Below are 57,223 nucleotides of genomic sequence, written 5' to 3'. Positions count from 1 at the left end.
CTCCTGGTCGGTGAGGCTCCAGCCCAGCGGGGCCCGCTCGGCCCAGGCGTCCTCGAACTGCTCGAAGCCGGGGATCGACTTCGCCGCGATGGTGCGCAGCGGGCCGGCGGCGACCAGGTTGCTGCGGATGCCCTGCTTGCCCAGGTGCAGCGCGAGGTAGCGGGACGCGGACTCCAGCCCGGCCTTGGCCACGCCCATCCAGTCGTAGACCGGCCACGCCTTGGTGGCGTCGAACGTGAGACCCACCACCGCGCCGCCCGGCGACATCAGCGGCAGCGCCGCCATGGCGAGGGACTTGTAGGAGTACGTCGAGACGTGCAGCGCGGTCGCCACGTCCTCCCACGGCGCGTCGAGGAACCCGCCGCCGAGGCAGCTCTGCGGGGCGAAGCCGATCGAGTGCACCACCCCGTCCAGGCCGTCGGCGTGCTCGCGGACCTTGTCGGCCAGACCGGCGAGGTGCTCGGCGTCGGTCACGTCCAGCTCGATCACCGGGGCCGGCTCGGGCAGCCGCCGGGCGATCCGCTCGACCAGGGAGAGCCGGCCGTAGCCGGTGAGCACGACCTGCGCGCCGTTCTCCTGGGCGAGCTTCGCCACGGAGAAGGCGATCGAGGCGTCGGTGATGACGCCGGTGACCAGCAGCCGCTTACCGGCCAGCAGTCCGGACATGTCGGGGTTCCTCCGTTGAGTCGGTGCGATGAGCAGCGTCAGTGGCCCATGCCCAGGCCGCCGTCGACCGGGATCACGGCGCCGGAGATGTAGCCGGCGGCGTCCGAGGCCAGCCAGGCGACCACCCCGGCGACCTCGTCGGGGGTGGCGAACCGACCGGCGGGGATGGACTTCAGGTACTCGGCCCGGCGGTCCTCGGGCAGCGCGGCGGTCATGTCGGTGTCGATGAAGCCGGGCGCGACGACGTTGGCGGTGATGTTGCGTCCGCCCAGCTCCCGGGTGATCGAGCGGGCCACACCGACCATGCCGGCCTTGCTCGCCGCGTAGTTGACCTGGCCGGGGCCGCCGTACAGGCCGACGACCGAGGAGATGAAGATCATCCGCCCCCAGCGGGCCCGGAGCATCTTCGTCGAGGCACGCTTGGCGCAGCGGAACGCACCGGTGAGGTTGGTGTCCAGCACCCGGGTGAACTGCTCCTCCGACATCCGCATGATCAGGGTGTCGTCGGTGATGCCGGCGTTGGCCACCAGCACCTCGACCGGGCCCAGCTCCGCCTCGATGGTGCCGAAGGCCGCGTCGACGGAGGCGGAGTCGGTCACGTCACAGGTGACGCCGAACAACCCCTCGGGGGCGTTGCCGCTACGGTGCGTCACCGCCACCCGGTCGCCCTGCTTGGCGAACGCCTGGGCGATGGCCAGGCCGATCCCCCGGTTTCCGCCGGTCACCAGCACGGTTCGGGCCACGGGTCCCCCTCTGCTCCGCTGATCCACGTCGGTGGGGAGCCTAGGCGTTACCGGCAGGTAAGCGCTAACGCGGGCGCGTCGCCCGCCCGTGCCGCTTTGGGCGGGCCCGGGGCCGGCGGCCGAATTCGGGCGGGCGACCCCCGGGTGTACGATGATCCACGTTCCGGACCAGGCCGACCGCAGGAGGTGATCGCTGTGCGAGATAGCGATCCTCCCAGTCGTGGCCGGGCCGATCGTCAGCCCCGCTGAGCCACGACTCAGCAGGTGAGCTGACCCAGCTCCGCTCCCCCCGCCGTCCACCCTCGCCTCCCCGGCGGGGCGACCGCGCCGTGCCGTCCGATGAGGACGACGCGGGGAGCCTCCCGGTCACGACTTCGTGTGCGCGTCCTGCCTACCCCTGCGGTCCCGCGACACCGCGGACCGTCCAGCCGCCACCGGAGCCTTCCCATGAGCCGTTACGTCGCCCCGCTGGGCTTCACTCTCGCCGCCGTCTGGGTGGCCGTCGTCTTCGTCCTCACCTCCGCCGGGCACTGACCGCCCCGCCCACGCCGACCGTCCACGGTCGACGCGGACGCGGGACGGGACCCGGTCAGATCAGGCGGGCCGACCACAGGAGACTGCTGGCGCCCGCGCAGAGGGCCAGCAGCAGCGCGATCCCGGCGTACCACTGGGTGACCTCGCGGGGCTCGGTGCGGAACCCGATCGAGCTGCCCATGTCCTGGTAGACCTTCTTCAGCTCGCTGACCGAGGCGGCCTCGTAGAAGTACCCCTCGGTGGTCTCCGCCAACTCGGCCAGCGCCAGCCGGTCCACCGGCACCCGCTGGAGCTGCCCGCCGATGTCGACCTGGCCGGCGTCGGTGCCGAAGGCGATGGTGGAGACCGGCACATTGGCCGCCTGGGCGGCGGCGGCCGCCTCCTCCACCGACCGCCCGGAGGTGCGGAAGCCGTCGGAGAGCAGCACGATCCGGGCCGGCGGGATGCCCGCCGCACCGTCGGCCGGCACCGACCGGATCGCCTCCAGGCAGGTGAACACCGCCTCGCCGGTCGCCGTCGCCTCGGCCAGCACCAGCCCGTCGATCGCGCTGGTCACCGCGCCCCGGTCCTTGCCGGGCGGCACCAGCACGTTCGCCGACTTGGCGAACGAGACCAGGCCGAGGTTGTAGCTCTCCGGCAGCTCGCCGACGAACTGCTTGGCCGCCTCCTGGGCGGCCTCCAGCCGGTTCGGCGCCACGTCGTCGGCCTGCATGGACAGCGACACGTCGATGGCCAGCATGACGGTGGCCCGCTCCAGCGGCTCCTTGGTGTCCATCGCCGGCCGGGCCAGGGCGGTGGCCAGCACCAGCAGGCTGAGCAGGAACGCCACGGCCGGCACGTGCCGCCGCCAGCCCAGCCCCTTCGGCGCGAGCGTGCGCAGCAGGTCCACGTTGGTGAACCGCATCGCGTACGCCCGGCGGTGCAGTTGCCGCCACACGTACAGCGCGGCGAGGGCGAGCACCGGCAGCACGGCCAGCAGCCACCACGGTTGCAGAAAACGGATCATCGTGTCGTCCCCCGGGTGCGGGCGTGCCGCTGCGCGGCGACGAAGCGCACCATGTCGAGCAGCCAGTCGGTGTCGGTCCGCAGTCGCAGGTGGGCCGCGCCGGCGGCGCGGAGCTGGGCGGAGACCTCCGCCCGCTGGGCGGCGGCGGCCTCGGCGTAGCGGCGGCGCAGCCGCGGATCGGCGGTCTGCACCTCGTGCAGCTCCCCGGTCTCCGGGTCGACCACCGGCAGCACCCCCACGTCGGGCAGCTCCAGCTCGCGCGGGTCGACCACCTCGATCGCCAGCACGTCGTGCCGGACCCGCAGCTTACGCATCGGCCGCACCCACTGCTGCGGCGGCGCGAGGAAGTCGGAGATGACCACCGCGACCCCGCGCCGGCGGGGTGGCCGGTTCAGCATGTCGACCAGCGCGCCCAGGTCGCTGCGCCCGGGCCGGATCTCGGTGCCGGCGATCGCCCGCAGCAGCCCCTGCGCCTCCTTGCGCCCGGACCGGGCGGGCAGCCGGACGAGCCGCCCGGGGCCGGCCGGCGGCGGCGCGCCCCGCCGGCGTCCGGCCGGGGCGGCCGGCTCGGCGCCGCTGCCGACCACCGCCCCGATCCGGTTGCCGCCGCGTACGGTCAGGTGGGTCAGCGCGGCGGCGGCGGCCACCACCACGTCCCGCTTCAGCCACTGGCCGGTGCCGAAGTCCAGGCTCGCGGACAGGTCCACCGCGAGCCACGTCTCCAGCTCCCGGTCGGCGACGGTGCGCCGCACGTGCGGCGTCGTCGTGCGCGCGGTCACCGGCCAGTCCATCCGGCGTACGTCGTCGCCGGGGCGGTACTCGCGCGACTCCCCCGCCTCGCTGCCCGGGCCGGGCAGCAGCCCGGCGTAGTCGCCCTGGAGCAGGCCGTCGAGCTTGCGGGTGACCAGTAGCTGGAGCCGGGACAGCAGCGCCTCGCTGCGGGGGGCGGCGGCGGGTGACGGCGACCACCGCGTACCCCCCGAGGGGGTGGGTGAGGTCACGGCCGCTGCCCGGGCCACCCGGCGGCGGCCGGCGCCGGGCCGGCCGGGGTGGCCTGCTGGCGCGGGGTCACCGACGGCAGCGGGATGGTCGACATCACCCGGTGCACCACGTGGTCGGCCGGCACGTCGTCGGCGAGCGCGTCGTAGCTGAGCACCAGCCGGTGGCGCAGGATGTCCGGTGCGATGTCCTGCACGTCCTGTGGGAGGGCGTAGTCCCGGCCGCGCAGCAGCGCCAGCGCCCGGGTGGCCCGGACCAGGCCGAGCGAGGCGCGCGGGCTGGCGCCGTACTGGATCAGCTGCGCGACGTCGGGCATGCCGTGCTCGGCGGGGGTACGCGTGGCCAGCACCAGCCGCACCGCGTAGTCGACCAGCGCGTTGTGCACGAAGACCTGGTCGGCCTTGCGTTGCAGCGCGATCAGGTCCTCGGTGTCGAAGACCCGCGCCGGCTCCGGCGGGGCCACCCCCATCCGGTACACGATCTCCCGCTCCTCGGCGTCGGTCGGATATCCGACGACGATCTTCATCAGGAAGCGGTCCCGCTGCGCCTCCGGCAACGGGTAGACGCCCTCCTGCTCGATCGGGTTCTGGGTGGCCATCACGAGGAACGGGTCCGGCACCCGGTGGGTCTGGCCGCCGATGGACACCTGCCGCTCGCTCATCACCTCCAGCAGGGCCGACTGCACCTTGGCCGGGGCCCGGTTGATCTCGTCGGCGAGCAGGAAGTTGACGAAGACCGGGCCCAGCTCGACGTCGAACTTCTCGCTGGACTGCCGGTAGATCCGGGTGCCCATGATGTCGGCGGGGACCAGGTCCGGGGTGAACTGCACCCGGGCGAAGGATCCGCCGACCACCTTGGCGAGGGTCTCCACGGCGAGGGTCTTCGCCACCCCGGGCACCCCCTCCAGCAGGCAGTGCCCCCGGGCGAGCAGCGCCACGAACATCCGCTCGACCATCCGGTCCTGGCCGACGATCACCCGCTTGATCTCGAACAGCGCCCGCTCCAGCAGCGTCGCGTCCTGGGCCGGGGTGGTCGTCGGCGGCGCCGACGTCGGGAAAGTGTCCGGCGCGCTGCCGTTCGGCGTCGGGGTGTCGGGCGTGGTCGGCTGGGCCACCGGTCCTCCACAGCATGATCGGTTGTCGCGGCGTGGTGCGTATCAAGACTCGCATGCCCGGCTGAGTGCCGAGGCGGGGAGAAGCCGTTTTCCGCCACGCCGTCCCGCCGTCCCGAAACGCCGATCACGGGTTTACACCAGGGGGTCCGGCGTGTGTACCATTCACCCCGTCGCCGGGCGGCTCCCCCCGTGGCCGCCCGGCGCTCAGACTCCTCGCCGCGCGCCTAGACTGGCCCGGATGAGCGCCTCCCTTCCCGCCGACGCGGTGCCGATCTGCTCGGCCCGGGGCTGTCGCGCCCCAGCGGAGTGGGCGCTGCGCTGGAACAATCCCCGCCTGCACACCGCCGACCGGCGCAAGACCTGGCTCGCTTGCGCCGGGCACCGGTCCTCGCTCGGCGACTTCCTCGACGCACGCGGCTTCCTTCGGGAGGTCACGCAACTGGCCGGATCGCCTACGCTCGACTGGTGAGCGCGCAGAGCGGACCCTCCCGGTGACCGGCGACCCCGTCGGCGGCCCGCCCCCACCCGGCCAGTCGGCCGGCCTGCCCGGGTCGCACCCCGCGCCGCCACCCACTCCGCCCGGGTCGCACCCCGCGCCGCCCCCGGGGCCCTCCGGGCCGTACCCCTGTCCCGCCGGGCCGGAGTCGCCCGGCGCCGGTGCGGGATCGTTCGCGGCCGGACCGCCGCCGGCCCCGACCGGGGCGGCGCCGTTCCCGCCGGGCCCGCTGGAGCCGTGGCCGGACACCGTGCGGTGGCAGCCGGTGTCCCCCAACCTGATCTGGGTGGAGCTGCTGCGGCTGGCCGCGGTGCTCGGGGTGCTGCTGCTGGGTCTCGCCGTCGGCTGGGCGTTGAGCGGGCACTGGCTGTTCGGCGGTGCCCTCGGCGCGGTCGTGCTGGCCGGCGCGTGGCGGGTGGTCACCATCGTGCGCGCGGTGCACGCCTGGGGGTACGCCGAGCGTGAGAACGATCTGCTGGTGCGGCACGGGCTGCTGGTCCGCCGACTGTCCATCGTGCCGTACTCGCGGATGCAGTTCGTCGACGTCAGCGCCGGTCCGCTGGAACGGGCCTTCGACCTGGCCACGGTGCAGCTACACACCGCCGCCGCGGCCAGCGACGCCCGGGTGCCGGGGCTGCCCCCGGCGGAGGCGTCCCGGCTGCGCGACCGGCTCACCGCGCTCGGCGAGGACCGCGCGGAGGGCCTGTGAGCCAGGGCCAGCACAACACCGACCCCACCGGCGCCCCCCGCTCCCCGCAGTTCCCCGACCAGCAGGCCGGGGGCGGGGAGCCGCGGCAGCGGTTGCACCCGCTGAGTCCGGCGCTGCACGGGGCCAAGTCGCTGGTGGTGGTCATCGCCGGGCTGTCCTGGTCGACCCTGTCCCGGGTCGGCTTCGGCTGGTTCGCGGCGATGGTGACCGCGCTGGCCCTCGGCGCGACGGTGCTCGCGGTGGTCAGTTGGTACAACACCGGCTACCACGTGGTCGGCCGGGAACTGCGGGTGTACGAGGGCCTGCTCTGGCGGCGCACCAGGGCCATCCCGCTGGAGCGCCTCCAGGCCGTCGAGGTGGTCCGCCCGCTGCTCGCCCAGCTCACCGGGCTGGCCGAGCTGCGGCTGGAGGTGGTCGGCGGCGGGAAGACCGAGGCGCCGCTGGCGTACCTGGGGGTGGCCGAGGCCGCCGCCCTGCGGCAGCGGCTGCTCGCGCTCGCCGGTACCGGGGCCGCCCCCGGCCCCCGGGCGGCGACCCCGGCGGCGGCCGGGCCGGGGGTGGGACACGGGGCCTCGCCGGTCCCGCCGGGCCGGGCGCTGCACGACGTGGCCAACCGGGACCTGCTGGTCAGCCAACTGCTCACCCCGCAAGCGTTCCTGCTCCCCTTCGGCGTGGCCTTCGTCGCGGCCCAGTTCCTCTCCGAGGGCTCCTGGTCGTTCATCGCGGTGGCGAGCACGCTCACCGCGATGGCCGGCGTGCTGCTGCAACCGGTACGCCGCGTCCTCGACGACTGGAACTTCCGGCTGGCCCGGGACGAGGGCACCCTGCGGATCCGCAACGGCCTGCTGGAGACCCGGGCGCAGACCGTGCCGCTGAACCGGGTGCAGACGGTCGGGGTGACCTGGCCGCTGCTCTGGCGCGCCAAGGGCTGGCTGCGGCTGCGGCTTGAGGTGGCCGGCTACGCGGCCGGCGAGCCGGACGACCGGAACCGCCCCGACCGGCTGCTGCCGGTGGGTGACGCGGCCACCGGGGAACGGATCGTGGCGGAGGTGCTGCCGGGGGTCCGGCTGAGCGGGCTGGCGACGAGCCTCCCGCCGACCCGGGCCCGGTGGCTGCGCCCGCTGAGCCGCCGGGCCGTCGGCGCCGGGCTCGACGAACGGGTCTTCGCCGCCCGGTCCGGGCTGGTCGCCCGGCAGCTCACCGTCGTGCCGTACGCCCGGATCCAGAGCGTGCGGGTGACCCAGGGCCCCGCGCAGCGGCGGCTGCGGCTGGCGACCGTGCACGCGGACACCGCGGGCGGCGCGGGCGCCGCCGCGCACGACCGCGACCTCGCCGAGGCATGGTGGCTGGCGGCGGAGCTGACCGCGCGGGCACAGGCCGCCCGCCACCTGCACAGGTGAGCGGTGACTTCGCTGGCCGGATCGGCGGCCAGGTGCCTCCCTGGAAGGTGGGTGGTCGAGCGCAGGTTCTCCTGGATCAACCGATTTCTTCGCTGTCGCTCAGGTCGTCGACCCGAACCGGTGTCCTCCGGTGGAAAGTGACCGCGAGACCGTACGGGTGGCAGATGGGCAGCCGCCCGTCGGCAAAGCGAATGTGCCATTCGTCGAGGTAGAAGTTGAGCTCTGGGGAAGCCAGCGGGAATTCCTCGACGCGGAAGTTTCGGTAGGAGTCCAGCTCTGCCTCGGTAAGGCCGAACAGGGCCGGGTCGCTCAGGAGCACCCGGTGTACGAAACGAAGCCCGGCCTCCAGGTAGTGGTCGACCCTGCCGAGCACCTCGACGATCAGGGGCAGATCAGCGCGGTCAAGGTCGTCCGTGCCGTCGAGCAGGATGTTGACCTCGACCGGTTCGGAGTACAGCGAGCTGTGCGGGGGTCGCTGCGCAGCCCACCCGCGTAGGGCACCAGGTCCTCGGTCGAAGATCAGCGGCCCGATGCCAGGACGGGACACGGTCGAGGTCACGAGGGCCCCTTTCAGGCGAGCAGCACGACGTGCTGGGACAAGGCGCTCAGCGGGTGGCCTGGACCGCCGGCGGCCCGTCGGCGGTGGTGGTGGGACCGGCCGGTTCCGGCTCCGGCCCGCCCGTGGGGCCGTCGGCCGGCTCCGGCCCGACCGGCGTCCGGCGCGCCCGCCGGGCCGCCCACCAGCGCTCGGCCAGGCCGACCACGAGGAAGGTCATCCCCACGTACGCCCAGCCGACCAGCACGTCGATGACGTAGTGCTCACCGGAGTAGACCAGGGTGAAGGTCATCGCCAGCGGGTACGCCAGCAGCAGCGGCCACCACCGTCGGCGGGTCGCCCGCAGGAAGAACAGCACCACGAACAGCGCCCACGCGGTGTGCAGCGACGGCATCGCGGCCACCGGGTTGGAGGCGATCTGCCCGGCGTTGAGCAGGTTGCCCGCGCCGTGCATGCCGAACGCCTTCCAGCCCCGGGTGGAGATCCGGGCCACCTCGGTGAGCAGGCCGTTCTGCGCCGCCCACCAGGGCGGGGCGGCCGGGTAGAGGAAGTACGTGGCCAGCCCGGCCGCACAGAGGAACCCGAAGCGCCGCATGTACGCGGCCCACCGTTCCCGGTTCCGCATCCAGAGCACCCCGGCGGCGGCGAGGGTCACCACGAAGTGGGAGAAGTAGACCCAGCTCGCGAGCACGTCCCACCACTGCACCTCGGGCCGGTAGAGGTGCTCCTGCAACCAGACGGTCGGCACCTCGCCGCCGGTCGCCCAGCCGAACATGAACCGGTCGGCGACGATCAGCTCCATCGCGTGCGGGGTGGCCCCGTTGTCGGCGAACCCCCGGGACAGGTTGTAGGCCGCGAGGAGCAGCACCACCGGTACCCAGTCCCGGGCGAACAGCAGGTGGCTGCGCCACGGGCGGTGCGAGTTCCAGGCGACGGTGCCCGCCCAGATCCAGAGGAACGCGTACGCCGGGTCGGTGGGCAGGCCGATGCCGAGCCAGGCGGCCACGAAGGCCGCGGCCCAGACCGACATGGCGATCACCCGGCGGCGACCGCCGTCGGGTGGGGCGGGCGGTCCGGCGGGGGCGGGGGTCCGGGGGTCAGTCACGACGGCCATCGCCGTCCAGGTTAACGGCGGCACCGCGACCGGCCGACGCCGACCACCTAGGCTGGGCGCATGCAGGAGCAGTCGGAGCAACCCCTCGCGCCGGGCCTGTCGGCCCGGGTCGAGCTGACCGTGACCGACGCCGACACCGCGCGGGCCGTCGGCTCCGGCGACGTGCCGGTGCTGGGCACCCCCCGGGTGCTCGCCCTGGTCGAGGCGGCCACGGTCGCGGCCACCGCCGACGACATGCCGCCCGGCCGGACCACGGTCGGGCTCCGGGTCGAGCTGGACCACCTGGCCGCCACCCCGGTCGGCCGTACGGTGGCGGCGCACGCCCGGCTCGCCACGGTCGACGGGCGGCGGCTGCGGTTCGTGGTGAGCGTCACCGACGGCGCGGAGACGGTCGCCCGGGGGCTGGTGGACCGGGTGCTGGTCGACCGGCAGCGCTTCGTCGAGCGGGCCGGCGGGGCCCGGTCCGACGCCGCGGCCGGCGGTCGCCCGGCGGCGGCGTCATGACGCCGCGGTTCGTCGAGATCGCCGACCGGGTGCACGTGCTGCGGGAGCCGCTGCTCGACGTCAACGTCACGCTGGTCGTCGGCGACGGCGCGGCGCTGGTGGTGGACACCCTCTCCACCGCCGGGCAGGCCGCCGAGCTGGCCGCCGCGGCCCGGGCGGTGACCCCGCACCCGTGGACGGTGGTGAACACCCACCACCACTTCGACCACTGCTTCGGCAACGCCACCCTGGCCGCCGACCCGGCCCGACCGGTGTACGCGCACGAGGTCGCCGCCGCGGCGCTGCGCGAGCGCCCCGACGAGCTGCGCCGGGCGGCGTACGAGGAGGTGCGCGGCGAGCGGCCGGCGCTGGCCGCCGAGCTGGCCGGCACGGCGCTGCTGGCCCCCACGCACGTCGTACGCACGGAGACGGTGCTGGACGTCGGGGGCCGGCGGGTGCTGCTGCGCCACCCGGGGCACGGGCACACCGACGCCGACCTGGTGGTGCACGTGCCGGACGCGGACGTGCTGGTCGCCGGGGACCTGGTCGAGCAGGGCGGCCCACCGGCGTTCGAGGAGTCGTACCCGTTGCAGTGGCCGGACGCGGTGGCCGAGCTGCTGCGGCTGACCACCCCGGGCACGGTCGTCGTGCCCGGGCACGGCGAACTGGTCGACCCGGAGTTCGTCCGGGCCCAGCACGGCGAGCTGGTCGAGCTGGCCTGGCTGATCCGGGCCGGCCACACCGGCGGCGCCCCACCGGAGCGGGTGGCCGCCGACGCCCCCTTCGGGGCCCGCGCCGCCCTGCTCGCGGCCCGCCGCGGCTACGCCGAACTCGACGGCACCGCCTGACCGCTCCCCGCCCCGGCCGCCGGCCGGGCCGCCGGGTGTCGACGAACGTCGCGGCGGCCGTGGGGCGGCCGACGTCGGGGGCGGACCGGCGCCCCCCTCGGTCAGCAACCGGGAGCGCGGGGCCCACGCGGTGGGAGTGGGTCAGTCGGCGGCCGTGATGAGGGCGGCCAGGGTGTCCAGGTGCGGCAGGGCCTCCGCGAGGGCCCGGCGGGCGGCCGGATCCAGGGCGGCGAGGGCGTCGGCGAGCAGCTCGGCGCGGTGCCGCTCGTAGTCGGCCATCCGCTGCCGCGCGGCGTCGGTGAGGCGCAGCCGGACCAGCCGCCGGTCGCCCGGATCCCGCTCGCGGTGCAGCAGCCCGGCGTCGACCAGGTCACCGACCAGGGTGCTCACCGTGTTCGGCGCGGTGCGCAGCCGCCGGGCCGCCTCCTTGACGCTGACGTCGGGGTGGGCGCGGACCACCAGCAGCAGTTCCACCTGCGCCTCGGCCAGCGCCGGCCGGTTGGCCCGCCGGGTGGTGCGGCGGCGCAGCAGCCGGTGCAGCTCCGCCACGGCGGCGCCGAGCCGGGCAGCGGTCTCGTCGGTCGGCACCGGGTCACCTACTTCACAGCGAAACATGTCTGAGAACAGAGCTAAGGTTACCCGGTACCGATCTTCCCTGGGGGGCCTCGTGACGCGTGCGGTGCAGTCGACCGGCGGTTCGACGCCGGTTCCCGGTCCGCGCGGCGCCGGCCGGGCGGCCACGGCGGGCGGGCCGACCGATCGGGGCGGCGGTGTCGGGCTGCTGGTGCTGCTCGGGGCGCTCACCGCGGTCGGCCCCCTCTCGCTGGACATGTACCTGCCGGCGTTCCCGGCGATGACCGACGAGCTGGGGGCCAGCCAGGCCCAGATCCAGCTCTCGCTGACCACCTGCCTGATCGGCCTCGCCCTCGGCCAGCTCGTCACCGGCCCGCTGAGTGACCGGTGGGGCCGCCGCCGGCCGGTGCTCGTCGGGCTCGTCGGGTACGCGCTGCTGGCCCTGGTCTGCGCGGTCGCCCCGAACGCCGGCACGCTCGCCGCGGCCCGCTTCGTGCAGGGCTTCGCCGGCGGGACGGGCGTGGTGGTGGCCCGGGCAATCGTCCGCGACCTGTACGCCGGCCGGGCCGCCGCGAAGTACTTCTCCCGGCTCACCCTGGTCTTCGGGGTGGCCCCGGTGGCCGCGCCCGGCGTCGGCAGCCTGGTGCTGCGGTTCGGGTCCTGGCGGGCGGTCTTCGTCACCCTCGCGGTGATCGGCCTGCTGCTCGCCGCGGCGGCGGCCCGGTGGCTGCCCGAGACGCTTCCCGCCGGGCGGCGCAGCACCGGGGGCCTGGCCGGCACCGCCCGGACCATGGGGTCGCTGCTGTCCGACCGGGTCTACCTGGGATACGTGCTGACCCAGGGGCTGGCCTTCGCCGCCCTGTTCGCGTACATCTCCGGCTCGTCGTTCGTCTTCCAGGACGTGTTCGGCGTCTCCGGCGGCACGTTCAGCCTGATCTTCGGCCTCAACGCGCTCGCCCTGGTCGCCGCCGGGCAGGCCAACGCCCGACTGCTCGACCGGTTCGGCCCGGGCGTCCTGCTGGTCGCCACGCTGCTGGTCGGCACCGGGGCCGCCGTGGGCGTGCTGACCGGCGCGGTGGCCGGCAGCCTGTGGCCGCTCGCCGTCGCGTTGTTCGTCTTCGTCGGCACGATCGGCATGGTGATGCCCAACAGCACGGCGCTGGCGCTGGACCGGCACGCCAGCCACGCCGGCACGGCCGCCGCGCTGCTGGGGGCGCTCCAGTCGGTGATCGGCGCGCTGGCCGCGCCGCTGGTCGGGCTGGGCGGCGAGGGCAGCGCCGTGCCGATGGCGGCCGTGCTGGCCGGCGCCGCCGTGCTCTCCCTGGCCGCCGTGCTCACCCTGGCCCGGTCCACCGACCGCTGACCCCCGCGCCGACAGGTCCCCCGGCCGGACCGGGACCGGGCTGTACCGGCATCCGGCCCGGTCGGGGCCGGACGGGGCCGGACGGGGCCGGACGGGGCCGGACGGGGCCGGACGGGGCCGGACGGGCGGGCCGGGCGGACGGGGCCGGCGGGTCAGCCGGCGAAGCGGCGCAGCACCTCGGCGCGGGTGGGCATGGCCACCGCACCGCCCGGCGTCTCGCACACCAGGCCGGCGACCCGCAGCGCGAACGCGACCCGCCGGTGCCAGTCGGCCGGGTCGGTCGGCTCGCCGTCGACCAGCAGATCGGCGATGAGCGCGCCCATCACCGAGTCGCCGGCGCCGGTGGCGTCCACCGCGCGCACCTTCGGCGCGGGCACACGTACCGGATCGGCGCCGGCGGCGGCGACCACCGCGCCGGCCGGGCCGAGGGTGACCACCACGGTCGCCGCGCCCAGTTCGCGCAGGTACGTGGCGACCCCCTCGACCGGCTCACCGGGGTAGAGCAACTCGGCGTCGGCGGTGCTCAACCTGACCAGGTGGGCGGCGGCGGCGAACTCGGCCACCGTCGCGCGCAGCCCGGCCAGCGCGGCCGGCCCGTCGAGCAGCCGGGGCCGCACGTTCGGGTCGAAGACCCGCAGCCCGCCCGCGGCGGACCAGGCCCGGCGGGCGGCGGCCAGCACGGCCGGGCGCAGCAGCACGATCGACCCGCAGTAGAGCACCTCGGCGCCCGCGACCAGGCCGACGTCCAGGTCGCCGGCGGTGAGCAGCCCGTACGACGGTGGCTCGCCGTAGAAGCGGAAGTCCGGCTCGGCGCCGCAGTGGGTGGCCACCGCGAGCGCGGTCGCCACGGGCACGGTGACCGTCCCGTCGAGCCCGACCCCGGCGTCGGCCAGGAAGGCGCGGATCCGGTCGGCGAGCACGTCGTCGCCGAGCGAGCCGACGAACTGCACCCGCCCGCCGAGCCGGGCCACCCCGACGGCCACGTTGAGCGGCCCGCCGCCGATCTCCTGGCGGAACACGGGCCGGCCGGCGCACTCCGCGTCGAGCAGGTCGACCAGCGCCTCGCCGAGCACCACCGCGTATCCCATCGTGGGTCCCTCCGTCCGTCACCGCCGTACCCCGATCCTGTCGTACCGCCGGGCGGGGGCGCGGACGGACCCGGACTCCGCCGCGGACGACCCCGGAGCGCGGCGACACTCATCGACAGGCGGCTATTGCGTGGGGCTGCCCCGGCGTGGTGAGATGGCGCTGCCGGTCGGTGCGGGGGCTGCCGCCCGCCGGCGACGGGAGAGAGCCAGCGCGAGGGGCACGCCGGTCCGCCGAGGCGGACCGCCGGTGACCCGCGCTCCGTCCGCCCTGCGGGCCCTGGGCGCGGCGCCGCGATCGTCACATCCGCTCGTTCGCAGCGGGACGTCCGGTGCGGTCGTCCCGCGAGTCAGGAGAACCCCGTGACCCGTTCCCGTACGGCCGCGCTGCTCACCGCAGCCGCCACCCTCGCCGCGGGCGCCGTCGCCCTGACGGCCGGCCCCGACCCGGCCGCCGCCCACGGCGCCTCGATGACCCCCGGCGCCCGGACCTACCTCTGCTGGAAGGACGGCCTCACCAGCACCGGTGAGATCAAGCCGATCAACCCGGCCTGCACAGCGGCGGTCGCCGAGAGCGGGGCTAACTCGCTGTACAACTGGTTCAGCGTGCTGCGCTCCGACGCCGGCGGCCGGACCGTCGGTTTCATCCCCGACGGCAAGCTGTGCAGCGGCGGCAACCCCGGCTTCAGCGGGTACGACCAGGCCCGCACCGACTGGCCGCTGACCCACCTGACCGCCGGGGCCCGGCACGACTTCAAGTACAGCAACTGGGCGCACCACCCGGGCACCTTCTACTTCTACGTGACGAAGGACAGTTGGAGCCCGACCCGGCCGCTGGCCTGGAGCGACCTGGAGGAGCAGCCCTTCCTCACGGTGACCAACCCGCCGCAGAACGGCGGGGTGGGCACCAACGAGGGGCACTACTACTTCAGCGGCAACCTGCCGTCGAACAAGAGCGGCCGGCACATCATCTACTCGCGCTGGGTCCGCTCGGACAGCCAGGAGAACTTCTTCGGCTGCTCCGACGTGGCCTTCGACGGCGGCAACGGCGAGGTCACCGGGGTGGGCAACGGCGGCTCGCCCAACCCGACCACCCCGCCGCCGAACCCGACGACTCCCCCGCCGAACCCGACCACCCCGCCGCCCAGCCCCACCACGCCGCCGCCGAGCCCGACCACCCCGCCGCCGCACAGCGGGGACTGCATGGCGGTCTACCAGGTGGTCGGCACCTGGTCCGGCGGATTCCAGGGCGAGGTGACGATCATGAACCACGGCAGCACGTCGTTCGCCGGCTGGAAGGCGACGCTGACCTGGCCGAGCGGGCAGACGATCCAGAGCCTGTGGAACGGCTCGTACACCACGTCCGGGTCGACCACCACGGTGACCAACGCGGCCTGGAACGGCACGGTCGCCCCGGAGGGGACGACGACGTTCGGCTTCGTGGCCAGCAGCACCGGGACGAACGCCCTGCCAGCGGTGAGCTGCGCCCGGGCGTGACCCCGCCCGGGTGAGCCGAGGCCCCCTGCCACGCGCGGCGGCAGGGGGCCTTCGCACCGGCTCAGCGGACCATGGAGCCGACCACCGGCTTGGTCAGCAGCGCGGACTGGTTGCGCTGGATGCCCGGGTCGAGGGTCTTGGCCACGAAGATCGCGTGCCAGATGCAGAAGATCAGCACCGTCCACACCTTGCGGGAGTGGTCGGCCTCCTCCCGCTTGTGCTCCTCCAGCAGCCGCATCGCGTACGACAGGTCGATCAGGTCGCCGGCGCCGGAGTTGGACAGCACCCAGCGGGCCCACTCGTACATCTCGCCGCGCAGCCACACCCGGGTCGGGGTCGGGAAGCCGAGCTTCCTCCGGTTGACGATGGCCGGCGGGACCACGCCCTGCAACGCCTGGCGCATGGCGTACTTGGTGGCGTCGGAGCGCGGCGGGAGCTTCAGGTCGACCGGGATGGTGGCCGCCACGTCGAACACCTCCCGGTCCAGGAACGGCACCCGGACCTCCAGCGAGTGCGCCATCGAGATCCGGTCGGCCTTGACCAGGATGTCGCCGCGCAGCCAGGTGTAGAGGTCGACGTACTGCATCTTGGTGACGTCGTCCAGCTCGGTGCACTCGGCGTAGATCGGCGCGGTGACGTCGGTGTAGCGCACCGAGGGGTCGTAGCGGCGCAGCAGGTGCTGCTTCTCCTCCTCGGTGAACATCCGGGCGTTGCCGTAGTAGCGCTGCTCGATCGGGGTGGTGCCGCGCTCCAGGAAGCTCTTGCCCTTCACCCCCTGCGGGATGGCCTTGGAGACCGCGCGCAGGCCCTTCTGCACCCCGCCCGGCAGGCCGTTGACCGTGCCGAGGGAGAGCGGCTCGCGGTAGATCGTGTACCCGCCGAAGAACTCGTCGGCGCCCTCGCCGGAGAGGACCACGGTGACGTGCTCGGCGGCCTTCTTCGCCACGAAGTACAGCGGCACCAGGGCCGGGTCGGCCACCGGGTCGTCCAGGTGCCAGACGATCTTCGGCAGCGCGTCGATCATGTCCTGCGGCCCGATCTTCGTCGGGATGGTGGTCACGTCGAGGTGCCGGGCCGAGTCCTGGGCGACGTCGATCTCCGAGTACCCGGGGACGTCGTAGCCGACGGTGAAGGTGAGGATGTTCGGGTTGAACTCCCGGGCCAGGGCCACCACGGCGGTGGAGTCGATGCCGCTGGACAGGAACGAGCCGACCGGCACGTCCGAACGCATGTGCATCCGGACGCTCTCCCGCAGCGTCTCCCGGATCTGGTGGTAGAGGCGCTGCTCGTCGCTGACCGGGGCGGGCCGGAACACCGGCCGGTACCACCGGCGCACGTCGATCCGGCCGCCCGGGCTCCAGGTCAGGTACTCTCCCGACCCGATCCGGTTGATGCCCCGGTGCAGGGTGCCGGGCTCCGGGACGTACTGCAGGGTCAGGTAGTGGCTCAGGTTCGCCGGGTCGATCCCGGCGTCCCCGGCGTACGCGGACTGCGCGAACGGCAGCAGCGCCTTCTTCTCCGAGGCGAGGTAGAGCCCGTCGGCGGTCTCCAGGTAGTGCAGCGGCTTGATGCCGAAGTAGTCGCGCGCGCCGAACGCCCGGCGCTCCTGCCGGTCCCAGATCACGAACGCGAACATGCCGCGCAGCCGGGTGAGCACCTGCTCGCCCCAGAAGTGGAAGCCGGCGACGATGACCTCGCCGTCGCCGGCGGTGGCGAACTGGGCCCCGTAGGTGCGCACCAGTTCCTCGCGCAGCTCGATGTAGTTGTAGATCTCACCGTTGAACGTCAGCAGGTAGCGCCCGCCCGCGTACGGCAGCGGCTCGTGGCTGGACGCCACGTCGATGATCGCGAGTCGCTTGTGCCCGAACACCCCGTCCGCGTAGTGGCCGGTGGCGTCGCCGACCACCTCGACCCCTGTCTCGTCCGGTCCGCGGTGGTGCAGGCACTCCAACGCCCCCGCGATGTGGTCACGGTGGGCGGCGGCGTTGCCGTTCGCGCTGAAGAAGGCCAGGAGTCCGCACATGGTGGTCATCTTTCCACGCGGCCGGGACGCACGTCGCGGGCACCGCAGGCTCTCCACTTCCGCGCGCGCGGGGTACCGTCTGCACCAGCGACGCGGCGGAGGGAGCGGATCATGAGCGAGAAGCAGACCGGCGGCCAGCCGGACGGCACCGAGTCACACGACCCGGATTTCCCGGAGGCGTTCCTGTCGTTCATGCGTCAGGGCTGGCGGGACACCAATCTTCCGGTCGGTCCCCGGGTGGAGGTGCCGAACCACGCCAAGCGGCGGGCCGCGCTCTCCGCGGCCTTCCCGGGCGAGACGCTGGTGATCCCCACCGGCGGGGAGAAGGTGCGCGCCAACGACACCGAGTACCGGTTCCGGCCGGGCAGCGACTTCGCGTACCTGACCGGCGACCACGAGCCGGACAGCGTGCTGGTGCTGCGCCCCAACGGCTCGGGGCACGACGCCACCCTTTACATGCGACCCCGGTCCTCCCGGGACAACGACGAGTTCTTCCGCAGCCGACACGGCGAGCTGTGGGTGGGCCGGCGGCACACCCTGGCCGAGAAGTCGACCGAGCTGGGCCTGCCCACCGTCGACCTGACCGAGCTGGACGCGGCGCTGGCCGAGCTGGCGCCGGCGCGGACCCGGGTGCTGCGCGGCTTCGACGCCCGGGTGGACGCGGCCCTGCGCCCGTACGACGGGCCGCGGGCCGAGGGGCAGCCGGCCCGGGACCGCGAGCTGGCGATCACGATCTCCGAACTCAAGCTGGTCAAGGACGAGTGGGAGATCGCCCAGCTCCAGGACGCCGTCGACGCCACCGTGCGGGGCTTCGAGGACGTGGCCCGGGTGCTGCCGGCCGACCGGGCGGTCTCCGAGCGGCTGCTGGAGGGGATCTTCGCGCTGCGCGCCCGGCACGACGGCAACGAGGTCGGCTACGGCTCGATCGTCGGGGCCGGCGAGCACGCCACCATCCTGCACTGGGTGCACAACCACGGCGTCACCCGGCCGGGTGAGCTGCTGCTGATGGACATGGGCGTGGAGAACCGCAACCTCTACACCGCCGACGTGACCCGGGTGCTCCCGGTCGACGGCCGGTTCACCCCGTTGCAGCGGCAGGTCTACGACGTCGTGTACGCCTCGCAGCAGGCCGGGATCGACTTCATCCGGCCAGGAGCCAACTTCCGCGACGTCCACCTGACCTGCATGCGGGTGCTCGCCGAGGGCCTGCACGACCTTGGCCTGCTGCCGGTCAGCGTGGACGAGGCGATGGACGAGAAGTCGACGGTCTACCGCCGGTGGACGCTGCACGGCTTCGGGCACATGCTCGGCATCGACGTGCACGACTGCTCCAATGCCCGCAAGGAGACCTACCGCGACGGCGCACTCGGCGAGGGCTACGTGCTCACCGTCGAGCCGGGGCTGTACTTCCAGCCGGAGGACGAGCTGGTTCCCGAGGAACTGCGCGGCATCGGCATCCGGATCGAGGACGACGTGCTGGTGACCGCGACCGGCGCGGTCAACCTCTCGGCCGGGCTGCCGCGCCGGGCCGACGAGGTGGAGACCTGGCTGGCCGAGCAGCGTGAAGCGGGTCCGCGCCTGCCCGGCTGATCCCCAGGTACGACCACGGCGGGCCCCGCCGCCGGTACGCGACGTTTCGACCGTCGACGCACCGGTGGCGGGGCCCGCCGCCGTTTCCGCCCCTGCGGCACCTTCGTGCCCGGCACCGTCCCGACTGCGGAGTCCTGCCCGTTCTGAGGACAATGCGGGGTTTTTTCGGATACGTCCTCCTCGCGAGGAACATTCTCATACGGTGGAGATCAGAAGGCTGCAACCGATTTGTAGCTGGTCGCACCCCCTCGGGCGGTGCGGTCCCGTCTGGTAGCAGGAAGGGCGGAAGGCTCTGATGTCCAACGACGAAACGACTCCCGACGGCGGGGTGCACACCACCCCGCCGGCGAAACGGCGACGGGCGCTCTGGGTCGCCACCGGCGTGGCCGGCCTGACCGGCGTCGTCGGCCTGGCAGCGCTCGGCGGGTTGGCCGCCCGCAACGACAAGTCCGACGACGCGAACCGGCTGTCGGACCAGCACTCGGCCACCTCGAAGCAGAACGTCAGCGACGCCGGCCGGGCCGACGAGGAGGGCGCCAAGGAAGACGACGGCCAGAAACCCGGCGAGCAGGACGACCGGAGCGACGGCGAGTGGTCCGGCAAGGACGACTGGTCCGGCAAGGACCGGGACCGTCGGGGTGAGCGTGACGAGGAGGGCCGGGTCCGTGAGGTGCCCTGCGACGACGACGCGCTGGTCGAAGCGGTGGTACGGGCCAACAACGAGCTGGGCGGCACGCTGAAGCTGGCCCGGGACTGCAAGTACGAACTGGGCGACCACGACCGCAAGAACGGCTCGGCCCTGCCCACGATCCGCCAAAGGATCACCATCAAGGGCGAAAAGTCCGTCATCAAGCGCGACTCCAAGGACGCCTTCCGCATCTTCACCGTCGGCGAGGGCGGCGAACTCACCCTCAAGGGCGTCACCCTCAAGGACGGCAACGCCGCCCGCGAGAAGAAGCACGAACCCGAGCCCTGGCCCACCACACCCGGAGGCACCACCCCACCCACGGCCGCCAAGCCGGGGCCAGCCGCCGCGCCGGTGGCCGAAGGAGCCGCGCCGAGCACGCCGGGAACCAACCCGGTTGAGCCGGGGATGCCTGGCGGGCCGGGAATGCCTGGTGGGCCGGGGATGCCTGGCGGGCCGGGTGGGGACTGGCCCGGAACCTACGACGAGGGCGCCGACGGCGGCGCACTGCTCGTCAAGCCCGGCGGCACCGCCATCCTCGAAGACAGCAACCTGTTCAACAACAACGCCAGCGGCAACGGCGGCGCCATCGCCAACTTCGGCCGCGTCCTGCTCGACCGCACCACCGTGGACAACAACCACGCCAAGGCCAACGGCGGCGCCATCTTCAACGCCGGCATCCTCAAACTCAAGGAAACCCGCATCGGCAACAACACCGCCGGCAAGAACGGCGGCGGCATCGCCAACGGCAACACCTACGAACCCAAGATCGCCATCGGCACCACCGCCACCGGCACCGTCGAAATCACCAAGAGCACCATCCACAACAACAAGGCCGACCACAACGGCGGCGGCATCTACACCGCCAACGGCTTCCTCGACATCACCTCCACCGACATCAAGGACAACACCGCCTGCCACAGCGGCGGCGGCATCTACGCCACCAACACCAACCTCCACCTCCGCCACGTCACCATCGACAACAACAAAGCCAGCCAAGACGGCGGCGGCGTCTTCAACACCAGCACCACCAACAAGCCCAAGACCACCAACGAACACGACAACGACGACAACAACGACCGCGGCAGCGCCACCATCGACGACAGCGCCATCCGCGGCAACACCGCCGGCCGACGCGGCGGCGGCATCTTCAACGGCGACCCCGACCTCAAACCCGGCCCCAACAAAGACAACCGCGCCACCCTCACCCTCCGCAACAGCGAGGTCAAGGGCAACACCGCCGGCAACGGCGGCGGCATCTTCAACAACCGCGGCCGAGTCAACATCATCAACACCAAGGTCACCAAGAACACCGCCACCGACACCAACAAGCCCTACGACATCGCCGGCGGCATCGTCAACAACGACGGCACCGTCCGCCTCGACGACGAATCCATCGTCATCGACAACGACCCCACCAACTGCACCGGCCACATCCCCAACTGCTTCGCCTGAGGCGAGGCTGCACCACATAGCGGAGACAGGCCCCTTCCGACCGCCCACCGGCGACCGGGAGGGGTCCTCCTCGCCGCGCCATCCCCGCGCGCTACGTCCGGATTAGGGACAGCCTGGGCATGACGTACACCTAATGTGCGGTTCTTTCGGATACGCCACCGCTACGAAGAACATTCTCATACGGTGTTCTTAAGTAGCTACAACCGATTTGTAGCCAAGGCGCCTCGCGATGGCGAAGCACCTTGTCTGGTACGAGGAGAGAGCAGAGAGCTCCGATGTCCAACTACCTTCCGAAGAGCACCGATACGGCGCGGGAAACCGGGGCGGCGCCGCGCCACCGCAAGCTGTGGCTCGCCACCGGCGTGGCCGGCCTGACCGGCGTCGTCAGCCTCGTCACCGTAGGCGCCGCCACCGGCGCGGGGGCGGCGGGGATGAACCGGCTGGACAACTTCAAGTGGTCCACCGCCGAGCAGGTCGTCAAGGACGACAGCCCCGGCCGGGACGATCGTGACGAGCACCGCGACAAGGACCGGGACCGTCGGGGTGAGCGTGACGAGGAGGGCCGGGTCCGTGAGGTGCCCTGCGACGACGACGCGCTGGTCGAAGCGGTGGTACGGGCCAACAACGAGCTGGGCGGCACGCTGAAGCTGGCCCGGGACTGCAAATACGAACTGGGCGACCACGACCGCAAGAACGGCTCGGCCCTGCCCACGATCCGCCAACGGATCACCATCAAGGGCGAAAAGTCCGTCATCAAGCGCGACTCCAAGGACGCCTTCCGCATCTTCACCGTCGGCGAGGGCGGCGAACTCACCCTCAAGGGCGTCACCCTCAAGGACGGCAACGCCGCCCGCGAGAAGAAGCACGAACCCGAGCCCTGGCCCACCACACCCGGGGGCACCATGCCACCGGCGGCCGGCACCGCGCCGGCAGGCGCCGCCGAACACGGGGCCGCGGCCACCGCGCCGGCCGCCGCCGCACCGGCTGCCAAGCCGGCGGTCGCCGCCGCACCGGCCGCACCGGCCGCCAAGCCGGTGGCCGCCGCGCCAGCCACGCCGGTTGTGCCGGGCACGCCCGCCGCACCCGGCACGCCAGCCGTGCCGGAAAAGCCAGCCGTACCGGTTGAGCCGGGGATGCCTGGCGGGCCGGGTGGGGACTGGCCCGGAACCTACGACGAGGGCGCCGACGGCGGCGCACTGCTCGTCAAGCCCGGCGGCACCGCCATCCTCGAAGACAGCAACCTGTTCAACAACAACGCCAGCGGCAACGGCGGCGCCATCGCCAACTTCGGCCGCGTCCTGCTCGACCGCACCACCGTGGACAACAACCACGCCAAGGCCAACGGCGGCGCCATCTTCAACGCCGGCATCCTCAAACTCAAGGAAACCCGCATCGGCAACAACACCGCCGGCAAGAACGGCGGCGGCATCGCCAACGGCAACACCTACGAACCCAAGATCGCCATCGGCACCACCGCCACCGGCACCGTCGAAATCACCAAGAGCACCATCCACAACAACAAGGCCGACCACAACGGCGGCGGCATCTACACCGCCAACGGCTTCCTCGACATCACCTCCACCGACATCAAGGACAACACCGCCTGCCACAGCGGCGGCGGCATCTACGCCACCAACACCAACCTCCACCTCCGCCACGTCACCATCGACAACAACAAAGCCAGCCAAGACGGCGGCGGCATCTTCAACACCAGCACCACCAACAAGCCCAAGACCACCAACGAACACGACAACGACGACAACAACGACCGCGGCAGCGCCACCATCGACGACAGCGCCATCCGCGGCAACACCGCCGGCCGACGCGGCGGCGGCATCTTCAACGGCGACCCCGACCTCAAACCCGGCCCCAACAAAGACAACCGCGCCACCCTCACCCTCCGCAACAGCGAGGTCAAGGGCAACACCGCCGGCAACGGCGGCGGCATCTTCAACAACCGCGGCCGAGTCAACATCATCAACACCAAGGTCACCAAGAACACCGCCACCGACACCAACAAGCCCTACGACATCGCCGGCGGCATCGTCAACAACGACGGCACCGTCCGCCTCGACGACGAATCCATCGTCATCGACAACGACCCCACCAACTGCACCGGCCACATCCCCAACTGCTTCGCCTGACGGCGGGCAGGGCTGGTAGCCGGCAACGGTGACACCGGCCACGGGGCAGTCCGCCGGCCCCGCTCGGGAAGGATCCGCACGGATCCCACCGGGCGGGGCCGGTGGCCGTCGCCGGTACGAACGTCCGGACCGCAGCCGGCCCCCATCCGCCAGGGCGGACGGGGCCGGCCGGTTCGACGGGCTACTTCTGGACGAAGACCGCCACACTGCGCGCCGGCACCGTGAAGGTGCCGGTGCCCCGGTCGAACGACGCGGTGCGCAGCACCGGGTCGGCGGAGGACCGCAGCACCGGGTGCAGCGCCACGTCCGCCCCACGCAGCCCGGTGACCCGCTGCCGCGCCGCCTGCGGGGTGGCGTTGAAGACGACGGTCACCGACCGCCACTTCCCGTCCAGCCCGCGGGCGTCGAGGGTCATGGTGAGCACGCCCGGGGTCTCACCGGTGCCGGAGAGCGGGAAGGCGACCCGCTGCTGCACCTGGTCGGCGGTGGTCAGCCCGAACACCGGCGAGGACTCGCGGATCCGCAGCAGCTCCGCGTACCGGGCGTCGGCCAGGTCGATCGCCGCGCAGTCCGGCACCAGCGACGGATCGGCCAGCAGCGGCTTCGCGTACGACCACTTGTCCTGGTTGTCCGCCGCCGGCGGGAGGCCGGCCCCGAAGCCGTTGCCCTGGGCGCAGTCCCAGCGGATCTGGTTGAACCAGTCGCCGGAGTTGTACGAGTTGCGGTCCAGCGACTTGGAGCGCAGCCGCTCCGAGCCGGCCGTCACGAACCCGGTCCCCTGGCCCATCACCACGGTGGAGAGGGCGAGCACCTGCATCCGGGCCCGGTCCGCCGCCGAGGTGGCCTGCGGCAGCTTGTACGCCAGCGCGTCGTACAGGATCTCGTTGTCGTGCGCGTCGACGTAGGTGACCGCCTCCCCGGGCGCGGCGGTGTAGCCGGCGGGCGAGCCGTTGTAGTCGACCTGGGCGCCGGTGACCTGCCGGCCGGACGAGTCGGTGAACCGGTAGCCGCGCAGGTTGCCGGTCAGCCCGACCTTGATCTGGTCGTGGTGGTGCAGCAGGCGGGCCCGCTGCTCGGCCGCCGACCCGTTCACCGGGTCGCCGTTGGGGTCGGTGAACAGGCCCGACGCGAAGCCCTGGATGCGGGGGTTCGGGTCGAACGGCGTACCGCCGCGCACCGCGTCGCGGAGCCGGTCGTTGAACGTGCCGATGCCGGTGCCGGCCATGTTGGCCTGGGTGGCCTGCACGAACCGGGCGTCGTCGGCGACCTCGCCGAAGTTCCAGCCCTCGCCGTACAGCAGGATCTGCTTCCCGTCCACGCCGTCGCGGGCGGGGGTGAGCCTGTCGAGGGCGGCCCGCACGGCGAGGATGTTCTCCTTCGGATGGTGGCCCATCAGGTCGAACCGGAACCCGTCCACCTTGTACTGCTTCGCCCAGGTGACCAGGGAGTCCACCACCAGCTTGCCCATCATGGCGTGCTCGGGGGCGGTGTTGGCGCAGCAGGTGGAGGTGGCGACCGCCCCGTCGGGCAGCAGCCGGTGGTAGTAGCCGGGCACCACCTGGTCGAGCACCGACTTGCCGTCGGTGCCGGCCGCCGACGTGTGGTTGTAGACCACGTCCATGACCACCCGCAGGCCGGCGCCGTTGACCCCGGCGACCATCTGCCGGAACTCGGTGGTCCGCTTCGCCCCGGCCGGGTCGACGGCGTAGCCGCCCTCCGGCACGGTGTAGTGCAGCGGGTCGTACCCCCAGTTGTAGCCGTCGGTGTCGGCCACCGCCGCCACGCACCTCTGCTGCTCGTCGGAGTCCGGGGCCAGCTTCGCCAGGTCGCAGGCCGGCTGCCGCTGGTCGGTGCGGCGCTCGGGGATGGTGGCGAAGTCGAACGCCGGCAGCAGGTGCAGGTAGTCGACCCCGGCGCCGCCGAGCGCCCTCAGGTGCCTCATCCCGGCCGTGTCCGGGTCGGTGAAGGCGAGGTAGGTGCCGCGCCGCTCGGCCGGCACGGTGCTGTCGGCGATGGAGAAGTCCCGGACGGAGACCTCCTGGATCTGCGCCTTCGCGGCCGGCGGCGCGGCCGGCTTGCGCAGGTTCGCCCAGCCCTTCGGGGCCAGCGCCGGGTCGGCCAGGTCGACGATCTGGCTGTGCGTGGAGTCCGGCGCGAGCGCCACCGAGTACGGGTCGGTCACCGAGGCGGTGACCACCTTCTGCGCCGCCGGCTGCCACGCCTCGACCCGGTACCGGTAGTACTTGCCGGTCCAGCCCCGGTCGCCGCGCGCGGACCAGACGCCGGTGCGGTCGTCGCGGCGCATCGCCACGGTGCGCGGCGCGGCGGTCGGCGAGTCGGACAGCTCCAGCGCCACCGTCCGCGCGGTGGGCGCCCACACCGCGAGGGTGGGCACCCCGCCGGCGAAGGTCGCCCCGAGCCGCGCGCCGGTGGCGGCGGCGTAGACGTCGTCGAGCACGCCCGGGACCTGTACCCCGGTCGCGCCGAGCAGCGCGCCCTGCGCGTCCCGCTCGGTCACCACGAGTTGCCCGCGCAGCGCCGCCGGGACCTTCGCCAGGTCGGCCCGGTCCAGGCCGAACGCCTGGTACGCCCACAGGTGCGGGTACTTCGCGCGCTGGGCCTCGGTGAGCCCGTTGCGCTGCGCCCGCAACGGCAGCGTGGTGTACGTCCCGGACAGCTCCCCGTCGACGACGCTCAGCCCGCCGGTCGGGGCCACCACCAGGGCGTACGCCCGGCCGTCGGTGGGCCCGGCCTGCCAGGCGACGGTGGACCGGTCGATCCACTGCGCCTGCTGCCTGGTGATGTCCACGTCCCTGGACACCCCGGACGAGGTCGACGGCAGCAACCGGCCCGGGGTGGCGGCGAGCAGCCACACCTCCCGGCCGGCGGTGGCGAAGTCCAGCCGCTGGTCGTTCGGCAGGTCCTTGGTGTCGCCGTTGTGGATGAGGTAGCTCAGCCCGGTGGCCCCGGCCGCCAGCGGCACCCGGAAGACCGCGCCAAACGCGTCGGTCCGCTCCGGCCTCAGCGGGGCGGACCAGTCGGTCGGATCGGCCGCGCCGTCCCACAGGTGCAGGCCCCAGCCGTCGTAGTTGTTGTCGGCCCGGCGGTAGTGGATCAGCGCGGTGTCCCCGGCGACGGGCGGGTCCGGCTCGCCGGTGGCGGCCTGCCTGCTCGGGTAGAGCGCGGCGTCGCCCTGCTTCACCCACACCTCGCCGGTCTGCGTGACGTCGACGGTCCGGTCGTTGGCGACGTCCTTGTTGCCGGCGGAGTCGACCACCAGGAAGCCGACCGACTTCGCGCCCGGCTTCAGCTTCACCCAGGCGAACCGGCCGAACGAGTCCTCCCCGGCGAACGGCTGCCCCTTGGGCCACTCCGTGGCGTACGCGGGGTCGATGTCGCCCCAGGCGTACAGGCCCCAGTCGTCGTAGCCGCCGGCCGGGCGCTGGTAGTGCACCACCGCCCAGTCCCGCGACGCGCTCTGCGTCGGGGTGCCGACGGTGGCGGTGGAGCGGGTGCTCGCGGTGCGCCCCCTGCCGTCGCGGACGACGGCCTTGTACTCGATCCCCGTCCCGCCGGCCAGGCCGGTCAGGTCGTGGTGCACCGTGTACGGGGCCCGGTGGGCGCTGCCCAGCAGGGTCCACCTACCGCCGGCGACCCGGGCGGCGACGGCGACGGTGGCCAGCGGGTCGCCGGTGACCTGGGCGGTGACGGCGGCACGGGTGGCGACCGGGGCGTCCGGGGCGGGGGCGGTGACGCTGATCGACGGCTTCGCGTCGGCCTGCGGGATCGCCCGGCCGGCCCGGTACACCACGGCGGACGTCGCCGGCACGGTCACGGTCAGCTTGCCGTCGGCCCCGGCGGTCGGGGTGTCCGCGCCGCCGTAGATCCCGGCGAACGCGGCCCCGGCCGACCAGGTGTCCACGGTGACGGTCTGCGCGGTGCCGGCGTTGTTCACGGCGACGACGTACTCGGTGCGCTGCCTCGGGTCGATCCGGGAGAAGGCGAAGACGCCTGGGCCGTCGGCGGCGTACCGGGTGACCTGGACGCCGTCGCGCAGCGCCGGGTGGGCCTGCCGGAGCCGGCCCAACTCGGCGATGGTGCGGTAGAGCGGGTGCGTCGGGTCGTACTGGTCGCCGGCGTGGGTGCGGTCGGTGCCGATCAGGTCGTCGTCGAGGTAGTCGGGCACCTTCGAGGCGAACATGTCCTGCCGGGCGTCCTTGTCGCCGCCGGGGCCGGTGAAGCCCTGCTCGTCGCCGGAGTACACCACCGGCTGGCCGCGGGTGAGGAACATGAGCTGGTGGGCGAGCTGGTCGCGGCGTAGCTGCGCGGCGTCGTCCCCGCCGGCGGCAGCGATGAACGAGCCGATCCGGCCCATGTCGTGGTTGCCGAGGAAGGTGGTCAGCCGGTTGGCGTCGGTGTCCCGGGAGGCGTAGAGGTCGTCGCGGGCGTACACGTCGGCGAGCGCCTTCGCGGAGCCGTCGGCGGCGGTGTAGCCGCGGGCGGCCTCCTGGAAGGCGAAGTCGAGGGTGGCCGGCAGGCCGCCGCGCCGCACGTAGCCGGAGGTGATCTGCGGGTCGGCGCTGTAGACCTCGCCGAACATGAAGAAGTCCTTCTTGCCGGCCCGCTCGGCGGCCCGCTCGATGCCCCGGCTGAACTGCGGCCAGAACTCCATGTTGGTGTGCTTGACGGTGTCCAGCCGGAACCCGTCGACGCCGGTGCCGCCGATCCAGTCGCCGTAGACCCTGGTCAGGCCCTCGACCACCTCGGGGCGCTCGGTCCACAGGTCGTCCAGGCCGTAGAAGTCGCCGTACTCGCTGTTCTCGCCGGAGAAGGTCGAGTCGCCCCGGTTGTGGTACATGGTGGCGTCGTTGAGCCACGCCGGGACCTTGACCTTCGCGTCGGCCGGGGTGTCGAAGATCGGGGTGTACGGGGAGTACTCGGCGTTCACCTTCGGGAAGTCCCGGGTCCCGTCGGCGTAGTTGCGGTCCTCGAAGGCCCGCCCCCGCGCGTCGGTGTACGGCGCGGTCTTCTTGTCGATGTACGCGTACTTGCCCTCGGCGTACTTGATGACGTCGGCGGTGTGGTTGACGATGACGTCGAGGTACACCTTGATGCCCCGCTGGTGCGAGAGCTTGACCAGCCTCTTCAGCTCCTCGTTGGTGCCGAAGTGCGGGTCGACCTGGGTGAAGTCGGTGATCCAGTAGCCGTGGTAGCCGGCCGAGACGTCCGCGCCGGCGCCCTGCACGGGCCGGTTCTTGAAGATCGGGGCGAGCCAGATCGCCGTGCTGCCGAGCCCCTGGATGTAGTCGAGCTTGTCCATCACCCCCTTGAGGTCACCGCCGTGGTAGAAGCCCTTGTCCTTCGGGTCCAGGCCGGTGACGAGCCGGTCCCCGGTGAGCCCGCCGGAGTCGTTGCGCGGGTCGCCGTTGGCGAACCGGTCCGGCAGGACGAAGTAGAACTGCTCGGCACGGGCGTCGCCGGAGCCGGCCTTGAGCAGGTCCTCGACGGAGGGCTCGGAGCGCCACTGCACCGCGCCGGCGGCGGCGAGGGGGTCGGTGCCGGCGGGCCTCGGGGCCGCGGCGGCGGCGACCTGGTGCACGGCGACGGGGGCGCCGACGAGGGCGAGAGTGAGGGTGGAGACCAAGGCGAGCAACGCCTTACGGGACATCGGCGGGGGTTTCATCGACGGCCTTCCTCTGGTCGTGATTCGCCCGCACGCTAGCTCTTGCCGAAACATTCTGCAATACCTTGCAAACGAGGTCGCAACAAAGCAGTCATCTTGCGAAACGCAGGCTCACGCGGGGAGCGGACCAGGCAGCCATGGTCGGCACCGACCGAGGGACGGGTCAGCCGACGCCGGAGCAGCCGACGCCGTCCACCGTGCACGTCGTCGGCCGGGTGGCGGGGGTCTGCTCGAAGTGGAACCGCAGCGGCACCACACCGTCCGGGGGCAGGGCGCCGCCGCCGGTGAAGGTCCAGGTGTCGCCCGACCGGCTGGTCCGGGCCTCCGGGGCGCCCGCGACCCAGACGGCGACCAGCCGAGCGCCGGGGAACGTCAGCCGGACCGCCCAGCCCTGATCGGACCGGGAGACGTTGCGGACCAGCACCTCGCCGATGAAGGCGTCGTCGTACGTGCTCAGCACCCGGTACGCGCCGGTGAGCGCGGGCGGGTCGACGGGCGTCGACGCGAGCGGGGCAGGCGGCGACGCGGAGGTCCCGGCACCGGCCGGGGTGGGGCCGCCGGTCGACGCGGCGGGGCGCGTCGGGCCGGGCGACGGGGTCGAGCGCGGCGAGCGGCCCGGCGGCACGGGCGCGGGCGGCCCGGTCGCGGCGCGGCTCGCCGTCGGCGGCGACGTCGGCAGGGGCACGGTCACGTCCGGACCGGGCAGCGCCCCACCGGCGGGGCCCCGGCTGCGGTACGTGCCCAGCGCGACCAGCAGCAGCACCACCATGACGATCACCCCGACCGACACCAGGATCCAGGGCGAGGAGGCGATGGCGGCGCTGGCGGCGCTGGTGGCGGGGGCGGGTCGCGCGCGACGTGTGCCGGACATGCCCCTCCCCCATCGGTCCCGCCCGGAAGCGTAGCGATCGACGGCACTGCCGGAAACTGTCCGGACCGGCACCGAACCTGGCCGCGCCGGCCGATGCCGTCCGCCCTGGTCGACGCCCACCGGTAGCGCTCAGCGTGGCGGGATGCTTACCTCGATCTCGGCGCCGAGCTGGGCGCCGGCGGCCAGGCCGAGGTCGTCGCCGCTCCAGAACCGGCCCGGGTCGTACCAGTTCGGCCGGCGGCCGGCCGGCAGCAGGCCCATCGCCTCGTAGGTCACCGCCACCACCTCGGCGCAGTACGCCGTCTCCAGCGCGCGGTCCCGCACCGCGCCGCCGCCGGCCGGCTCCGCCGTGGCCGCGTCACCGGGCCGCGCGCCCGGCCGGCGCAGCCCGGGCAGCCGCACCTGGGGCACCCGGCCCCGGGCCCAGCGCCAGGCGAGCTGGGTGGTGGACGGGAACGGGGTGCCGTCGAGGCGGGCGACGGTACGCAGCACCGCCTTCTCCATCTCCGCGTCGGCGGGCGGTTCGAGTTGGCGCAGCCAGCCCCGCTGGCCGTACCGGTTGGCCCAGACGCAGACCGCGTCCCGCAGGACGTGCAGCTGCACCCCGCGCTGGTGGGTTCCGGTCCACATGTCCGGCAGCGACCGGCCCAGCTCGGCGTGCCACATCAGCGGCGGCATGTCGTCCAGCACCACCGCCATCCCGACGTGGTTGACCGGGCTGTTGGTGGTCAACTGGATGGCCCGGTCGGGCCCGCTGCGGCCCCGGAACACCCACACGTCACCGGTGCGGGTCAGCTCCACGGCCTCGTCCAGGCTGATGCTCATGCCCTCACCCCGTCGCCGCCGGCGCTCTGCTCGCTCATGGGGGTCTACCCTAGGCGGATGCGGCAACGGATGCGGTGGTGGAAGGTGCTCGGGCTGGCCGGACTCGCGGGGGTCGCCGCGACCGGGGTGGTCGTCGCCCGGGCGGAGCGGCGGCGTCGGGCGTACACCCCGGAGGAGATCCGGGCCCGGCTGCGCGACCGGCACGCGGAGGCCACCGCTGCCGACGGGGTGGGCTCCGCGCCGGCCGGCGACCCGGCCTGAGCCCCGGCGGGCCGCCGCCGTCCCCGGGGCGGACTCAGCCGGGTGGACGCAGCGGGAGGGTGGCGACCACCCGCCAGCGCGACCCGTCGGACCGGCCGTGGCGCAGCGTCCCGCCGTGCGCCTCGACGTCGACGGCGAGGCTGCGCAGGCCGAAGCCCGCACCGCGCGGGGCGGGACCGCCGGTGGCCCGGCCCGCGCTGCTGGTGAGGGCCACGGTCAGCACGTCGTCGTCCCGGTCGACGGCGATGTCCAGGCGGCTGCCGACGCCGTCGTGCCGCAGGGCGTTCGTGGCGGTCTCCCCGATGAGCCGGTGGGCGAGCGCCCGCGCCGGGGCCGGCAGGTCGTCGAGCCCGTCAGGCAGCGCCGGGGGCAGGCGCAGACCGGCTTCGCGCAGCGCCCGGAGCCGGTCCGCGAGCGTGGCGGCCGGGTCCGCCTCGGCCTGGTCGGCCAGCGCCGCGCGGACGTCCGCGAGGGCCTCCCGACCCGCGGCCAGCACCCGGTCGAGGCGGTCCCGGTCGGCCGGGGCCAGCGAGGCGGTCGACCGCAGCGCCTCGGCCTGCACCAGCATGACGGTGACGGTGTGCGCGAGGGTGTCGTGCAGTCGCCGGCTCAGCCGTTCCCGCGCCTGCGCTGCGGCGGCGGTCTGCCGCGCGGCCGTCTGCTCCCAGCGCAGCCGGGTGTTCTCGGCGGCGTACGCGGTGCGTTCGCGTACGTGTTCGCCCCGCTCGACGCCGGCGAGCCAGGCGACGACGCACACGACGACGGCGAGCAGGCCGCCCTCGACGGGCCCGTGCCGCAGCCCGCTGGCGGCGACGACCACCGCCGTGGCCGTGCCGCACGTCCCCCAGCGGATCCACGGGGACCGGTGGGCCGCCGCCGAGTACAGGGCCAGCGTCACCGGCAGGAAGCCGACCGACCGGGACATGCCGGCGAGGGTGTGCGCGGCCGTGGCTCCCCCGACCAGCGCCAGCACCACCTGGGGCGCGTGTCGGCGCCAGGCGAGGGGCAGCAGTTGCGCCACGGCGAGCGGGACCGAGACCACCGCGCCGGAGACCAGGAAGATGGTGGCCAGGGCGGCGCCGAGGGCGACGTCGACCGCGCGCTGCCAGTGGGCGCCGCCCCACCAGGTCATGCTGTCTCCTCGACTTATCATGGGCCGATGATCCGGCTCGTCATCGTCGACGATCAGGCACTGGTGCGGGAGGGCATGGGCCTGATCCTCGGCACGCAGCCGGACATCGAGGTCGTGGCCGAACTGCCGGACGGCGGGGCGCTGCTCGACCTGCTCGCCCGGTGTCCCGACGCCGCGGACGTGGTCCTGCTCGACCTGTACCTGCCCGGCTGCGACGGCGTCCGGATCCTACGGCAGCTACGCGACCGGCATCCGGAGCCCGGCGTCCGGGTGCTGATGCTCACCACGGTCGGGCGCGCGGAGGAAATTCACCGGGCGTTGGCGGCCGGCGCGGACGGGTTCGTGCTCAAGGACGCCACCGGAGAGGAACTCGCCGCCGCGGTGCGCGGCGCGCACGCCGGGGTCACGGCGCTCAGCGCGTCGGCGGCGCAGGCGCTGTGGCCGGCGGCCCGGCCGCCACGGGCCGGCCACCGGCCGGACGGCAACGCCCGGCTGGCCACGCTCACCCCCCGGGAACGGGAGGTGCTCACCCTCATCGGCCGCGGGATGGCGAACCAGGACATCGCCCGGGCGCTCACGCTGGCCGAACGCACGGTCAAGACCCACGTCAGCAACCTGCTGGCCAAGCTGGAGGTCACCAGCCGCACCCAGGCCGCGCTGCTCGTCCGGGAGCTGACGGAGCAGCGTTGAACGGCACCGGCGGTGGCCGCCGGTTGAGCGGCGCGGTACCAAAGACCGACAGCGGCTACGTCCTTCGCCACTTCCGGCCACCCGCGCGACGCTGGCAGGCTGCCCCGGTGACCGAACACGGGATGGACCCGCCGAAGGGCCGCCGGCGTCGACGCCGGCTGGCCGGCGCCGCGCTCGCCGTCGTGCTGCTCGCCACCGCCGGCCTGTACCTCGGCAACAGCTCCGCGCTGGCCGACGTGCCGGACGGCCGGCCGTTCCTGATGGCCCACCGCGGGCTGGCCCAGACCTTCGACCTGGCCGGCGTCACCAACGACACCTGCACCGCCGAGCGCATCCACCGGCCGGAGCACCCGTACCTGGAGAACACCCTCGCCTCGATGCGGGCGGCCTTCGCCGCGGGCGCCGACCTGGTGGAGTTCGACGTGCAGGCCACCCGGGACGGCCGGCTGGCCGTCTTCCACGACGCGACGTTGCAGTGCCGGACCGACGGCACCGGGGCCGTCCGCGACCACACCCTCGACGAGCTGCGCAGGCTCGACCTCGGGTACGGCTACACCAGCGACGGCGGAGCGACCTTCCCGTTCCGGGGCAGGGGGATCGGCCTGCTGCCGACCGTCGACGAGGTGGTGACCGCGTTCCCCGGCCGGGAACTGCTGCTCCACGTCAAGGGCGACCAGCCCGCCGAGGGTGAGGCGCTGGCGGGCTACCTGGCGACGCTGCCGGCCGAGCAGCGCCGGACGCTGACCGTGTACGGCGGCGATCGGGCGGTGGCCGCGTTCGCCGACCGGCTGCCCGACGTCCGGGTCACCTCGAAGAAGATCATGCAGGACTGCCTCGTGCCGTACCTCGCGGGCGGCTGGACCGGCCACGTCCCGGACGCCTGCCGCCACCGGCAGCTACACCTGCCGGAGCGTTACGGACGGCTGCTGTGGGGGTGGCCGAACCGGTTCGTCGCCCGGATGCGGGAGGCGGACACCCGGGTGATCCTGGTCAACGGCTCGGGCGAGTTCTCGGAGGGCTTCGACGACCCGGCCGACGTCGACGCGCTGCCCGCGGGCTGGACGGGCGGGGTCTGGACCAACCGGATCGACGTGGTCGCGCCCCTGCTGGACGGGTGACCGCAGATGATCGAGGCACGCCAGCTCAGCCGGACCTACGGCGGGCGCCCGGTCGTGGACCGGGTGACGTTCACCGCCGAGCCCGGCCGGGTCACCGGTTTCCTCGGGCTCAACGGCTCGGGCAAGACGACCACCCTGCGCATGCTGCTCGGACTGGTCCGGCCCACGTCCGGGCTGGCACTGGTCAGCGGCCGGCCGTACCGGGAACTGACCCGCCCGCTGCGCCAGGTCGGCGCGGTGGTCGAGCAGGACGCGTGCCACCCCGGCCAGACCGGGCGGGCGCACCTGCGTACCCAGGCGATCCTCGCCGGCGCCGGCCGGGGCCGGGTGGACCTGCTGCTCGACCAGGTGGGCCTGGCCGAGGCCGCCGACCAACGCACCGGCGGCTACTCCCTCGGCATGCGACAGCGGCTCTGCATCGCGACCGCCCTGCTCGGCGAGCCGCCGGTGCTGGTGCTCGACGAGCCCGCCAACGGCCTTGACCCGGCCGGCGTCGCCTGGCTGCGCGGGCTGCTGCGGGCCCACGCCCGGGCCGGCGGCACCGTGCTGGTCTCCAGCCACCTGCTGGCCGAGGTCGCGCAGCTCGTCGACGACGTGGTGGTGATCGCGCGGGGCCGCGTGCTGCGGCAGGCGCCGCTGGAACGCTTCACCCGGGCCGCCGCGCCCCGCGTCCGGGTACGCGGCCGGGACCCGCAGCGGCTGTGGCACGTCTTCCGGTCCGCCGGAGCGACGGTCACGGGCGGCGACGAGGCGCTGGAGGTGGTGGGCCTGCCCGCCGAGCGGCTGGGCGAGCTGGCGTTCCAGGCGGGGGTGCCGCTGCACGAGCTCACGCCGCTCACCCGGGACGTCGAGCAGGTGTTCCTGGACCTGGTGGGTGCGGCGTGACGGCCGTCCTGCGCGGCGAGCTGCACCGGCTCGCGACGATCCGGTCGGGCCGGGTCTCGGTGCTCGTCCTCACCGGCCTCGGGCTGTTCCTCGGGGCGTTCGACGAGGCGTCCTGGGCGCTGCTCGTCGGCCTGTCCACGTTCGCGCTGAGCGTCGTCGGCACGTCGCAGCACTTCCAGCACCGTACCGTCGTCCTGCTGTACCTGGGCCAGCCGCACCGGCTGCGGGCACTGGCCGGCCAGGCGCTGGCGTACGCGCTCACCGCGTTGACCGTCGCGGCGCTCAGCGGCGTCGTGGTCGTGGCCGGCGCGGCCGACACGTACCTCGCGACGCTCGTCGCGGTGCCGGTGATGGCGGCCTTCGGCGTCGCGAACGCCACGGTCGTCCGGCGCCCGACCTGGCTGTTCCTCGGTTGGGCGGGCTGGCTGGTGTTCGTCGAGGGGCTGGTGGGCAGGCTGCGCGCGCCGCTGCCGTTCTCCGCGTTCCTGGACGGCACCGCCGGGGAACGCGCCGGCCTGCTGGTTCTCGCCGGGTGGACGGCGCTGGCGCTCGTCGTCGCCGGGCTCACGGCGGGCCGGGACGTGACCGGCGAATGACCAGGGCCCGGGACGCTCGGCCCGAAGCTCGCGGTCGGGCCGTCGCCGCGGTGGCCGGACCCCGGCCGCGTCGCCGACGAGCGCGTGGGGCTTCCGGCGGGGCAGCCGAGCTGCACCCTGCGGGCTAACATCCCGGCATGGCCGCACCGATCGAACAGAGGCCGTTCGTCCTGTCGCCGCCGCTCGCGCCCGTGGAGCGACACGGCCGGGTGGACCTGCACCTGCCGGCTGCCGACACCCCCCGCCCCGCCGTCGTGCTGGTGCACGGCGCCCCGCTCCCGCCCGGCTCTGGCGATCCCCGCGACTGGCTGCTCTACTGCGGCTACGGGGCACTGCTGGCCGAACAGGGACTGGTCGCCGCCGTCGTCAGCTACCGCGTCGACGACCTGGCGGACGTCCCGGTCGCGGCGGACCAGATCGCGGCGGCGGTCGAGCAGGTCCGCGCCGACCCCCGGGTGGACGCCGACCGGCTGGTGCTCTGGTTCTTCTCCGGCGGCGGGCTGCTGTCGGCCGACTGGCTGCGGGCGACTCCGCCCTGGCTGTGTGGCCTGGTCTGCACGTATCCGCTGCTCACGCCGCCGCAGGAGTGGCCGATCGACGGCCGGTTCCACCCGGTCGACGCCCTCGACTCCACCGGCGACCTGCCAATCGTGCTGACCCGGGCGGGGCTGGACATGCCGATGGTCCAGGTCGGGATCGACGCGTTCGTCGCGAAGGCAGCGGATCTCGGGCGACCGGTGCAGATCATCGACGTCCCGAACGGTCGGCACGGCTTCGACGTGCTGGACCACACGGACGAGTCCCGCGACGCGGTACGTACGGCCCGGGACGCCGTGCTACGGCTACTGACCCCCTGACCCCTCACCCATCCCCACCCAGCCCCATTGATCAAGCCGCGTTGATCCGGCCCCGTTGATCAAGAGGTTTGTGTCTGCGGGACGGCGAATCCTGACGTAAACCTCTTGATCAACGCGGCTGGGGCGCCGGGTGCTGTCCGGTTTGGGATTCGATGGGTGGTTTGGGCTGGACGGCCCTGTGGGTGGGGTCACGCTGGTGGTGGAATCCGGGCCGGGGCGGGGGCGTTGTACATGGTTCACCCGGGCGCACCCCGGCCCGGGACAGGGCCCCGGCCCCCGCCGTCCCCGCCGTGGAATCGTCGTGGAATGCGGGGCCGGTCGGGATCGTTACATCCCCCCGGACGCCCGAGCAGGCCCCCCGGCCGCCGGGCCGATCCCCCCGATCCGAGCTTTCTCGCGGCAGCCGCTACCCCCTGGGCGTCGCATATCCCCCTGAGCAGAGGAGCACGCCATCATGCGTACCGATCTGATCCGTAAGACCGCCCTGACCGCCGCTGGTATCGCTGCCACCGCCACCGGTATCGCTGCCCCCGCCATCGCCGCCCACGCCGCCCCCGCCACCGCCGCGGTCAAGACCACGGCCGTGCACGGTGACCGTAAGCCCGCTGGCGACCGGCAGCTCGACGTGCGTTACGAGGCGCAGCCCAACTTCTACTACTGCGGTCCCGCCGCCGCCCGTAACGCCCTGTCGGTGCAGGGCAAGGCCATCAGCGTCGATGCCATGGCCAGGGAGATGGGCACCACCACCGAGAACGGCACCGACTCCATCAACGACATCACTCCCGTCCTGAACAAGGAGACCGGCAGGAACGACGCCTACCGCAGCGTCGAACTGCCCACCGGCAAGGCCGACACCAAGCAGACCGACACCCTGCGCGCCGACGTCGTGCGCACCGTCGACCAGGGCCGCGCCGTCGTGGCGAACATCGCCGGCACCACCAGCGACACCACCGGCACCACCCACTCCTTCGAGGGCGGCCACTACATCAGCGTCGTCGGCTACCACGACAACGGCAGGATCGTCACCATCGCCGACTCCGCCAACCCCGACCAGGCCAGCTACCAGATCACCATCGACAACCTCGCCGACTGGATCGCCACCCGCGGCTACGCCACCTCCTGACCCCACACGACAAAGGGCCGGCCCCCACCGGGGCCGGCCCTTTCGTCTGCTCGGCAGGGGCGGGTCAGCGCTCGGTGCCCGCGCCGACCGGCTCGGACGCGCCGGTCGCGTCCGGCCCGTCACCCGCGCTCACCGGCTCCAGCCGGCGGGCCCGGCGGCGCAGCCACCAGGTGCTGCCCAGGCCGGCGAGCACCGCGAGGACCAGCCCGGCCCAGGAGATGTCCTTGAGCCAGTGCTCGGCCGCCCGGCCGACGGAGTACAGCAGGTACGTGGTGCCGAAGGCCCAGACCAGACCGCCAGCCGCGTTGGCCAGCAGGAACCGCCGGTACGGCACGTGCAGCGCCCCGGCGAGGGGACCGGCGAGGATCCGCAGCAACGCCACGAACCGGCCGAAGAAGACCGCCCACACCCCGTGCCGGGCGAAGCTCTGCTCGGCGCGGGCGAGGTGTGCGGGACCGAGGTGTTTCGGGAAGCGCCGGCCCAGCCTGGCCAGCAGCGGCCGACCGCCCCGGCGGCCCACCGCGTACCCGATCGAGTCGCCGACGATGGCGCCGAACGCCGCGGCGGTGGCCACCCACTGCGGCTCCACCACCCCGGCGGCGGCGAGCAGGGCGGAGCTGACCAGGACGATCTCGCCGGGCAGCGGAACGCCCATGCTCTCCACGCCGATCACCCCGGCGACGATCAGGTACACCGCGACCGGTGGCAGCGCGGACAGCCAGTGCTGTACGTCGATCACGGCCAATCCCCTTCAGGTCCGGCCTCGAACCCTACCCGCGCCGCCGGGGCGCCGCGGACCCTCGCTGCCGATACCACCCTCTGGCACCGGTCGGACCGGGGTGACGTGGGCCGTGCGGGCGGGACGGAGGTCGGCGGTGACCGCCGAGGTGCGGCTCGGCGCCGGACCCGGTCAGCCAGCGACCGTCGCGGGCGGTGGGGGACCAGCGGCCCGGCTTTTCGGCCAGGCCGGCAGCCCGCCGTGGAACGCCCGGGACGCGGCCTCGGAGCCGGGTGGTCGGGCGAGCCGGACGTGATGGATCATGGGGCATCTCCTCGTCCCGGAGCCTGGCACGAGGTTGCGCCGATAGCAAGACGGACGTACGGTTTTGTAGGAAGCGGTTATCACGGTAAGTGTCACCTAACCGGGGCGTGCTCCCGGCCGGTGCGACAGACTGCTCAGGACTACTCACGGTCGCTGGTGTGAAGGAGTACGACGTGGCGAGCCTCGACACCTTCGGTGCGAAGACCCAGCTACGCGTCGGAGACGCGAGCTACGAGATTTTCAAGATCAGTAAGGTGGAGGGGCAGGAGCGGCTCCCCTACAGCCTGAAGATCCTGCTGGAGAACCTGCTGCGGACCGAGGACGGCGCGAACATCACCGCCGACCACATCCGCCAGCTCGGCGGCTGGGACGCGTCGGCCGACCCGAGCGTGGAGATCCAGTTCACCCCGGCGCGGGTGCTCATGCAGGACTTCACCGGCGTGCCCTGCGTGGTCGACCTGGCCACCATGCGCGAGGCGGTCCGCGACCTCGGCGGCGACGCCACCAAGGTCAACCCGCTCGCCCCGGCCGAGCTGGTCATCGACCACTCGGTCATCGCCGACCTGTTCGGCCGTGAGGACGCCTTCGAGCGCAACGTCGAGCTGGAGTACGAGCGCAACAAGGAGCGCTACCAGTTCCTGCGCTGGGGCCAGACCGCGTTCAACGAGTTCAAGGTCGTCCCGCCGGGCACCGGCATCGTGCACCAGGTCAACATCGAGTACCTGGCCCGCACGATCATGGAGCGCAACGGCCAGGCGTACCCGGACACCGTGGTCGGCACCGACTCGCACACCACGATGGTCAACGGCCTGGGCGTGCTGGGCTGGGGCGTCGGCGGCATCGAGGCCGAGGCCGCCATGCTCGGCCAGCCGGTCAGCATGCTGATCCCCCGGGTCGTCGGCTTCAAGCTCTCCGGTGAGATGCCGGCCGGCACCACCGCCACCGACCTGGTGCTCACCATCACCGAGATGCTGCGCAAGCACGGCGTGGTCGGCAAGTTCGTCGAGTTCTACGGCCCCGGCGTGAGCGCCGTGCCGCTGGCCAACCGGGCCACCATCGGCAACATGTCCCCGGAGTACGGCTCCACCGTCGCGATCTTCCCGATCGACGCCGAGACCGTCCGCTACCTGGAGCTGACCGGCCGGGACCCGCAGCAGGTCGCGCTCGTCGAGGCGTACGCCAAGGAGCAGGGCCTCTGGCACGACCCGGCCGCCGAGCCGGAGTACTCCGAGCGGCTGGAGCTCGACCTGGGCACCATCGAGCCGTCCCTGGCCGGCCCGAAGCGCCCGCAGGACCGGGTGCCGCTGGGCAGCGCCAAGACCCTGTTCCGCTCCGCGCTGACCGACTACGTGGCCGACGGCTCCGCCGGCGAGCGGGACCTCAAGCCGGGCGTCGCCCGCGAACAGCTCCCCCGGGGCGCCAACGGCCCGGCCGACGAGGCCAGCGCCGAGTCGTTCCCCGCGAGCGACCCGCCGGCCAACGACTTCAGTGACCCGGCCGACGAGCCGCGCGACCTGGAGACCGCGGCCGTTGGCTCCGGCGGCCGGGCCAGCAACCCGGTCCGGGTGACCAGCGCCGACGGTGTCGAGTACGAGCTGGACCACGGCGCGGTGGTGATCGCGGCGATCACCTCCTGCACCAACACCTCGAACCCGCAGGTGATGATCGGGGCGGCGCTGCTGGCCCGCAACGCGGTCGACAAGGGCCTGTCCCGCAAGCCGTGGGTGAAGACCACCCTCGCGCCGGGCTCCAAGGTCGTCATGGACTACTACGACCGCGCCGGCCTCACCCCGTACCTGGAGAAGCTCGGCTTCAACCTGGTCGGCTACGGCTGCACCACCTGCATCGGCAACTCCGGCCCGCTGCCGGAGGAGGTCTCCGCCGCGGTCAACGAGGGCGACCTCGCCGTCGTCTCGGTGCTGTCCGGCAACCGGAACTTCGAGGGCCGGATCAACCCGGACGTCAAGATGAACTACCTGGCGTCCCCGCCGCTGGTGGTGGCGTACGCGCTCGCCGGCACGATGGACATCGACCTGGCCAACGAGCCGATCGGCGAGGACAGCGCGGGCGCGCCGGTCTTCCTGCGCGACATCTGGCCGAACAGCGCCGAGATCCAGGACGTCATCGCCCAGGCGATCGGCGCGACCGGGTTCAGCGCGGCGTACGCGGACGTGTTCTCCGGCGACGAGCGGTGGCAGTCGCTGCCGACCCCGACCGGTGACACCTTCGCCTGGGAGGGCGAGAGCACCTACGTGCGCAAGCCCCCGTACTTCGAGGGCATGGAGCGGGAGCCGAAGGCGGTCGTCGACATCGCCGGCGCACGCGTGCTGGCCAAGCTGGGCGACTCGGTGACCACCGACCACATCTCCCCGGCCGGCTCGATCAAGGCCGACTCCCCCGCCGGTACGTACCTCGCCGAGCACGGCGTGCCGCGCCACGAGTTCAACTCGTACGGCTCGCGCCGGGGCAACCACGAGGTGATGATCCGGGGCACGTTCGCCAACATCCGGCTGCGCAACCAGCTCGTCCCGGGCGTGGAGGGCGGCTTCACGGTGAACCACCTGACCGGCGAGCAGACCTCGATCTACGACGCCTCCACCGCCTACCAGGAGGCGGGCGTGCCGCTGGTCATCCTGGCCGGCAAGGAGTACGGCTCCGGCTCGTCGCGGGACTGGGCGGCCAAGGGCACCATGCTGCTCGGCGTCCGGGCGGTCATCGCCGAGTCGTACGAGCGGATCCACCGCTCGAACCTGATCGGCATGGGCGTCCTGCCGTTGCAGTTCCCGGTCGACGCCACCGCCGAGTCGCTGGGCCTCACCGGAACCGAGACCTTCTCGATCACCGGCGTGACCGCGCTGAACGACGGCGAGACCCCGCGCACCGTGAAGGTCACCACCGACACCGGCGTCGAGTTCGACGCCGTGGTCCGGATCGACACGCCCGGTGAGGCGGACTACTACCGGCACGGCGGCATCCTGCAGTACGTCCTGCGCCGCATGATCGCCGGCTGACGCGCCAGCCATGACGAGGCCCCCTGCCGTGCCCGGCAGGGGGCCTCGTCGTCCGGTCAGAGGTGGCCGGGACCGGCTGCACCGCCCGGCCGGGGGCCGCTGTCGGCGTAGCCGCCGGGCTACTCGGCCGACGCCGCCCGGCGGCGGGACTCGCGGGTCTTCATGGCGTGCTCCATCAGCGTGATGAGCACCTCCTTGCTCGACTCCCGCTGCCGGGCGTCGCAGAGCAGCACCGGCACCCCCGGGTCGAGGTTGAGCGCCGCCTGCACCTCGTCCAGCCGGTACTGGCGGGCCCCCTCGAAGCAGTTCACCGCCACCACGAACGGGGTGCCCCGCCCCTCGAAGTAGTCGATCGAGGGGAAGCAGTCGGCCAGCCGGCGGGTGTCGGCGAGCACCACCGCGCCGAGCGCGCCGAGCGCCAGTTCGTCCCAGACGAACCAGAAGCGGTCCTGCCCGGGCGTGCCGAACAGGTAGAGCACCAGGTCGTCGCTGATGGTGATCCGGCCGAAGTCCATCGCGACCGTGGTGGTGGTCTTGCCCTCCACCCCCGACAGGTCGTCGATGCCGACCCCGGTCTCGGTCAGCACCTCCTCGGTCCGCAGCGGCCGGGTCTCGCTGACCGCGCCGACCATGGTGGTCTTGCCGACGCCGAAACCGCCCGCGATCAGGATCTTGATCGCGGTGGGCAGCGGTACGGCATCCGCCGGCCGTTCAGAGTGCCCGTAGTCCATTGATAACCGCCTCGAAAATGCTGTCGTCGGGAAGACCTGCGGTGACCCGTGGCTCGCGCACCTCGACCAGGTCACGGGCCACCAGGTCGCCGAGCAGGACCCGGATGGTGCCCACCGGAAGGTCCAGGTGGGCGGCGACCTCGGCGACGGACTGGAGCCGCTGGCAGAGCGCGACGATGGCCAGGTGCTCGGGGCCCAGCCCGACCTCCGGTGACGCCTCCGCGCGGGTGGCCGTCACCAGGGAGATCAGGTCGAACGTGCCGGTGACCGGCCGGGCCCGGCCACGCGTCACCGCGTACGGGCGGACCACCGGGCCGGCATGGTCGTCGACCCACTGTTCCTCCGTGGACTCCCCTGGGGCCGTCATCGCGGCTACTTCTCGCCGACCGGCTGCTCGGGAAGCCGGGTCGGGGAGGCCACGTACTTGCCCACCCGGGTGACCAGCATGGCCATCTCGTACGCGATGAGCCCGACGTCGGCGTCCTCGGAGGCCAGCACCGCGAGGCAGGCGTTGCGGCCCGCGGCTGTGACGAAGAGGAACGACGACTGCATCTCGATGATGGTCTGCTGGACCTGCCCGCCGCCGAACCGCTTCCCCGCGCCCCGGGCCAGGCTCTGGATCCCGGCCGCCATCGCCGCGAGGTGCTCGCCGTCGTCCCGGCCCAGCTCCCGCGACGACGCCATCAGCAGGCCGTCTGTGGAGAGCGCGACAGCGTGTTCGGCCTGCTTCACCCGGCCGACCAGATCATCCAGCAACCACGTCAGGTCGGCACTCGATGCCGTCTTCTGGCCCACTCGTCGTCCTCTTCTTCCCGGCTGGTGTCGCCGTTGTCGTCTGGGACCTGCCGTCCCGCCAAGGGCGCGGTTCGTCCGCGCCACCCCTCAGGTCGCCTCGTGCCCACCGGCGTCGGTGTCGTCGGCGGGCTCCGTCCCGTCGGTTTCGCCGGCACCGCCGAGCAGCCGGGCCGCGTCGGTGCGGCCACGGCGGGTGCCGGTCTGGTAGGAGCTCATCATCCGGCGGACCTGCTCCGGCGGCCGGATCGTGTCCTCGTCGTCGTCCATCTGCTGCCCGGACGGGTCCTCCCGCAGCTCGGGCACGATGTTGGCCTGCCGGACCCGCACGGGCAGGCCGGAGCCGGTCCGCTGCACCGGTACCGGCGACGCCGCCAGGGCCGGCCCGGCCGACGTGTCCGGGGCGGCCGCGCTGTCCGGGTCCGGCGGGGCGGCCGGGGCGACCCCGTCCGCGACCGGCCGGGGCGTGGTCACCGGGAACCCGCCCGGCACGGTCGGCGCGTCCAGCGCCGACTGCCCCACCGGGCGGCGGGGGCGTACCGGCAGCCCGGTGCCCTCCCCGGCCGGGGCGTCCGGGGACGCCGGGACCGTGCGCGGGCGCGCGCGGGTGGGCAGGGCCGGTCCGCCGTCGACCGGGTCGGCCTCCGGGGCCGGCGGCGCGACGGGGGCCGGCACGAGCTCCGCCAGCGCGACCGGCGCGGCCGGCCGGGCCGCCGACTGGTCGGCCGGCGGGGCCACCGCGACCGGCGCGGAGGTCCTCGGCAGGCCGGGGCGCTCCGGGGCCTCGCCGTCGCCGCCCGGGTCGGCGACCAGGTCCGGCGGGATCAGCACGACCGCGGTGGTGCCGCCGTACGCCGACTCCTTGAGCTGCACCCGGACGCCGTGCCGCTCGGTGAGCCGGCTGACCACGTAGAGCCCGAGCCGGGCGGCGTTGGCCAGGTTCAGCTCGGACCGGTCCACGATCCGGTAGTTCGCGGCGGCGAGGTCGTCCTCGCTCATCCCGAGGCCCCGGTCCTCGATCTCGATCGCGAAGCCGTTGGCCACCATCTGGCCGCGCACCTCGACGGTGGTGTGCGGGGGCGAGAACGACAGGCCGTTCTCGATCAGCTCGGCCAGCAGGTGGATGATGTCGCCGACAGCCCGGCCGGCCAGCGACACCGCCCCCAGCGGCAGCACGTTGACCCGGGTGTAGTCCTCCACCTCGGCGACCGCGCCGCGCACCACGTCGACCATCGGCACGTTGCGTCGCCAGGCCCGGCCCGGGGTGGAGCCGGAGAGCACGATCAGGTTCTCGGCGTTGCGCCGCATCCGGGTGGCGAGGTGGTCGACCCGGAACAGGTCCTCCAACTCCTCGGCGTCGTGCTCGCGGCGTTCCATCGTGTCGAGCAGGGTGAGCTGGCGGTGCACCAGGGCCTGGGTGCGCCGGGCCAGGCTGAGGAAGACCTCGCGGACGTTGCGACGCAGCTCGGCCTGCTCGACGGCGGTGCGCAGCGCGGTCTCCTGGACCACGTTGAACGCCTTGCCCACCTGCCCGACCTCGTCGTCGCCGAACTCCAGCGGCGGCGCCTCGGTGGCGACGTCCACCTCCTCGCCGTGTCCCAGCCGCTCCACCACGCTGGGCAGCCGGTCGTTGGCGAGCGTGAATGCCGCCTCGCGCAGTCGTTCGAGCTGCCCCAGCAGCGTCCGGGCGGTGGTGATCGACACGATGACCGACGCGATGACGGCGAGCAGGCCCAGGCCGGTGGCGAGCACCAGCCGGATCATCACCATGACGGCGACCGGGGTGGCCCGCTCCACGACGTCGTCGCCGCCTTCGAGCACCACCTCACCCCACCGGGCCAGCGCCGGCGCCACGGCCCCGTCCCACTCGGCCGCCTCGAACCCCAGCCGGGGGTCGCTGCCCCGGCCCTGGAGGATGCCGTCCTCCAGGGCGCGCAGCTTCTCGAACGCCGCACCGTCGACCATGGCGTCGTAACGCTGGCGGTCGGCGGCCGGCAGCCGGCTCACCGCGAGGTCGGCGGCGAACCGCTGCGCGCCGATGATCTGGGCGACCTGGGCCCGCTCGGCCTCGGTCACCCGGCCCGCCGCGAGCACGCCGGTGAGCAGGGCGTCCTCCTGGGAGAGCAGCTCGCGGGCGCGGTTGAGCTCGATCAGCGCGGTGGTGTCCTCGGCGACCTGCGGGTCGTCGAGCAGACCGAGGGCCGTGTAGACGTCGAAGATGGACCGCACCACGCCGCCGTACGTGGTGAAGGTGGACGAGCGGTCCGCGCTGCGGGCGTCCACCTCGGAGCGGGCCTGCCCCAGCCGGGACAGTTGCCCGTAGGCCGCGTCGAGCCGCTGTTCCAGGGTGTCGCTGGCGGCCACGGCGGTGCGCCAGCCGCTGGCCGACTCGCGGAACGCCGCCGCCAGCTCGTCGGTGCGCCGCCGCTCCGCGCCCAGCGCCTCCCGCCGCGCCTCGTCCGGCCGCCCGAGGTACGCCAGCGACGTCCGGCGTTCCCGCTGCAACTGGAGCACCAGCGTCTCGCTCGGCTCGGACACCGACTCGTTGAGTGTCTGCACACCGAGGAGGTTGAACCCGTCCCGCACGGTAACCCACGCCGCGAAGGCCCAGAGCGCGACGAGCGACGCCAACAGGGCGACGACTTTGGTACGGAGATTCGTACTGCGGGAACGCATCACACCGTCCTGGCCGGGTGTTCGAGGGGGGTGCCGGAGCCCATGTGACCGGTACACCGTCGGCCACGGGCGCACGCTAGCAGTGTCCGATTGTTCACTCAAGCGGCACTGATCAAGGGGGCCGTCCGGTTCGCGGGTCCCTCGGCGGCGCCGTGACCGGCCCCGGCGCGGACGAGATGGCGGGCGGCGACGACGGCGGCACGGACGATCACTGCGGGCCGGTAGAGGTCCTTGTCGTGCCAGAGCGCGGGCTCCCCGTCGCGTCCCTCCATGGTGGTCAGGTAGCGCCGCGCGCGCCCGAGCGCCGCCCCGACGCCGGCCGGCGCGGCCGGCCCGGCGGCGTGCAGGGCGTGCACGGCGTACGCGGTCTCCTCGACCGTGCCGCCCCAGCGCCCCCAGGAGCCGTCGGCGCGCTGCCCCGCCAGCACCCACCCGGCCGCCCGGGTCACCGCGCCCACCACGGCCGTCCCCTGGCCGTAGCGGGCCAGGGCGAGCACCGCGCAGCTCGTGGCGTAGTACGGCGAGGCGTGCCAGCGGTCGGTCCACCGTCCGTCGGGTTGCTGCCGGCCGACGAGCCAGTCGGTGAGCCGCCGCACCACCGCGACGAGGCGGGCGTCGGCCGGCGCCCGGTGCCCCAGGTGCCAGCCGAACGCGTCGAGCACGTGGGCGTTGGTGGTGACCGAGGCCCCGTCCTCCCCCTGCCAGGTGCAGAAGTGCTCGCCGGTGTCGTACCCCCAGAGGCTGTCCGGGTCGACCGGGTGGCCGAGCCGGGCCAACGCGTACAGGGTCACCGCGGTGGTGTCGGCGTCGGCGGGCAGGCCGGGGGCGGTGGGGGTGCCGGCGGGACCGACCGTCGCCACCAGGCCGGCCAGCAGCCGGGGCGGGACCGGCAGCGCCATGCCGGCCCGGCTCATCGTGCTCAGCGCCCAGGCCCGCTCGAACACGGTGATCGGGGTGGCGCAGGGCACCGGCCCGCCCTGCTGGCGGGCCACGTCCTCCAGGTACGACACCGCCGCGGCCACGCCGGCCCCGGGGACGGGCACGCCGAGCCAGGCCGCGGTGGCCGCCGGCGAGGCGCCGACGGTACCCGGGCCCACCGGGGCCACCTCGGCGGCGCGGTGGGCCGCCGGGCCGCCGACCTCCAGGGCGTGCAGCAGCTTCTCCGGCAGCGGCCGGCCGGCGGTGAGCAGCGCGCGGACCCGGGCGAGCCGGGCGCCGTCCAGCCCCGACGGCAGCGGCAGCGGGCGGGCGTCGCGCCAGGCGGTCAGGCCGGGCGGCGGGTCGGCACGCAGCGCGTCGAGGTGCGTGTTGAGCGAGTCGACCAGCGCCGGGACGGTCAGGTCGGTGGCCGGCAGGTCGGGCAGCTCGGGGCCGGCCGGGTCGGTGAGCCGGGCGTACAGGACTCGCAGGCCGCCGTTGACGGCGCGGGCCAGCCGCTCGGCGGCGCGGGCCTCGCGCAGCCAGGCGGCGTCGCCGCGGCGCAGGGCGGTGAGCAGCGCCTCGGTGGCGCTCAGCGTCGGCACCAGGGCGTAGCCTTCCGGGCCGCCCCACGCCCCGTCCGGGCGCTGTACGGCCAGCAGGTACCCGATCCGCTCCACGTGGTGGGTCAGCCACGGCGCAAGGCCGACCAGGCGGGCGGTCTCGTAGACCGACGGGGAGGACTGCCCCGAGGAGGCGAGGGTCATCGCGGCCACCAGCTCGCGGGCGTCGGCCGCGGACTCCGGGTCCCGCCGCGGCGGATGGGCGGTGCCGGCGGGCGGGCCGTCGCCGGCGGCCCGCGGGGCCCGGTGGGCGTCGCCGCCGGACCCGCCGGCGCGGCCGACCCGCGACCGGACGGCCGTCACCGTTCCCCCCAGAAGTCGGTCGACCGGTAGAAGCCGCTGCTGAAGCCGATCTGCCGGGCCAGGTACGCCGCCTGCAACGGGCAGCCGCCGGTCAGCGGGGCGAGCAGTTCATTGCACCGCTCGACCAGCTCGACGATGCGCTGGTCCACCTCGGCGCGGTCGGCGACGAGCAGCAGGGCGTTCAGATCCCCCCACTGGAGGTCCCGCTCGTAGCTGGCCAGGTCGTTGACCAGCCGCAGCACCCGCTGCACCTCGTCGCTGACCGTGACCAGCCGGTCGAGCCGCCGGTGCGTCTCGGCGTCCCCGGTCCAGATCCAGTGCGCGACGTTGACCACGGTGCAGGCGAGGTTGTCGGCGTTGTCGAGGTACTCGGCGAAGCTGGGCAACGGCGCGCCGTCGCGCTCCCGGGCGGTCTTCCAGTCCCACTCGCGGGCCATCGCGGTGACCGTCCGGTGTACCGCCCCACGCCAGGCGTCGCCGAGTTCGGCGAAGGCCGGAACTCCGGCCAGCTCGTCGCGCAGCTCGGCGAGCAGGCGGCCGAGCGGGTCGTCGGTGTCCGGGCTGGCGCCGTCGGCGACCGCCAGGGCACCGGCCACCACCCGGTCGACGTCCGCCCGGGACTTCGCCAGGTAGTCGATCCGCCAGTCCAGGGCGAACCCCCACAGCACCGCCCGGTTGGTCAGCCGTAGCTGCTCGGCGGTGCACCAGGGCGCCCCGAAGGCGATGGCCAGGGCGATGTTGCTGAACAGGGCGCCGTCGAATGGCCGGCCGGAGAAGAGGTCCGGGTAGCGGGCGGCGTGCCGTTGCAGGTCCCGCTGTCCCTTCGCGGCGAGCGCGCAGATCCGGCCCTGCTCGGCGGCGGCGGAGAGCTGGTCGGGCAGCACCGCCGAGGGGCGGGTGGAGACGTTCACGCGGCAGCCGCCGGGTGGGCCGGGCGCAGGTCGAGTTCCACGCGGTCCTTGGCGCGCAGCGCGGCGGCGAGTTGCAGGGCGGGCAGGCGCGAGCCGCGCATCCGCAGCCGGTAGCGGCTGAGCACGTTGGCCACGATCAGTTGTGCCTCCAGATAGAACAGGTGCATCCCCAGGCACTGGTGCGGCCCGCCGCCGAAGGGGAAGAACGCGTACCGGTGCCGGGCCCGGACCCGGTCCGGGGCGAACCGGTCCGGGTCGAAGACCCCGGGTCGCTCCCAGTAGCGTTCCAGCCGCTGGGTGATCAGCGGGCTGACCAGCAGGGTCGCCCCGGCCTCCAGCTCCACCCCGCCGAGGGAGACCGGCCGGACCACCTGCCGGGGGGCCAGCCAGGCCACCGGGTAGAGCCGGATCAGCTCGTCCAGCACCATCCGGGTGTAGGTCAGCCGCGGCAGGTGTTCCGGGCCGACCCGGTCGCCGCCGACCACCTGGTCGATCTCCTCCTGCAGCCGGGCGGCGACCTCGGGCGAGCGTTCCAGGTGCGGCCAGAGCCAGGTCAGCACGTTGATGGTCGTCTCGGTGGTCACCGCGACCATCGCGACGGTGTCGTTGCGCACCTGCCGCTCGTCCATCGGCCGCCCGTCGTCCCTGGTCCCCCGCCACAGGGTGGAGATGACGTCGTCGCCGTGCGCGGCGGTGTCCCGCGCCGACCGGACGATGGGCACCAGCACGTCGTCGATCCGCCGGACGGCGTCGCGGAAGGTCCGGTCGCCCGGCATGGGCAGCGCCAACGGGGCGAACGGCACCAGCACCCGGGGGATGACCGAGGTGGCGATCGCGTCCTGGGCCTCGATGACGCGCAGCGCGTCGGGCACCGAGATGCGGTCGGCGAAGAACGCTTTCATGATCGCCTGGCAGACGATCCGGGCCTGCTCGGCGCCGATGTCCACCGGGCGGCCGGCCCGGGCCGGGGCGTCCAACTCGGCGACCGCGTCGGCGACCGTGTCGGCGATCCCGCCCATCATCGCCTCGACCCGCCTGGCCGTGAACAGGGGTTGGAGGATACGCCGGCTGTCCGACCACACCGGACCGTCGCCGAGGATGCCGTCGCCGAACAGCCGGCGCAGCGGGCCCCAGAACGGGCCGTCGCCGGCGCGGCCGAAGTTGTCGGCCCGGTCGCCCAGCACCTGCTGCACGTGGGCCGGGTCGGTCACCAGGTAGGGACGGAACGAGCCGAGGTTGAGCCGCACGACCTCGCCGGCGGCGCGCTCGCCGAACCCGAGCAGGGCTCGAACCGGGTCTCGTGCCAGGCCCGGCAGCACGTGCCACAGCGGAACGGATCTCGCTCGCCGGGCGCGGGCCGGGACGGTGTGCGGGGTTGCCACGGGTGGTTGAGCTCCCATTGTCGCAGTGCGTCGCGGGACGACTGTGCAAAGTCACGGTCCGCCCGAGCATGCCATTGAGCAGGTCAACTTCTCCAGAGGCAAGGGGAGAAATTTTCGCGGGCGAAATTTGTGAGCTCCACAAGGGATCCGGCGCGGGCCTCCTACCAGGGCAGATCCCGCCGGCAGCGCCACTGGTCGGCGACCGGCCGGAAACCGAGCCAGGCGTTGAGGCCGAGCATCGCGTCGTTGCCGGCGTCGTTGACCGTCACCGCGTGGCGGAACCCGGCCGCCCGAGCCCTGGTCAGCGCGGTGTGCTTGACGAGCCGGGCCAGGCCACGCCGCCGGCACGCCCGCCGGGTGCCGGTCATCCCGCACTGGTGCCGGCCCCGGCCGTCGGTCAGCGCCACGGTGAACGCGGCCACCTCGCCGTCCACCACGGCCACCGTGGTCAGCGCCCGGTCCAGGTCGGGGCGGTCCCAGTAGGCGACCAGCCAGTCGGCGTACCCGATCTCGTCCATCCCGACCTCGCCCGGCTCGTCGCGCGCCGCGTCCAGGTCGGCCTCGTACAGCGGGCGCGGGTCGGGCAGGTCGGCGGCGCTGAGCACCCGGACGCCCCGCGCCGGCGCCGGCGCCGGGGGCAGCGGCGCCGCCAGGTCACGGACCAGCAGCCGGGAGCGCCGGCCCGGCCGGTAGCCGCGCCGGCCGGCGAAGGCCAGGTCCGCCGGCACGTCGGCGACCGTCGCGTACGCCGTCCGGACGCCGAGCCCGGCCAGCCGACGCTCGGCGGTGGCGAGCAGGGCCGACCCGGCCCCCCGACCCCGCCGCTCCGGCCGCACCGCCAGGTTGACGAAACCCAGCCCGGGCTCGGCGCTCTCGGACAGCAGCCCGGTACGCGCCAGCCCGACCGGCACGCCGTCGACCTCGGCCACCAAAGCGCCGAACCGCTCGGCGGCCCGGACACCGCTGACCTGCCAGCGGATCAGCTCAGGGGTGGCCACCAGGTGCGGCTGGGTCACCCGGAGCACCTCGACGGCGGCGTCGGTGTCGGCGTCGGCCAACGGCCGGACGGTGAGCGTCATGGCGTGGCAACGTACCGCAGCAGCCCGGCCGGCGCGACAGCTTTCGGCGGGCCGGCGCGAGGGAGAAGCGGGCGCGCCCCCAGCCGCTGTGCCAGGCTCAGGGCATGGACGACAAGACCATCCTGAACCGGATCTCCGAGCTGGTCGACGAGGAGCACCGGCTCCGCTCGACCGCGCAGGCCCGCGAGTCCGGCACCGAGGGCGACCAGGACCGGCTGCGCGAGCTGGAGGAGTCCCTGGACCAGTGCTGGGACCTGCTGCGCCGGCGGCGGGCCGCGCGCGAGACCCACGGCGACCCCGACGCCCAGGGGGTACGCCCCAGGCCGGAGGTGGAGCGGTACCTGCAGTAGCCGACGCCGGGGACGGACGGCGCACCGCCCGTCCCCGGGCCGACGGCCGGCTCAGCGGATGCCGGCCTCGCGCAGCAGCAGCCCGGTCAGGGCGGCCGGGTCGGTTCGCTCCGCCGGCAGGCCGCGTGCCGTGAACCAGGTCGCCACCACCCGGACGTCCCGGGCCAGGAACTCCGGGCCCTGCGGGTTGGCCACCACGTCCACCACCTGCGGCAGGTCGATCATGACCAGCCGCCCGTCGTGCACCAGCAGGTTGTACGGGGACAGGTCACCGTGGGCGTGCCCGGCCCGGGCCAGCACCACCAGGGCGTCGACCAGTTGCTCCCACAGGGAGCGCAGCTCGGCCGGCTCGGGGCGGCACTGGGCCAGCCGGGGCGCCGCCCGCCCCTCGGCCGGGTCCCCCACGAACTCCAGCATCAGCTCGGTGCCGATCAGCTGCACCGGGTACGGCACGGCGATCCGGCCGTGCGCCGCACCGATCTCCCAGAGCCGGGACAGGGCGGCGAACTCGGCGGCGGCCCACTGCCCGGCGATCATCTGCCGGCCGAACGCGGTCCGCCCGGCCATCGCCCGGTTCTCCCGGGACCGGCGCACCCGGCGGCCCTCCAGGTAGCCCGCGTCCCGGTGGAACAGCCGGTGCTGGGCGTCCCGGTAGCGCTTGACCGCCAGCAGGCAGGACCGGTCGGTCTCCGGCACGGCACGGCGGACCAGGTGGACGTCCGCCTCCTTGCCGGTCTTGAGCACGCCCAGCTCGGTGTCCCGGGCGGCCAGCTCGGTGACCAGCCAGGCCGGGTGCGGCTCGGGGCCGTGCACCGCCCGGTCCCAGCTCGACCAGGCGTCGTTCGGGGCGTGGTCGCCGGAGGCGTCGTCGTCGGGGGTGTTCTCCGGGTCGGTCAGGACCGGCTCGGCGGGCCGGCCACGCTTCAGGAACTGCGGTTCGTCGTCGTCGAAGCGGCTCTTGCCGCGGGTCCGGCGCCCGCGCGCCGGGAAGTCATCGTCACGCACTGTGCTGGTGATCCCTTGATCGAGGCTGGTGGAGGCAGGTGGAAACGCCCTGCAAAGACGGCCATGACCGACCTCCTTCTCCTCGACCGGGAACACCCGGCTGCGCCCTCGCGCGGCACCATGCTCGACCGCGCCGACCCGGCCCGCAACCGATTTACCCGCCCGCCACCGCTACGCGACGACCGCCGGCGCGGCGCGGGGCTCAGGCGGCGAGCACCGCGGCGACGGCGGCGATCAGGCCGTCGACCGTGTACGTCGGGGCGAAGCGGCTGTCCGTCCAGGCCCGGCCCCGGTGCAGCCAGACGCTGGGCAGGCCCACCGCCGCCGCCCCGCCGATGTCCGCCTCCGGGCTGTCCCCCACCACCCAGGCGCCGCGCAACGGCATCCGGACCCGCCGGGCCGCCAGCGCGAAGATCCTCGGGTTGGGCTTGCTGACCCCGGCCTCCTCGGAGATCACCCAGTCGGCGACGTACCGGTCCAGGCCGGTGCGGCGGATCATCGCGTCCTGCTGGCGCACGGCCCCGTTGCTGACCACCACCGGCACCCAGCCGGCCCCGTCGGCGATGCGCAGCGCGCAGGCCACCAGCGGGTCGAGCCGGCTGTTGGCCAGCACCCCGGCGTGCAGTTCCTCCACCAGGTCGATCGAGGGGATGAGCAGCCCGTACCGGTCCCGGATCGCGTCCGCGACGTCCCAGCGTTCGGTCAGCCCGTCGGCGTCGATGGAGAGCAGCCAGTCGATGTCGGTGGCCGGGGCGCCGACGCCGTCGAGAAAGCGCTCGCCCCAGGCGCGGAACGGACCGGCCCGGTCGAGCAGGGTGTTGTCCAGGTCCAGCAGGAGCAGCGACACTCGGGCACCTTAAGGCAGACGAGCCGCCGTCCGACAGGGCCAGCCCACGACGACCTCGACCAGAGTCAGCCGCGCAGCGCCGCGCGGGCCGCCCCGGCGTCGGCGGGACGGTCGACCAACATCGAGTGCGCCGCCCGGGTGGCCGCGAGCACCGCCGGGTCGAGAACGGCCACCAGCACGTCCTCACCGGTGTCCGCACCCCTGGCCAGCGGCTGGCCCTGCGGGTCGTAGACCGCCGCGCCGCCGTTGAACCGCCACGGGTCCGCGCCGTCGACGGCGTTGGCGAACACGACGAACATGGTGTTGTCCAGGGCCCGGGCCGCGTAGTAGAGGTCCCTGCGGTGCGCGGAGCCGGCGAGGTAAGCGCTCGGGCAGAGGTAGCCGTGCGCCCCGTCGGACGCGGCGGCGCGGCCGTGCTCGGGGAAGCAGCCGTCGTAGCAGATGCCCAGGCCGAACCGCCAGTCGTCGACCAGCAGGGTCGCCCCGCGCCGGCCGGGCTGGAACAACTCGCGCTCGTCGCCCCAGAGCTGCTGCTTGTCGTACGCCGCGTGGGCGACGCCGGCGCGGTCGACGACCAGGGCGCAGATGGTCCGCCGGCCGTCCGGGTGCCGGACCGCCGCGCCGACCACCACGACCGCCGCGCCGTCTCGGGCGGCGGCCCGCAGCGGGTCGAGCCGGGCGTCGGGCACCGTGCCGTCCCCGGCCGCCGCGAGGTCGGTGCCGGCCGGATCGGCGGCCAGCGCCGGCAGATGGTACGCGGGCAGGAACAGCTCAGGCAGCACCACCACCCGCGCGCCCTCGGCGACGGCCCGGCCGGTGAGCCGGGCTGCGGCGACGGCGTTGCCGGCGACGTCCCCGGGCACCGGGTCGGCCTGGACGGCCGCCACGGTCAGCGGCGCGGCGGGCGGGGCGGGGGTGGTGGGCGGTGTCACCGGGCGATCGTAGCCGGCCACCGGGCGGCCGATCACCGCGTGCGGCCCCGCCGGGACCGGTCGCCGCAGCCGGTGCCGTCCCGACACGGGTTCCAAGCCGTACGTACGGTTTGCAGAGCGTCCGGGCACCTGACACGATCGTGCTGTGCCCAGAGTAAGTCAGGACCAGCTCGACGCCCGCCGGCAGGAGATCCTCGCCGCCGCCCGGGCGTGTTTCGCCCGGCACGGGTACGAGGGCGCCACGGTGCGGCGGCTGGAGGAGGCCACCGGGCTCTCCCGGGGCGCCATCTTCCACCACTTCCGGGACAAGGACTCGCTCTTCCTGGCCGTGGCCGAGGACGACGCGGCGGCGATGGTGGAGACGGTCGCCCGCAACGGCCTGGTCCAGGTGATGCGGGACCTGCTGGCCCGGGCCGTCTCGCCCGACACCACCGGCTGGCTGGGCAGCCAGTTGGAGGTGTCCCGGCGGCTGCGCACCGACCCCGCGTTCGCCCGGCGCTGGGCCGAGCGTTCCGCCGCCATCGCCGAGGCCACCCGGGAGCGGCTGGCCCGCCAGCGGGAGGCCGGCGTGCTCCGCGAGGACGTACCGATCGACGTGCTGGCCCAGTTCCTCGAACTCGCCTACGACGGCCTGGTGCTGCACCTGGCGATGGGGCGCCCGGCCGGCGACCTGGGCCCGGTGCTCGACCTGGTCGAGGAGGCCGTCCGCCGCCGCTGACCGGTGCCCGCCCGACCCGTCTCGGTCCGGTAACTGCGCCCCCGGCCGTGGCCCGGCGTGGCGAGCCTGTTCCACAATGGGTTCGCGTTCCCCTCGCGCGACAGGAGAGCAGCATGACCGTCCTCGCGGCGCCCGGCAACACCTGGGGCATCTCCGGACCCACCTTCCTCAGGGTCTACCTGCTGGCGGCCCTCGTGGTCGTCGCCGGCTCGATCATGCACCGGCGCCGGCTCCTCGCCGGGCCCCCGGCCACCAGCGTCGGCCAGCTCGGCCCCCAGCAGGTGGCCTTCCTCAACGGCGGCAACCAGCTCGCGATCTGGACCTCGCTCGGCGGGCTGCGCGGCACCGGGGTCGTCGGCGTCAAACCCGACCGGCGGCTGGCGGTCGGCGGCCAACTGCCGGCCGGGGCCACCCCGCTGGACCGGGCGGTCCACCACGCCGCCAGCCGCAACCTGTACGCCCGCGAGCTGGGCCGCGACGGGTGGGTGCTGCGGGCCCTCGAACAGCTTCGCGACGACCTGCAGCGGCAGGGCCTGGCGCTGACGCCGGCGCAGCGGTTCTCCGCCCGGCGCGGGTCGTTCATGCTGCTCTCGCTCGTCCTGCTCGGCGTGGTCCGGGTCGTCGCCGGGCTGGCCAACGACCGCCCGGTCGGCTTCCTGATCCTCGCCCTTGCCCCACTGGCGGTCGCCGCCGTGCTGATCGCCCGGGTGCCCTGGCGGACCCGGGCCGCCGACGTCGCCCTGCGCGAGCTGCGCCGGCGCAACCTGCACCTCGCCCCCACGTCCGCTCCCGCCTACGCCACCTACGGAGCGGCCGGCGCGGCGCTGGGCGTCGCCCTGTTCGGCACCGCCTCGCTCTGGGCGATGGACCCGGGCTTCGCCGAGCAGGCCGAGATCCAGCGGCAGGCGCTCTCCAGCGGCGGTACCTCCAGCGGCGGTACCTCGTGCGGCGGCGGCTCCAGTGGCGGCGGGGACGGCGGCGGGGGCGGATGCGGCGGCGGAGGCGGAGGCGGATGCGGCGGCGGGTGCGGGGGCGGATGCGGCGGATGACCGGCCCGGGAACCGCCACGACCGGCCCGGATGCCGGGGCTGCCGGCGCGGGCCGGGCCGGGGCCGGCGCGGGCGAGGTGGCCGGGGCCGGCCCGGGTCCGGCCGGGGTCGGCATCGGCTGGCGGCCGGAGATCGGCGGCTTCGTCGCCGACCTGCCGGGGCTGCGGTTCGTCGAGGTGGTGGCGGAGACCATCGCACCGCACGGGCCGCCGCCGGCCGGGCTCGCCGAGCTGGTCGAACGCGGTGTCACCGTCGTACCGCACGGGGTGAAGCTCTCCCTCGGCGGCGCGGAGCCGGTCGATCCGGCCCGGGTGTCCCACCTGGCGCGGGTGGCCGAGCTGGTCGGGGCGCCGCTGGTCAGCGAGCACATCGCCTTCGTCCGGGCCGGCGGGGTGGAGGCCGGTCACCTGCTGCCGCTGCCGCGCAGCCGGGAGGCCGTCGCCGCGGTGGTGGCCAACGTCCGCCGGGCGCAGGCCGAGCTACCGGTGCCGCTGGCGCTGGAGCCGATCGCGGCACTGTTCGACTGGCCGGACGACGAGCTGGACGAGGCGGACTTCCTCACCGAGATCCTGGACGCCACCGGTGCGACGCTGCTGCTGGACATCGCCAACGTGCACGCCAACGCGCGTAACCGGGGCACGGACCCGCTCGCCCTGCTGGACCGGCTGCCACTGGACCGGGTCGCGTACGTGCACGTCGCCGGCGGCGCCGAGCAGGGCGGCTTCTACCACGACACGCACACTCACCCGGTGCCGCCGGTCGTGCTCGACCTGGTCGGCGAGTTGTGCGCCCGGCACCGTCCGCCGGCGCTGCTGCTGGAGCGCGACGGCCACTGGCCGCCCGCGCCGGAGCTGCGCGCCGAGCTGGACGCGATCGCCGCCGCGTCCGGGTACCCGGTGGTGACGTGAGCGACGACCGGGGCCACCCCGCCCCGTCCGGCCGGTCCGGCGAGCTGGCCGCCCGGCAGGCCGAGCTGGTGGCGACCCTGGTCGCCGGCGGGCCGCTGCCTCCCGGGTTCGCCCCGGGGCCGGTCGACGCCGCCCGCCGGGCCCTGCTGCGCAAGCGGGCCGGCGACGTGGCCCGGCACTGGCCGCTGCTCGCCGCCGGACTCGGCGCGGCCTGGCCGGCCACGTTCACCGGGTGGGCGGCGGGCCGGCCCACCAACGGCTCGCTGCGCGACGGCTGGGATCTGGCCCGGGAGCTGCGCGAGCGGGGCGAGCTGCCGCCGTTGGGCGCCGAGGAGTTGGCCTGCCGGGAGGCGGCCAGCCGCTACGGCGGCGCGGGCCCGCCGCGCCGCCGCCGGCTGCCGGCCCTGGCCCGCACCGGCGGCGCCGTCGCGGTACAGCTCGCCGGCCGGGTACGCCTGCTGCGCCCGGCCCGCCGCTGACCGCGTCCCGCCGTGCGGCAGGATCGGTCTTATGGACTTGGGACTCACCGACCGGGTGTACGTGCTGACCGGCGCCTCGCGTGGGCTGGGCTTCGCCACCGCCGAGTGTCTCGTCGCCGACGGGGCGCGGGTGGTCGTCTCCGCCCGGGCCCCCGAGCGGGTGGCCGAGGCGGTGCAGCGGCTCGGCGGCCCGGAACGGGCCATCGGACTGGCCGCCGACCTGGCCGACCCGGCCACCCCCGAGCGGCTGGTCGCCGCCGCCCGGGAGCACTTCGGCCGGCTCGACGGCGCGCTGGTGTCGGTCGGCGGCCCGCCTCGGGGCACCGCGGCCGAGGCGACCGAC

The 57,223-nt window shown here is 74.1% G+C and carries 50 protein-coding genes (2 of these 50 cut by a window edge); 24 read left to right on the top strand and 26 right to left on the bottom strand.

Going from position 1 to position 57,223, the window contains the following annotated elements; all coding sequences use genetic code 11:
- From fabI to OOK41_RS12985, 5 genes are all read right to left on the bottom strand, one after another.
- Window positions 1-666, bottom strand: partial view of an enoyl-ACP reductase FabI gene (fabI, locus tag OOK41_RS13005; protein ID WP_266264872.1) — the 5' portion only. It extends 102 nt beyond the left edge of the window; only the first 666 of its 768 coding nucleotides appear in the window; it begins with the start codon at window positions 664-666; the stop codon falls past the left edge of the window.
- A gap of 38 nt (window positions 667-704) precedes the next feature.
- Complete coding sequence (fabG, locus tag OOK41_RS13000) at window positions 705-1,409, bottom strand: beta-ketoacyl-ACP reductase (protein ID WP_266264871.1); 705 nt, start codon at window positions 1,407-1,409, stop codon at window positions 705-707.
- Window positions 1,410-1,998: 589 nt separating this feature from the next.
- Window positions 1,999-2,949: a VWA domain-containing protein gene (locus OOK41_RS12995; protein WP_117669659.1), complete on the bottom strand. Its 951-nt coding sequence runs from the start codon at window positions 2,947-2,949 to the stop codon at window positions 1,999-2,001.
- Complete coding sequence (locus OOK41_RS12990; RefSeq protein WP_266264869.1) at window positions 2,946-3,950, bottom strand: DUF58 domain-containing protein; 1,005 nt, start codon at window positions 3,948-3,950, stop codon at window positions 2,946-2,948. The genes OOK41_RS12995 and OOK41_RS12990 overlap by 4 nt, the downstream gene beginning before the upstream one ends.
- The gene (locus OOK41_RS12985; protein WP_117669660.1) at window positions 3,947-5,062 is read right to left on the bottom strand and encodes a MoxR family ATPase; all 1,116 of its coding nucleotides are present in this window, start codon (window positions 5,060-5,062) and stop codon (window positions 3,947-3,949) included. The genes OOK41_RS12990 and OOK41_RS12985 overlap by 4 nt, the downstream gene beginning before the upstream one ends.
- A gap of 238 nt (window positions 5,063-5,300) precedes the next feature.
- On the opposite strand from OOK41_RS12985, the gene OOK41_RS12980 reads away from it, so the two are divergent.
- From OOK41_RS12980 to OOK41_RS12970, 3 genes are all read left to right on the top strand, one after another.
- A complete protein-coding gene (locus tag OOK41_RS12980; protein WP_117669661.1) occupies window positions 5,301-5,531 on the top strand; it encodes a hypothetical protein in 231 nt (76 codons plus the stop codon).
- 256 nt (window positions 5,532-5,787) lie between these two features.
- Window positions 5,788-6,267: a PH domain-containing protein gene (locus OOK41_RS12975; RefSeq protein ID WP_117669672.1), complete on the top strand. Its 480-nt coding sequence runs from the start codon at window positions 5,788-5,790 to the stop codon at window positions 6,265-6,267.
- A 92-nt stretch (window positions 6,268-6,359) separates the two neighbouring features.
- A complete protein-coding gene (locus OOK41_RS12970; protein WP_266267804.1) occupies window positions 6,360-7,667 on the top strand; it encodes a PH domain-containing protein in 1,308 nt (435 codons plus the stop codon).
- 76 nt (window positions 7,668-7,743) lie between these two features.
- Here the strand turns inward: OOK41_RS12970 and OOK41_RS12965 are convergent, their stop codons facing one another.
- Entirely contained in the window at window positions 7,744-8,226 is a 483-nt protein-coding gene (locus tag OOK41_RS12965) for a hypothetical protein (RefSeq protein WP_266264866.1), read from the bottom strand.
- A gap of 46 nt (window positions 8,227-8,272) precedes the next feature.
- Complete coding sequence (locus tag OOK41_RS12960; RefSeq protein ID WP_266264864.1) at window positions 8,273-9,337, bottom strand: phosphatase PAP2 family protein; 1,065 nt, start codon at window positions 9,335-9,337, stop codon at window positions 8,273-8,275.
- Window positions 9,338-9,397: 60 nt separating this feature from the next.
- Between OOK41_RS12960 and OOK41_RS12955 the strand changes: the two genes are divergently transcribed.
- Both OOK41_RS12955 and OOK41_RS12950 read left to right on the top strand, forming a co-directional pair.
- Window positions 9,398-9,841, top strand: a complete 444-nt coding sequence (locus OOK41_RS12955) for a thioesterase family protein (RefSeq protein WP_117669665.1) — start codon at window positions 9,398-9,400, stop codon at window positions 9,839-9,841.
- Window positions 9,838-10,668, top strand: coding sequence for an MBL fold metallo-hydrolase (locus OOK41_RS12950; protein WP_266264859.1), 831 nt, complete (start codon window positions 9,838-9,840; stop codon window positions 10,666-10,668). Before OOK41_RS12955 ends, OOK41_RS12950 begins: the two co-directional genes overlap by 4 nt.
- 141 nt (window positions 10,669-10,809) lie before the next feature.
- Here the strand turns inward: OOK41_RS12950 and OOK41_RS12945 are convergent, their stop codons facing one another.
- Window positions 10,810-11,256: a MarR family winged helix-turn-helix transcriptional regulator gene (locus OOK41_RS12945; protein ID WP_266264857.1), complete on the bottom strand. Its 447-nt coding sequence runs from the start codon at window positions 11,254-11,256 to the stop codon at window positions 10,810-10,812.
- 79 nt (window positions 11,257-11,335) lie between these two features.
- On the opposite strand from OOK41_RS12945, the gene OOK41_RS12940 reads away from it, so the two are divergent.
- Complete coding sequence (locus tag OOK41_RS12940; protein WP_266264855.1) at window positions 11,336-12,604, top strand: multidrug effflux MFS transporter; 1,269 nt, start codon at window positions 11,336-11,338, stop codon at window positions 12,602-12,604.
- A 152-nt stretch (window positions 12,605-12,756) separates the two neighbouring features.
- On the opposite strand, the gene OOK41_RS12935 is transcribed toward OOK41_RS12940, so the two are convergent.
- Window positions 12,757-13,692: a PfkB family carbohydrate kinase gene (locus OOK41_RS12935; protein WP_266264854.1), complete on the bottom strand. Its 936-nt coding sequence runs from the start codon at window positions 13,690-13,692 to the stop codon at window positions 12,757-12,759.
- A 360-nt stretch (window positions 13,693-14,052) separates the two neighbouring features.
- Here OOK41_RS12935 and OOK41_RS12930 point away from each other — a divergent pair, with 360 nt between their 5' ends.
- Window positions 14,053-15,186, top strand: coding sequence for a lytic polysaccharide monooxygenase (locus tag OOK41_RS12930; RefSeq protein WP_266264852.1), 1,134 nt, complete (start codon window positions 14,053-14,055; stop codon window positions 15,184-15,186).
- A 61-nt stretch (window positions 15,187-15,247) separates the two neighbouring features.
- On the opposite strand, the gene asnB is transcribed toward OOK41_RS12930, so the two are convergent.
- A complete protein-coding gene (asnB, locus tag OOK41_RS12925; RefSeq protein WP_266264849.1) occupies window positions 15,248-17,209 on the bottom strand; it encodes an asparagine synthase (glutamine-hydrolyzing) in 1,962 nt (653 codons plus the stop codon).
- A 111-nt stretch (window positions 17,210-17,320) separates the two neighbouring features.
- Between asnB and OOK41_RS12920 the strand changes: the two genes are divergently transcribed.
- The 3 genes from OOK41_RS12920 to OOK41_RS12910 all read left to right on the top strand — a co-directional run bounded on the left by OOK41_RS12920 (window position 17,321) and on the right by OOK41_RS12910 (window position 23,083).
- On the top strand, window positions 17,321-18,799 hold the full coding sequence (locus OOK41_RS12920; RefSeq protein WP_266264847.1) for an aminopeptidase P family protein: 1,479 nt from the start codon (window positions 17,321-17,323) through the stop codon (window positions 18,797-18,799).
- Window positions 18,800-19,094: 295 nt separating this feature from the next.
- Window positions 19,095-20,939, top strand: a complete 1,845-nt coding sequence (locus OOK41_RS12915; RefSeq protein WP_266264844.1) for a hypothetical protein — start codon at window positions 19,095-19,097, stop codon at window positions 20,937-20,939.
- A 362-nt stretch (window positions 20,940-21,301) separates the two neighbouring features.
- Complete coding sequence (locus OOK41_RS12910) at window positions 21,302-23,083, top strand: hypothetical protein (protein ID WP_266264843.1); 1,782 nt, start codon at window positions 21,302-21,304, stop codon at window positions 23,081-23,083.
- A gap of 181 nt (window positions 23,084-23,264) precedes the next feature.
- Here the strand turns inward: OOK41_RS12910 and pulA are convergent, their stop codons facing one another.
- From pulA to OOK41_RS12895, 3 genes are all read right to left on the bottom strand, one after another.
- Window positions 23,265-28,766 carry a pullulanase-type alpha-1,6-glucosidase gene (gene pulA / locus OOK41_RS12905; RefSeq protein ID WP_266264841.1) on the bottom strand — a complete coding sequence of 1,834 codons (5,502 nt, stop codon included), beginning with the start codon at window positions 28,764-28,766 and terminating at the stop codon, window positions 23,265-23,267.
- Between the two features lie 163 nt (window positions 28,767-28,929).
- A complete protein-coding gene (locus OOK41_RS12900) occupies window positions 28,930-29,637 on the bottom strand; it encodes a cellulose binding domain-containing protein (RefSeq protein ID WP_266264839.1) in 708 nt (235 codons plus the stop codon).
- Window positions 29,638-29,766: 129 nt separating this feature from the next.
- A complete protein-coding gene (locus OOK41_RS12895; RefSeq protein ID WP_266264837.1) occupies window positions 29,767-30,462 on the bottom strand; it encodes a hypothetical protein in 696 nt (231 codons plus the stop codon).
- Between the two features lie 57 nt (window positions 30,463-30,519).
- On the opposite strand from OOK41_RS12895, the gene OOK41_RS12890 reads away from it, so the two are divergent.
- Window positions 30,520-30,723: a hypothetical protein gene (locus OOK41_RS12890; protein ID WP_243639837.1), complete on the top strand. Its 204-nt coding sequence runs from the start codon at window positions 30,520-30,522 to the stop codon at window positions 30,721-30,723.
- Between the two features lie 34 nt (window positions 30,724-30,757).
- Here OOK41_RS12890 and OOK41_RS12885 read toward each other — a convergent pair whose 3' ends face one another.
- Window positions 30,758-31,855 (bottom strand): sensor histidine kinase, encoded by a 1,098-nt coding sequence (locus tag OOK41_RS12885; RefSeq protein WP_266264835.1) that lies wholly within the window; start codon window positions 31,853-31,855, stop codon window positions 30,758-30,760.
- Window positions 31,856-31,882: 27 nt separating this feature from the next.
- On the opposite strand from OOK41_RS12885, the gene OOK41_RS12880 reads away from it, so the two are divergent.
- The 6 genes from OOK41_RS12880 to OOK41_RS12855 all read left to right on the top strand — a co-directional run bounded on the left by OOK41_RS12880 (window position 31,883) and on the right by OOK41_RS12855 (window position 37,124).
- Entirely contained in the window at window positions 31,883-32,545 is a 663-nt protein-coding gene (locus tag OOK41_RS12880; RefSeq protein WP_266264832.1) for a response regulator transcription factor, read from the top strand.
- A gap of 107 nt (window positions 32,546-32,652) precedes the next feature.
- The gene (locus OOK41_RS12875; protein WP_266264830.1) at window positions 32,653-33,663 is read left to right on the top strand and encodes a glycerophosphodiester phosphodiesterase family protein; all 1,011 of its coding nucleotides are present in this window, start codon (window positions 32,653-32,655) and stop codon (window positions 33,661-33,663) included.
- Window positions 33,664-33,669: 6 nt separating this feature from the next.
- Window positions 33,670-34,548 carry an ATP-binding cassette domain-containing protein gene (locus OOK41_RS12870; protein WP_266264828.1) on the top strand — a complete coding sequence of 293 codons (879 nt, stop codon included), beginning with the start codon at window positions 33,670-33,672 and terminating at the stop codon, window positions 34,546-34,548.
- Window positions 34,545-35,144: a hypothetical protein gene (locus tag OOK41_RS12865; protein WP_266264826.1), complete on the top strand. Its 600-nt coding sequence runs from the start codon at window positions 34,545-34,547 to the stop codon at window positions 35,142-35,144. The genes OOK41_RS12870 and OOK41_RS12865 overlap by 4 nt, the downstream gene beginning before the upstream one ends.
- Before the next feature lie 137 nt (window positions 35,145-35,281).
- The gene (locus OOK41_RS12860; RefSeq protein WP_266264825.1) at window positions 35,282-36,001 is read left to right on the top strand and encodes an alpha/beta hydrolase; all 720 of its coding nucleotides are present in this window, start codon (window positions 35,282-35,284) and stop codon (window positions 35,999-36,001) included.
- Between the two features lie 454 nt (window positions 36,002-36,455).
- Entirely contained in the window at window positions 36,456-37,124 is a 669-nt protein-coding gene (locus OOK41_RS12855; protein WP_266264823.1) for a C39 family peptidase, read from the top strand.
- Between the two features lie 64 nt (window positions 37,125-37,188).
- Here the strand turns inward: OOK41_RS12855 and OOK41_RS12850 are convergent, their stop codons facing one another.
- The gene (locus tag OOK41_RS12850; protein WP_266264821.1) at window positions 37,189-37,863 is read right to left on the bottom strand and encodes a DedA family protein; all 675 of its coding nucleotides are present in this window, start codon (window positions 37,861-37,863) and stop codon (window positions 37,189-37,191) included.
- Window positions 37,864-38,324: 461 nt separating this feature from the next.
- On the opposite strand from OOK41_RS12850, the gene OOK41_RS12845 reads away from it, so the two are divergent.
- On the top strand, window positions 38,325-41,177 hold the full coding sequence (locus OOK41_RS12845) for an aconitate hydratase (protein WP_117669687.1): 2,853 nt from the start codon (window positions 38,325-38,327) through the stop codon (window positions 41,175-41,177).
- A 119-nt stretch (window positions 41,178-41,296) separates the two neighbouring features.
- Here the strand turns inward: OOK41_RS12845 and OOK41_RS12840 are convergent, their stop codons facing one another.
- The 8 genes from OOK41_RS12840 to OOK41_RS12805 form a co-directional block, all read right to left on the bottom strand.
- On the bottom strand, window positions 41,297-41,908 hold the full coding sequence (locus OOK41_RS12840) for an ATP/GTP-binding protein (RefSeq protein WP_117669688.1): 612 nt from the start codon (window positions 41,906-41,908) through the stop codon (window positions 41,297-41,299).
- The gene (locus OOK41_RS12835) at window positions 41,889-42,275 is read right to left on the bottom strand and encodes a DUF742 domain-containing protein (protein WP_117669689.1); all 387 of its coding nucleotides are present in this window, start codon (window positions 42,273-42,275) and stop codon (window positions 41,889-41,891) included. Before OOK41_RS12835 ends, OOK41_RS12840 begins: the two co-directional genes overlap by 20 nt.
- A 5-nt stretch (window positions 42,276-42,280) precedes the next feature.
- Window positions 42,281-42,703: a roadblock/LC7 domain-containing protein gene (locus tag OOK41_RS12830; protein ID WP_117669690.1), complete on the bottom strand. Its 423-nt coding sequence runs from the start codon at window positions 42,701-42,703 to the stop codon at window positions 42,281-42,283.
- A gap of 87 nt (window positions 42,704-42,790) precedes the next feature.
- Window positions 42,791-45,376, bottom strand: coding sequence for a nitrate- and nitrite sensing domain-containing protein (locus OOK41_RS12825; RefSeq protein WP_266264818.1), 2,586 nt, complete (start codon window positions 45,374-45,376; stop codon window positions 42,791-42,793).
- Window positions 45,377-45,474: 98 nt separating this feature from the next.
- Window positions 45,475-47,220 (bottom strand): prenyltransferase/squalene oxidase repeat-containing protein, encoded by a 1,746-nt coding sequence (locus OOK41_RS12820; RefSeq protein ID WP_243639841.1) that lies wholly within the window; start codon window positions 47,218-47,220, stop codon window positions 45,475-45,477.
- Window positions 47,217-48,131, bottom strand: coding sequence for a terpene synthase (locus tag OOK41_RS12815; protein ID WP_266264816.1), 915 nt, complete (start codon window positions 48,129-48,131; stop codon window positions 47,217-47,219). Before OOK41_RS12815 ends, OOK41_RS12820 begins: the two co-directional genes overlap by 4 nt.
- Complete coding sequence (locus tag OOK41_RS12810; protein ID WP_266267803.1) at window positions 48,128-49,459, bottom strand: cytochrome P450; 1,332 nt, start codon at window positions 49,457-49,459, stop codon at window positions 48,128-48,130. The genes OOK41_RS12815 and OOK41_RS12810 overlap by 4 nt, the downstream gene beginning before the upstream one ends.
- 215 nt (window positions 49,460-49,674) lie before the next feature.
- Window positions 49,675-50,592, bottom strand: a complete 918-nt coding sequence (locus tag OOK41_RS12805; protein WP_266264813.1) for a GNAT family N-acetyltransferase — start codon at window positions 50,590-50,592, stop codon at window positions 49,675-49,677.
- A gap of 104 nt (window positions 50,593-50,696) precedes the next feature.
- On the opposite strand from OOK41_RS12805, the gene OOK41_RS12800 reads away from it, so the two are divergent.
- A complete protein-coding gene (locus tag OOK41_RS12800; protein WP_117669694.1) occupies window positions 50,697-50,942 on the top strand; it encodes a DUF2630 family protein in 246 nt (81 codons plus the stop codon).
- 51 nt (window positions 50,943-50,993) lie between these two features.
- Here OOK41_RS12800 and OOK41_RS12795 read toward each other — a convergent pair whose 3' ends face one another.
- From OOK41_RS12795 to OOK41_RS12785, 3 genes are all read right to left on the bottom strand, one after another.
- Window positions 50,994-51,947 (bottom strand): serine protein kinase RIO, encoded by a 954-nt coding sequence (locus OOK41_RS12795; RefSeq protein ID WP_117669695.1) that lies wholly within the window; start codon window positions 51,945-51,947, stop codon window positions 50,994-50,996.
- Between the two features lie 202 nt (window positions 51,948-52,149).
- The gene (locus OOK41_RS12790; RefSeq protein WP_117669696.1) at window positions 52,150-52,794 is read right to left on the bottom strand and encodes an HAD family hydrolase; all 645 of its coding nucleotides are present in this window, start codon (window positions 52,792-52,794) and stop codon (window positions 52,150-52,152) included.
- A gap of 65 nt (window positions 52,795-52,859) precedes the next feature.
- Window positions 52,860-53,726 (bottom strand): carbon-nitrogen hydrolase family protein, encoded by an 867-nt coding sequence (locus OOK41_RS12785; RefSeq protein WP_266264808.1) that lies wholly within the window; start codon window positions 53,724-53,726, stop codon window positions 52,860-52,862.
- Window positions 53,727-53,871: 145 nt separating this feature from the next.
- Here OOK41_RS12785 and OOK41_RS12780 point away from each other — a divergent pair, with 145 nt between their 5' ends.
- The 5 genes from OOK41_RS12780 to OOK41_RS12760 form a co-directional block, all read left to right on the top strand.
- Window positions 53,872-54,444, top strand: coding sequence for a TetR/AcrR family transcriptional regulator (locus OOK41_RS12780; protein WP_117669697.1), 573 nt, complete (start codon window positions 53,872-53,874; stop codon window positions 54,442-54,444).
- A 113-nt stretch (window positions 54,445-54,557) separates the two neighbouring features.
- Complete coding sequence (locus OOK41_RS12775; RefSeq protein ID WP_266264805.1) at window positions 54,558-55,493, top strand: TIGR04222 domain-containing membrane protein; 936 nt, start codon at window positions 54,558-54,560, stop codon at window positions 55,491-55,493.
- Window positions 55,490-56,401, top strand: a complete 912-nt coding sequence (locus tag OOK41_RS12770) for a DUF692 domain-containing protein (RefSeq protein WP_266264803.1) — start codon at window positions 55,490-55,492, stop codon at window positions 56,399-56,401. Before OOK41_RS12775 ends, OOK41_RS12770 begins: the two co-directional genes overlap by 4 nt.
- Window positions 56,398-56,880: a hypothetical protein gene (locus tag OOK41_RS12765; protein ID WP_266264801.1), complete on the top strand. Its 483-nt coding sequence runs from the start codon at window positions 56,398-56,400 to the stop codon at window positions 56,878-56,880. Before OOK41_RS12770 ends, OOK41_RS12765 begins: the two co-directional genes overlap by 4 nt.
- A 31-nt stretch (window positions 56,881-56,911) precedes the next feature.
- Window positions 56,912-57,223, top strand: the start of a protein-coding gene (locus OOK41_RS12760) for an SDR family oxidoreductase (protein WP_266264799.1). The gene runs 450 nt beyond the window's last position; the window shows 312 of its 762 coding nt (coding positions 1-312); its start codon is at window positions 56,912-56,914; the stop codon falls past the right edge of the window.

Origin of the sequence: Micromonospora sp. NBC_01655, from assembly GCF_026339755.1 — a bacterium.
Taxonomy (GTDB): Bacteria; Actinomycetota; Actinomycetes; order Mycobacteriales; family Micromonosporaceae; genus Micromonospora.
The sequence above is the reverse complement of the archived record's forward strand: the minus strand, read 5'-3'. Positions and strand labels throughout refer to the sequence as shown.

Bases quoted from the DNA above. Each gene is read 5' to 3' on its own strand.
- OOK41_RS12895 (WP_266264837.1), bottom strand. From the start codon at position 30,462: ATGAGCATCAGCCTGGACGAGGCCGTGGAGCTGACCCGCACCGGTGAC.
- OOK41_RS12920 (WP_266264847.1), top strand. From the start codon at position 17,321: ATGAGCGAGAAGCAGACCGGCGGCCAGCCGGACGGCACCGAGTCACAC.
- OOK41_RS12935 (WP_266264854.1), bottom strand. From the start codon at position 13,692: ATGGGATACGCGGTGGTGCTCGGCGAGGCGCTGGTCGACCTGCTCGAC.
- OOK41_RS12955 (WP_117669665.1), top strand. From the start codon at position 9,398: ATGCAGGAGCAGTCGGAGCAACCCCTCGCGCCGGGCCTGTCGGCCCGG.
- OOK41_RS12855 (WP_266264823.1), top strand. From the start codon at position 36,456: ATGCGTACCGATCTGATCCGTAAGACCGCCCTGACCGCCGCTGGTATC.
- OOK41_RS12885 (WP_266264835.1), bottom strand. From the start codon at position 31,855: ATGACCTGGTGGGGCGGCGCCCACTGGCAGCGCGCGGTCGACGTCGCC.
- OOK41_RS12805 (WP_266264813.1), bottom strand. From the start codon at position 50,592: ATGACGCTCACCGTCCGGCCGTTGGCCGACGCCGACACCGACGCCGCC.
- OOK41_RS12995 (WP_117669659.1), bottom strand. From the start codon at position 2,949: ATGATCCGTTTTCTGCAACCGTGGTGGCTGCTGGCCGTGCTGCCGGTG.
- OOK41_RS12825 (WP_266264818.1), bottom strand. From the start codon at position 45,376: ATGCGTTCCCGCAGTACGAATCTCCGTACCAAAGTCGTCGCCCTGTTG.
- OOK41_RS12900 (WP_266264839.1), bottom strand. From the start codon at position 29,637: ATGTCCGGCACACGTCGCGCGCGACCCGCCCCCGCCACCAGCGCCGCC.
- OOK41_RS12950 (WP_266264859.1), top strand. From the start codon at position 9,838: ATGACGCCGCGGTTCGTCGAGATCGCCGACCGGGTGCACGTGCTGCGG.
- pulA (WP_266264841.1), bottom strand. From the start codon at position 28,766: ATGAAACCCCCGCCGATGTCCCGTAAGGCGTTGCTCGCCTTGGTCTCC.
- OOK41_RS12960 (WP_266264864.1), bottom strand. From the start codon at position 9,337: ATGGCCGTCGTGACTGACCCCCGGACCCCCGCCCCCGCCGGACCGCCC.
- OOK41_RS12890 (WP_243639837.1), top strand. From the start codon at position 30,520: ATGCGGCAACGGATGCGGTGGTGGAAGGTGCTCGGGCTGGCCGGACTC.
- OOK41_RS12980 (WP_117669661.1), top strand. From the start codon at position 5,301: ATGAGCGCCTCCCTTCCCGCCGACGCGGTGCCGATCTGCTCGGCCCGG.
- OOK41_RS12870 (WP_266264828.1), top strand. From the start codon at position 33,670: ATGATCGAGGCACGCCAGCTCAGCCGGACCTACGGCGGGCGCCCGGTC.
- OOK41_RS12860 (WP_266264825.1), top strand. From the start codon at position 35,282: ATGGCCGCACCGATCGAACAGAGGCCGTTCGTCCTGTCGCCGCCGCTC.
- OOK41_RS12835 (WP_117669689.1), bottom strand. From the start codon at position 42,275: ATGACGGCCCCAGGGGAGTCCACGGAGGAACAGTGGGTCGACGACCAT.
- OOK41_RS12880 (WP_266264832.1), top strand. From the start codon at position 31,883: ATGATCCGGCTCGTCATCGTCGACGATCAGGCACTGGTGCGGGAGGGC.
- OOK41_RS12770 (WP_266264803.1), top strand. From the start codon at position 55,490: ATGACCGGCCCGGGAACCGCCACGACCGGCCCGGATGCCGGGGCTGCC.
- OOK41_RS12915 (WP_266264844.1), top strand. From the start codon at position 19,095: ATGTCCAACGACGAAACGACTCCCGACGGCGGGGTGCACACCACCCCG.
- OOK41_RS12775 (WP_266264805.1), top strand. From the start codon at position 54,558: ATGACCGTCCTCGCGGCGCCCGGCAACACCTGGGGCATCTCCGGACCC.
- OOK41_RS12800 (WP_117669694.1), top strand. From the start codon at position 50,697: ATGGACGACAAGACCATCCTGAACCGGATCTCCGAGCTGGTCGACGAG.
- asnB (WP_266264849.1), bottom strand. From the start codon at position 17,209: ATGTGCGGACTCCTGGCCTTCTTCAGCGCGAACGGCAACGCCGCCGCC.
- OOK41_RS12840 (WP_117669688.1), bottom strand. From the start codon at position 41,908: ATGGACTACGGGCACTCTGAACGGCCGGCGGATGCCGTACCGCTGCCC.